The 56,395-nt window shown below is 65.1% G+C and carries 51 protein-coding genes and 1 tRNA gene (1 of these 52 cut by a window edge); 21 read left to right on the top strand and 31 right to left on the bottom strand.

Annotated elements, in window-relative coordinates; all coding sequences use genetic code 11:
• The 6 genes from A3AS_RS0142235 to A3AS_RS0142210 all read right to left on the bottom strand — a co-directional run.
• On the bottom strand, window positions 1–427 hold the 5' end (the start) of the coding sequence (locus tag A3AS_RS0142235) for a sn-glycerol-3-phosphate import ATP-binding protein UgpC (RefSeq protein ID WP_018323441.1). It extends 659 nt beyond the left edge of the window; only the first 427 of its 1,086 coding nucleotides appear in the window; the start codon lies at window positions 425–427; its stop codon lies beyond the left edge, outside the window.
• Between the two features lie 108 nt (window positions 428–535).
• The gene (gene ugpE, locus A3AS_RS0142230) at window positions 536–1,384 is read right to left on the bottom strand and encodes a sn-glycerol-3-phosphate ABC transporter permease UgpE (protein WP_018323440.1); all 849 of its coding nucleotides are present in this window, start codon (window positions 1,382–1,384) and stop codon (window positions 536–538) included.
• Window positions 1,384–2,265: a sn-glycerol-3-phosphate ABC transporter permease UgpA gene (ugpA, locus tag A3AS_RS0142225; protein ID WP_018323439.1), complete on the bottom strand. Its 882-nt coding sequence runs from the start codon at window positions 2,263–2,265 to the stop codon at window positions 1,384–1,386. Before ugpA ends, ugpE begins: the two co-directional genes overlap by 1 nt.
• 50 nt (window positions 2,266–2,315) lie before the next feature.
• Entirely contained in the window at window positions 2,316–3,632 is a 1,317-nt protein-coding gene (gene ugpB / locus A3AS_RS0142220) for a sn-glycerol-3-phosphate ABC transporter substrate-binding protein UgpB (protein ID WP_018323438.1), read from the bottom strand.
• 334 nt (window positions 3,633–3,966) lie between these two features.
• Entirely contained in the window at window positions 3,967–5,187 is a 1,221-nt protein-coding gene (locus A3AS_RS0142215) for a CaiB/BaiF CoA-transferase family protein (protein ID WP_018323437.1), read from the bottom strand.
• A 188-nt stretch (window positions 5,188–5,375) separates the two neighbouring features.
• Window positions 5,376–5,801, bottom strand: a complete 426-nt coding sequence (locus A3AS_RS0142210; protein WP_018323436.1) for an organic hydroperoxide resistance protein — start codon at window positions 5,799–5,801, stop codon at window positions 5,376–5,378.
• 155 nt (window positions 5,802–5,956) lie between these two features.
• Between A3AS_RS0142210 and A3AS_RS0142205 the strand changes: the two genes are divergently transcribed.
• Window positions 5,957–6,415 carry a MarR family winged helix-turn-helix transcriptional regulator gene (locus tag A3AS_RS0142205; protein ID WP_026202929.1) on the top strand — a complete coding sequence of 153 codons (459 nt, stop codon included), beginning with the start codon at window positions 5,957–5,959 and terminating at the stop codon, window positions 6,413–6,415.
• 12 nt (window positions 6,416–6,427) lie between these two features.
• Here the strand turns inward: A3AS_RS0142205 and A3AS_RS0142200 are convergent, their stop codons facing one another.
• The 3 genes from A3AS_RS0142200 to A3AS_RS0142190 all read right to left on the bottom strand — a co-directional run bounded on the left by A3AS_RS0142200 (window position 6,428) and on the right by A3AS_RS0142190 (window position 7,427).
• On the bottom strand, window positions 6,428–6,664 hold the full coding sequence (locus tag A3AS_RS0142200) for a GIY-YIG nuclease family protein (protein ID WP_018323434.1): 237 nt from the start codon (window positions 6,662–6,664) through the stop codon (window positions 6,428–6,430).
• 187 nt (window positions 6,665–6,851) lie between these two features.
• A tRNA-Ala gene (locus A3AS_RS0142195) sits at window positions 6,852–6,927 on the bottom strand.
• Between the two features lie 92 nt (window positions 6,928–7,019).
• Complete coding sequence (locus A3AS_RS0142190; protein WP_018323433.1) at window positions 7,020–7,427, bottom strand: TIGR02300 family protein; 408 nt, start codon at window positions 7,425–7,427, stop codon at window positions 7,020–7,022.
• A gap of 160 nt (window positions 7,428–7,587) precedes the next feature.
• Between A3AS_RS0142190 and aroA the strand changes: the two genes are divergently transcribed.
• The 12 genes from aroA to A3AS_RS0142130 all read left to right on the top strand — a co-directional run bounded on the left by aroA (window position 7,588) and on the right by A3AS_RS0142130 (window position 19,785).
• The gene (gene aroA, locus A3AS_RS0142185) at window positions 7,588–8,925 is read left to right on the top strand and encodes a 3-phosphoshikimate 1-carboxyvinyltransferase (RefSeq protein WP_018323432.1); all 1,338 of its coding nucleotides are present in this window, start codon (window positions 7,588–7,590) and stop codon (window positions 8,923–8,925) included.
• Window positions 8,922–9,560, top strand: coding sequence for a (d)CMP kinase (cmk, locus tag A3AS_RS0142180; protein WP_018323431.1), 639 nt, complete (start codon window positions 8,922–8,924; stop codon window positions 9,558–9,560). Before aroA ends, cmk begins: the two co-directional genes overlap by 4 nt.
• Window positions 9,561–9,827: 267 nt before the next feature.
• Window positions 9,828–11,534, top strand: a complete 1,707-nt coding sequence (rpsA, locus tag A3AS_RS0142175) for a 30S ribosomal protein S1 (RefSeq protein WP_026202928.1) — start codon at window positions 9,828–9,830, stop codon at window positions 11,532–11,534.
• A 341-nt stretch (window positions 11,535–11,875) separates the two neighbouring features.
• Entirely contained in the window at window positions 11,876–12,856 is a 981-nt protein-coding gene (sppA, locus tag A3AS_RS0142170) for a signal peptide peptidase SppA (protein WP_018323429.1), read from the top strand.
• A gap of 171 nt (window positions 12,857–13,027) precedes the next feature.
• Window positions 13,028–13,333, top strand: coding sequence for an integration host factor subunit beta (locus A3AS_RS0142165; RefSeq protein ID WP_007598410.1), 306 nt, complete (start codon window positions 13,028–13,030; stop codon window positions 13,331–13,333).
• Window positions 13,334–13,407: 74 nt separating this feature from the next.
• Entirely contained in the window at window positions 13,408–13,800 is a 393-nt protein-coding gene (locus A3AS_RS0142160; RefSeq protein WP_018323428.1) for a DUF1049 domain-containing protein, read from the top strand.
• Window positions 13,801–13,865: 65 nt separating this feature from the next.
• Window positions 13,866–14,537, top strand: coding sequence for a phosphoribosylanthranilate isomerase (locus tag A3AS_RS0142155; protein ID WP_018323427.1), 672 nt, complete (start codon window positions 13,866–13,868; stop codon window positions 14,535–14,537).
• Window positions 14,534–15,748: a tryptophan synthase subunit beta gene (trpB, locus tag A3AS_RS0142150; RefSeq protein ID WP_018323426.1), complete on the top strand. Its 1,215-nt coding sequence runs from the start codon at window positions 14,534–14,536 to the stop codon at window positions 15,746–15,748. Before A3AS_RS0142155 ends, trpB begins: the two co-directional genes overlap by 4 nt.
• The gene (trpA, locus tag A3AS_RS0142145; RefSeq protein ID WP_018323425.1) at window positions 15,745–16,581 is read left to right on the top strand and encodes a tryptophan synthase subunit alpha; all 837 of its coding nucleotides are present in this window, start codon (window positions 15,745–15,747) and stop codon (window positions 16,579–16,581) included. The genes trpB and trpA overlap by 4 nt, the downstream gene beginning before the upstream one ends.
• A 174-nt stretch (window positions 16,582–16,755) precedes the next feature.
• Entirely contained in the window at window positions 16,756–17,697 is a 942-nt protein-coding gene (gene accD / locus A3AS_RS0142140; RefSeq protein WP_018323424.1) for an acetyl-CoA carboxylase, carboxyltransferase subunit beta, read from the top strand.
• Window positions 17,694–19,037: a folylpolyglutamate synthase/dihydrofolate synthase family protein gene (locus tag A3AS_RS0142135; RefSeq protein ID WP_018323423.1), complete on the top strand. Its 1,344-nt coding sequence runs from the start codon at window positions 17,694–17,696 to the stop codon at window positions 19,035–19,037. The genes accD and A3AS_RS0142135 overlap by 4 nt, the downstream gene beginning before the upstream one ends.
• Window positions 19,038–19,044: 7 nt before the next feature.
• Window positions 19,045–19,785, top strand: coding sequence for a metallophosphoesterase (locus A3AS_RS0142130; RefSeq protein ID WP_018323422.1), 741 nt, complete (start codon window positions 19,045–19,047; stop codon window positions 19,783–19,785).
• An 18-nt stretch (window positions 19,786–19,803) separates the two neighbouring features.
• Here A3AS_RS0142130 and A3AS_RS0142125 read toward each other — a convergent pair whose 3' ends face one another.
• From A3AS_RS0142125 to ubiE, 12 genes are all read right to left on the bottom strand, one after another.
• Window positions 19,804–20,811 carry an ATP-dependent DNA ligase gene (locus A3AS_RS0142125; protein WP_018323421.1) on the bottom strand — a complete coding sequence of 336 codons (1,008 nt, stop codon included), beginning with the start codon at window positions 20,809–20,811 and terminating at the stop codon, window positions 19,804–19,806.
• Window positions 20,812–20,956: 145 nt separating this feature from the next.
• A complete protein-coding gene (gene trxA / locus A3AS_RS0142120; protein WP_008540017.1) occupies window positions 20,957–21,277 on the bottom strand; it encodes a thioredoxin in 321 nt (106 codons plus the stop codon).
• Window positions 21,278–21,343: 66 nt separating this feature from the next.
• Window positions 21,344–24,853, bottom strand: coding sequence for a double-strand break repair helicase AddA (gene addA / locus A3AS_RS0142115; protein WP_026202927.1), 3,510 nt, complete (start codon window positions 24,851–24,853; stop codon window positions 21,344–21,346).
• Window positions 24,847–27,993, bottom strand: a complete 3,147-nt coding sequence (gene addB, locus A3AS_RS0142110; RefSeq protein ID WP_018323419.1) for a double-strand break repair protein AddB — start codon at window positions 27,991–27,993, stop codon at window positions 24,847–24,849. Before addB ends, addA begins: the two co-directional genes overlap by 7 nt.
• A gap of 347 nt (window positions 27,994–28,340) precedes the next feature.
• Entirely contained in the window at window positions 28,341–29,063 is a 723-nt protein-coding gene (locus tag A3AS_RS0142105; RefSeq protein WP_018323418.1) for a nucleotidyltransferase family protein, read from the bottom strand.
• A 118-nt stretch (window positions 29,064–29,181) separates the two neighbouring features.
• On the bottom strand, window positions 29,182–29,499 hold the full coding sequence (locus A3AS_RS0142100; protein WP_018323417.1) for a PilZ domain-containing protein: 318 nt from the start codon (window positions 29,497–29,499) through the stop codon (window positions 29,182–29,184).
• An 86-nt stretch (window positions 29,500–29,585) separates the two neighbouring features.
• Window positions 29,586–31,118, bottom strand: a complete 1,533-nt coding sequence (locus A3AS_RS0142095; RefSeq protein WP_018323416.1) for a bifunctional tRNA (adenosine(37)-N6)-threonylcarbamoyltransferase complex ATPase subunit type 1 TsaE/phosphotransferase — start codon at window positions 31,116–31,118, stop codon at window positions 29,586–29,588.
• Entirely contained in the window at window positions 31,115–33,619 is a 2,505-nt protein-coding gene (locus A3AS_RS0142090) for a PAS domain-containing sensor histidine kinase (RefSeq protein ID WP_018323415.1), read from the bottom strand. Before A3AS_RS0142090 ends, A3AS_RS0142095 begins: the two co-directional genes overlap by 4 nt.
• Window positions 33,620–33,979: 360 nt before the next feature.
• Entirely contained in the window at window positions 33,980–34,438 is a 459-nt protein-coding gene (gene dut / locus A3AS_RS0142085; RefSeq protein ID WP_018323414.1) for a dUTP diphosphatase, read from the bottom strand.
• A complete protein-coding gene (gene coaBC, locus A3AS_RS0142080; protein ID WP_018323413.1) occupies window positions 34,435–35,886 on the bottom strand; it encodes a bifunctional phosphopantothenoylcysteine decarboxylase/phosphopantothenate--cysteine ligase CoaBC in 1,452 nt (483 codons plus the stop codon). Before coaBC ends, dut begins: the two co-directional genes overlap by 4 nt.
• 72 nt (window positions 35,887–35,958) lie before the next feature.
• The gene (gene ubiB / locus A3AS_RS0142075; protein WP_018323412.1) at window positions 35,959–37,533 is read right to left on the bottom strand and encodes a 2-polyprenylphenol 6-hydroxylase; all 1,575 of its coding nucleotides are present in this window, start codon (window positions 37,531–37,533) and stop codon (window positions 35,959–35,961) included.
• A complete protein-coding gene (gene ubiE / locus A3AS_RS0142070; protein WP_018323411.1) occupies window positions 37,530–38,291 on the bottom strand; it encodes a bifunctional demethylmenaquinone methyltransferase/2-methoxy-6-polyprenyl-1,4-benzoquinol methylase UbiE in 762 nt (253 codons plus the stop codon). Before ubiE ends, ubiB begins: the two co-directional genes overlap by 4 nt.
• Window positions 38,292–38,372: 81 nt before the next feature.
• On the opposite strand from ubiE, the gene mutM reads away from it, so the two are divergent.
• Window positions 38,373–39,272, top strand: coding sequence for a bifunctional DNA-formamidopyrimidine glycosylase/DNA-(apurinic or apyrimidinic site) lyase (gene mutM, locus A3AS_RS0142065; RefSeq protein ID WP_018323410.1), 900 nt, complete (start codon window positions 38,373–38,375; stop codon window positions 39,270–39,272).
• A gap of 223 nt (window positions 39,273–39,495) precedes the next feature.
• On the opposite strand, the gene A3AS_RS0142060 is transcribed toward mutM, so the two are convergent.
• Complete coding sequence (locus tag A3AS_RS0142060; RefSeq protein ID WP_018323409.1) at window positions 39,496–40,239, bottom strand: ParA family protein; 744 nt, start codon at window positions 40,237–40,239, stop codon at window positions 39,496–39,498.
• Window positions 40,240–40,519: 280 nt separating this feature from the next.
• Window positions 40,520–41,878 carry a serine protease gene (locus A3AS_RS0142055; protein WP_026202926.1) on the bottom strand — a complete coding sequence of 453 codons (1,359 nt, stop codon included), beginning with the start codon at window positions 41,876–41,878 and terminating at the stop codon, window positions 40,520–40,522.
• A 248-nt stretch (window positions 41,879–42,126) separates the two neighbouring features.
• On the opposite strand from A3AS_RS0142055, the gene A3AS_RS0142050 reads away from it, so the two are divergent.
• On the top strand, window positions 42,127–42,930 hold the full coding sequence (locus A3AS_RS0142050) for a molybdopterin-synthase adenylyltransferase MoeB (protein WP_018323407.1): 804 nt from the start codon (window positions 42,127–42,129) through the stop codon (window positions 42,928–42,930).
• Window positions 42,931–42,939: 9 nt separating this feature from the next.
• On the opposite strand, the gene A3AS_RS0142045 is transcribed toward A3AS_RS0142050, so the two are convergent.
• On the bottom strand, window positions 42,940–43,947 hold the full coding sequence (locus A3AS_RS0142045) for an aldo/keto reductase (protein ID WP_018323406.1): 1,008 nt from the start codon (window positions 43,945–43,947) through the stop codon (window positions 42,940–42,942).
• Between the two features lie 118 nt (window positions 43,948–44,065).
• Between A3AS_RS0142045 and A3AS_RS0142040 the strand changes: the two genes are divergently transcribed.
• Window positions 44,066–44,977, top strand: a complete 912-nt coding sequence (locus A3AS_RS0142040) for a LysR family transcriptional regulator (protein WP_018323405.1) — start codon at window positions 44,066–44,068, stop codon at window positions 44,975–44,977.
• A gap of 3 nt (window positions 44,978–44,980) precedes the next feature.
• On the opposite strand, the gene A3AS_RS0142035 is transcribed toward A3AS_RS0142040, so the two are convergent.
• Window positions 44,981–45,982 carry a D-glycerate dehydrogenase gene (locus A3AS_RS0142035; RefSeq protein WP_018323404.1) on the bottom strand — a complete coding sequence of 334 codons (1,002 nt, stop codon included), beginning with the start codon at window positions 45,980–45,982 and terminating at the stop codon, window positions 44,981–44,983.
• Between the two features lie 341 nt (window positions 45,983–46,323).
• Between A3AS_RS0142035 and A3AS_RS0142030 the strand changes: the two genes are divergently transcribed.
• Complete coding sequence (locus A3AS_RS0142030) at window positions 46,324–46,854, top strand: SH3 domain-containing protein (RefSeq protein ID WP_018323403.1); 531 nt, start codon at window positions 46,324–46,326, stop codon at window positions 46,852–46,854.
• 139 nt (window positions 46,855–46,993) lie between these two features.
• On the opposite strand, the gene irrA is transcribed toward A3AS_RS0142030, so the two are convergent.
• Window positions 46,994–47,485, bottom strand: coding sequence for an iron response transcriptional regulator IrrA (gene irrA, locus A3AS_RS0142025; RefSeq protein ID WP_014490952.1), 492 nt, complete (start codon window positions 47,483–47,485; stop codon window positions 46,994–46,996).
• Between the two features lie 351 nt (window positions 47,486–47,836).
• On the opposite strand from irrA, the gene fabA reads away from it, so the two are divergent.
• From fabA to fabI, 3 genes are all read left to right on the top strand, one after another.
• Window positions 47,837–48,358, top strand: coding sequence for a bifunctional 3-hydroxydecanoyl-ACP dehydratase/trans-2-decenoyl-ACP isomerase (fabA, locus tag A3AS_RS0142020; RefSeq protein WP_018323402.1), 522 nt, complete (start codon window positions 47,837–47,839; stop codon window positions 48,356–48,358).
• A gap of 39 nt (window positions 48,359–48,397) precedes the next feature.
• On the top strand, window positions 48,398–49,621 hold the full coding sequence (gene fabB / locus A3AS_RS0142015; protein ID WP_018323401.1) for a beta-ketoacyl-ACP synthase I: 1,224 nt from the start codon (window positions 48,398–48,400) through the stop codon (window positions 49,619–49,621).
• Between the two features lie 150 nt (window positions 49,622–49,771).
• Window positions 49,772–50,569, top strand: coding sequence for an enoyl-ACP reductase FabI (fabI, locus tag A3AS_RS0142010; RefSeq protein ID WP_018323400.1), 798 nt, complete (start codon window positions 49,772–49,774; stop codon window positions 50,567–50,569).
• A gap of 117 nt (window positions 50,570–50,686) precedes the next feature.
• On the opposite strand, the gene A3AS_RS0142005 is transcribed toward fabI, so the two are convergent.
• The 4 genes from A3AS_RS0142005 to A3AS_RS0141990 form a co-directional block, all read right to left on the bottom strand.
• Window positions 50,687–51,283, bottom strand: coding sequence for a glutathione S-transferase family protein (locus A3AS_RS0142005; protein ID WP_018323399.1), 597 nt, complete (start codon window positions 51,281–51,283; stop codon window positions 50,687–50,689).
• Window positions 51,284–51,417: 134 nt separating this feature from the next.
• Window positions 51,418–52,347, bottom strand: a complete 930-nt coding sequence (locus A3AS_RS0142000) for a hypothetical protein (protein ID WP_245283413.1) — start codon at window positions 52,345–52,347, stop codon at window positions 51,418–51,420.
• Entirely contained in the window at window positions 52,329–52,784 is a 456-nt protein-coding gene (locus A3AS_RS0141995; RefSeq protein WP_026202924.1) for a GNAT family N-acetyltransferase, read from the bottom strand. Before A3AS_RS0141995 ends, A3AS_RS0142000 begins: the two co-directional genes overlap by 19 nt.
• Window positions 52,785–52,791: 7 nt before the next feature.
• Window positions 52,792–53,718 carry a hydrogen peroxide-inducible genes activator gene (locus A3AS_RS0141990; RefSeq protein ID WP_018323398.1) on the bottom strand — a complete coding sequence of 309 codons (927 nt, stop codon included), beginning with the start codon at window positions 53,716–53,718 and terminating at the stop codon, window positions 52,792–52,794.
• A gap of 114 nt (window positions 53,719–53,832) precedes the next feature.
• Here A3AS_RS0141990 and katG point away from each other — a divergent pair, with 114 nt between their 5' ends.
• The gene (katG, locus tag A3AS_RS0141985) at window positions 53,833–55,998 is read left to right on the top strand and encodes a catalase/peroxidase HPI (RefSeq protein ID WP_018323397.1); all 2,166 of its coding nucleotides are present in this window, start codon (window positions 53,833–53,835) and stop codon (window positions 55,996–55,998) included.
• Between the two features lie 145 nt (window positions 55,999–56,143).
• Here the strand turns inward: katG and A3AS_RS46375 are convergent.
• The coding region (locus tag A3AS_RS46375) for an ISAs1 family transposase (protein ID WP_157644528.1) at window positions 56,144–56,395 on the bottom strand (252 nt) is incomplete at its 5' end.

Genomic DNA, 56,395 nt, shown 5'->3' with positions numbered 1-56,395 from the left:
CGCGCTGACGCTGGCCACCGGAGAGCTGGCGCGGCTTGCGCTCCAGCATCGGTGACAGCTCGAGCACGCGCGCGGCTTCCTCGACCCGGGACTTGATCTCGGCCTCCGCCATGCCGCGGTTGCGCAGGCCGTAGGCCATGTTGTTGAAGACGCTCATATGCGGATAGAGCGCGTAGTTCTGGAACACCATCGCTATGTCGCGATCGGCGGGCTCGACCTGGTTGACCACGCGGCCGCCGATGTCGATCTCGCCGCCGGTGACGGTCTCGAGGCCCGCCACCATGCGCAGCAAGGTGGACTTGCCGCAGCCGGAGGGGCCGACCAGCACGCAGAACTGTCCGTCGCCGACATCGACGTTGACGCCCTTGATGGCCTCGAAGCCGCCGAGATAGGTCTTGCGGACGTTGCGCAGGGTGACGTTAGCCATGGATTGCACCGGCGAGTAGCGAGTAGGGAATGGCGAATGGGGATTGGTTGACACGCAAGGCTGACGCAGCGACCCCATTCGCTACTCGCCATTCACCATTCGCCATCTTCACTTTTCCGTCTCGACCAGGCCGCGCACGAACAATTTCTGCATGGCGACGACGACGAACACCGGCGGCAGCATGGCCAGCATGGCGGTCGCCATCACGATCGGCCATTCGGTCAGCGCGTCGGTGGTGGTGATCATCTTGCGGATGCCGACCTGGATGGTCTGCATGTCGTCGCGGGTGGTGATGAGCAGCGGCCAGAGATATTGATTCCAGCCGAGGATGAACAGGATCACGAACAGCGCCGCCATGTTGGTGCGCGACAGCGGCAGCAGCGTATCCCAGAAGAAGCGCAAGGGACCCGCGCCGTCGATGCGCGAGGCCTCGAGCAATTCGTCCGGCACCGTCATGAAGAACTGGCGGAACAGCAGCGTCGCGGTGGCCGAGGCGATCAGCGGCAGCGCGAGGCCCGCATAGCTGTCGAGCATGTGCAGATCGGCGACGATCTTGTAGGTCGGATAGATGCGGACCTCGACCGGCAGCATCAGGGTGATGAAGATGATCCAGAAGATCGGCATCCGGAACGGAAAGCGGAAATACACGATCGCATAGGCCGAGATGATCGAGATCGCGATCTTGCCGACGGCGATCAGCAGCGCCATCACCAGCGAGTTCAGCATCATGTTGCCGACAGGCTCGCGGGTCGAGCCGCTCGTGCCGACGAAGATGGTTTGATAATAGGTCTCGAAGAAATGACCGCCCGGCAGCAGCGACATTTGCCCGTTCGCGATCAGCGCGTTGTCCTGGGTCGAGGCGACGAACGCGATGTAGACCGGGAAGGCGACGATCGTGATCCCGATCCAGAGAATGATGTGCGCGACGTAGCGCCGAAAGCCCTCTTCCTCGACCATCAGTAGGTCACCTTGCGTTCGACGAAGCGGAACTGGATGCCCGTCAGCACGATGACCATGACCATCAGGATCACCGATTGCGCCGCGGAGCTGCCGAGATTGCCGCCGAGCAGGCCGTCGGAATAGACCTTGTAGACCAGCGTCTCGGTCGACTTGCCGGGACCGCCGCGGGTCATGGTGTCGATGATGCCGAACGTGTCGAAGAAGGCGTAGACGATGTTGACGACCAGCAGGAAGAAGATGGTCGGCGACAGCAGCGGGAAGGTCACGGTCCAGAACCGGCGCATCGGGCGCGCACCGTCGATCGCGGCGGCTTCGAGCACGCTTCTTGGGATGCTCTGCAGGCCGGCGAGGAAGAACAGGAAATTGTAGGAGATCTGCTTCCAGGCGGCGGCGAGGATGATCAGCGTTGCCGCCTGGTCACCATCGAGCAGCGGATTCCAGTCGATCCCGAGCGCGCGCAGGTAGCGCGCGATAACGCCCAGCGAGGGATGCAGCATGAAGATCCAGAGCACGCCGACGACCGGCGGCGCCACCGCATAGGGCCAGATCAAGAGGGTGCGGTAGAGCATCGAGCCGCGCAGGGGCTTGTCCGCCATGACGGCGAGCAGCAGCGCAAAGGACAACGACGAGACCGCGATGGCGAACGAGAAGAAGAAGGTGCGGAGGATCGCCTCGAAATAGGCGGGCTCCCTGAACAGATCGAGATAGTTCTCGAACCAGACGAAGCTCGTCGACAGGCCGAAGGCGTCCTGGAGCAGGAAGGACTGGATCACCGCCTGCAGGGCCGGCCAGTAGAAGAATAGCAGGACGATCGCGAGCTGCGGCGCAACCAGCACGTAAGGCAATAGCTTGGATTGGAAAATGGCTTGCTTTTGCATGGTGTCCGCCGAAAGCGGCAGGCCGGGGGACCGGCCTGCCGCTCATCGCCTCACTTGACGGCGGTCTTTTCGAACTGCCGCAGCATCGTGTTGCCGCGCTCGACGGCGGCATCCAGCGCCTGCTTGGCGGTCTTCTTGCCGGCCAGCGCCTGCTCGATCTCTTCCGACCAGACGTCACGCAGCTGGACCATGTTGCCGAGGCGCAGACCGCGCGAGTTCTCGGTCGGCTCCTTGTTGGTCAGCTCGAGCAGCGGGGTCTCGAGATAGGGCTGGTCCTTGTAGAAGCCCTCGGCCTTGGCCTTCTCATAGGCCGCCTTGGTGATCGGCAGATAGCCCGAGGCCTTGTGGATGTAGACCTGACGATCGGTGTCCGAGAGGAAGGTCAGGAATTTTGCGACGCCCTTGTATTCATCGGCCGGCTTGCCGCCCATGACCCAGAGCGAAGCGCCGCCGATGATCGAGTTCTGCGGCGCGCCCTTTGCCTCGGGATAATACGGCATCGGCACAGCGGTGAAGTTGAACTTGGCCTGGGCCTTGACGTTGCCGAAGAAGGCCGACGAGGTCAGGTAGATCGGGCATTCGCCCGAGGTGAAGCGGCCTTCGCCGGTGTTGGTGCGGCCGGCATAGTCGTAGACCTTGGTCTTCTGGAGCTCGACGAGGTTTTCGAGATGCTTGACCTGGAGCGGCCCGTTGAACTCGAGCTTGGTGTCGAAGCCGTCGAGGCCGTTGGCCTTGCTGGCGAGCGGCACGTTGTGCCAGGCGGAGAGCTGCTCGAGATTGACCCAGGTGACCCAGGAGCCGGAGAAGCCGCAGGTGTCATGACCGGCAGCCTTCAGCTTCTTGGCGGCCTCGAACGTTTCGGGCCAGGTCTTCGGGATCGCGACATTGGCCTTCTTCAGCTCGTCGAGATTGACCCACATCACGGTCGACGACGAGTTGAAGGGGAACGACAGCATCTCGCCCTTCGAGGTCGAGTAGTAGCCGGTGATGGCGGGCAGATAGATCTTGGGATCGAACTTCTCGCCGGCCTCGGCCATCAGCTTGTAGACGGGCTTCACGGCGCCGGTCGCAGCCATCATGGTGGCGGTGCCGACCTCGAACACCTGCATGATGTGCGGCGCGTTGCCGGCACGGAATGCCGCGATACCCGCGTTCATGGTGTCGGCGTAATTGCCCTTGTAGGTCGGAACGACCTTGAAGTCGCTCTGCGACGCGTTGAAGTCGTTGGCGAGCTTGACGATGACGTCGTTGTTGGCGCCGGTCATCGCGTGCCACCACTGGATTTCCGTCACGGCCAGCGCCGGCGAGGCCGTCATGCCAACCGTGAGTGCAAATGCGGCAGCCGCCCCAAAGTGTCGAAGAGCCATCAAGTAAACCTCCCTTGGCCGTCAAAAGAAGCGCTTGCGCTAGCAGCGCCATATGACGTTCACATGACTGTGTAAGCGGCCGAAACGAAAGCGGCAAGCGCTGGAAAAGGGAAGCCGGCAAATAGGCGAAGACGGCATGGGCGGCCGCATGGGTTCGCGGTGCACCTGCGTGGTCGCGCCGCAGTGCGGCATTGATGTGAGGCAGGCGATCAGGCTGCGGGCTCGAAAACCTCTCCCGCTTGCGGGAGAGGTCGCGCCGAAGGCGCGGGTGAGGGTTCTATCCTCTAGGGGATTGTCCCGTTGCGGAGGCACCCACCGCAAGCGGGAGAGCCACCTAGCGCTTGCGCTCGGGACCGCAGACGGTGCCCTTCTCGACCATCGCGTCGATCTCGGCCTTGGAGTAGCCGAACTCGCCCAGCACCTCCTGGGAGTGCTGGCTGAATTTCGGCGGCAGCCGGCGCAGGCTCGGCTTGCTGCGGTCGAGCCGGATCGGCGAGGCCACGCCCTTGTACCAGTCCTTCTCGATAATATCGCCGCGCGCGATCGTGTGCGCATTCGTCAGCGCCTGGTCGATCTTCTGCACGGGCCCTGCGGGCAGGCCCGCGGCGAGCAGGCGATTGCACAGCGGCTCGGCCTCGTGCTGGCTGAACACGGCGGCAAGCTCTGCGCGCAGCGCCTCGCGGTTGGCGATGCGGTCCTTGTTGCGGGCAAAGCGCGAATCGGTGCCGAGCTCGGGCTTGCCGATCTCCTTGGCGAGCTTGCGGAAGGTGCCGTCATTGCCGACGCCGATGAAGATGTTGTCGGTCTTGGTCGGGAAGATCGCGTAAGGCACGAGGTTCGGATGCTCGTTGCCGGTGAGCGACGGCGGCTTTCCATGCATGAAATAATTCGCGGTGTGCGGATGCATGATGGCAAGGCCGGTCTCGTACAGCGTCGTCTCCAGGAACTGCCCCTTGCCCGAGCGCTGCCGCTCCGACAGTGCCATCAGGATGCCAATCGCGGCATAAAGTCCGGTGGTGATGTCGACCAAGGGCACGCCGATCCGCATCGGTCCGCTCTCGGGCGAGCCGGTCGCGGCGATCATGCCGGTCATGGCCTGGATGATGGCGTCATAGCCGGGATTGCCGCCGCGCGGGCCGTCGGCGCCGAAGCCGCAGATCCGGCAATGCACGAGGCGCGGAAATTTCTTGCTGAGCACGTCGTTGCCGATGCCCCATTTCTCCAGGGTGCCCGGCTTGAAATTCTCGATCAGGACGTCGGCCGTCTCCAGCATCTTGAGCAGCACGGCACGGCCGCCCTCGGAGGCGAGGTCGAGGCCGATCGAGCGCTTGTTGCGGTTGATGCCGACGAAATAGGCCGCGTCCTCCTCGTGGAAGGGAGGGCCCCATTCACGCACCTCGTCGCCCGCGGGCGGCTCGACCTTGATCACGTCGGCGCCGTGATCGGCGAGGATCTGGGTGCAGTAGGGACCGCCGAGCACGCGCGTGAGATCGATGACGCGCAATCCGCTCATTGCGCCCAATGCGGCTTCAGAACTGGCGGCTTCAGAACTCATGCCTTCGCTTCCCCTGTGTCGATATTTGGTCACAGGCCTAGCGAGGTTCGCACAAGCCAGCAATGGCCTGTTGCGTAGGGGCGTATGCACTGCCGGCCGCATGCCGCGGCATGGCAAATCAGGATTGGCAGATCAGCGGAAGCGGCCGGCCCGAGGGGGATCCCGGGCCAGCCATTCCGCACCGCCGATCAGACGACCGTCAGGCGAACGTCGACATTGCCGCGCGTGGCATTGGAGTACGGGCACACCTGGTGCGCCTTCTCGACCAGCGCCTCGGCTTCCGCGCGGGCGAGGCCCGGCAGCGAGACGGCGAGATCGATGTCGAGACCGAAGCCGCCCTCGGAGCGCGGGCCGATGCCGACGGTCGAGGTGACGGAGGCATCGGCCGGAACCTTCGGCCCGCCCTGCGACGACACGAACTTCATCGCGCCGATGAAGCAGGCGGCATAGCCGGCCGCAAACAGCTGCTCGGGATTGTTGCCGGCGCCGCCGCCGCCGCCGAGCTCCTTCGGCGTGGTGAGCTTGACGTCGAGCGCGCCGTCGAGGGTAGCAGCATGGCCATCACGACCGCCGGTGGCCTTGGCGCTGGTCTTGTAAAGGACGTTCACGGACATTGTCGTCTCCTCGGGTCTTCCGGTTGGGGTGCGCTCTGTATCGCAAACAATTTGATTGTGCGCAATTGAAATTAGCATGGCTCACATTTAATTGTTCGCAATTGAATATGCCGCCCGCCGGCCCCAGAATGGAAGGAAATCCCGTGAGATTCTCCATGCCCCGGAAGCTATCGACCCTCGATCCGCAACGCCTCGACAACCAGATCTGCTTCGCGGTCTATTCGGCCGCGCACGCCTTCAACCGCGTCTACAAGCCGCTGCTGGATCGGCTCGGCCTGACCTATCCGCAATATCTGGTGATGCTGGTGCTGTGGGAGCGCGACGACGTGCCGGTCAAGGACATCGGCGAGCGGCTGTTCCTGGATTCGGGCACGCTGACGCCGCTGCTCAAGCGGCTCGAGGCCGCCCATCTCGTCAAGCGCACCCGCTCGAGCGAAGACGAGCGTCAGGTCCTGATCGCGCTGACGGCGCAGGGCCATGCGCTGAAGGAAAAAGCCCGCAGCGTGCCGCAGTCGATCCTGGCGGCGTCGGACTGCTCGGTGTCGGAACTGGTCACGATGAAGGACGAGATCGTCGCGCTACGGGACCGGCTGAATGCGGTGATCGGGGAGTAGGGGGTTCGGCGATCAGAAATGCTTCTTTGCGAAAGCGCGTCCTGAGCCAGATTTCAGATATCGCTCGAACGCAACAGCGCGTGCAGCGTCGTCGAAGGCGAAATAGGTCCTAATTCGCCAAGGTCCAAATTTGGAGGTGTGCGGTACTTCGCCTGCGTTGTGCTTCGCCAAGCGTGCCCGCAAATCATCCGTGATGCCGACATAGAAGTGCTCGGAATCGAGACTTTCGAGGATATAGACGTATTTCATTCTGCTTCCTCCCCGGAGGGTAGGATAGCAGCTTCAAGGCACGTTTAGCGTGTTGCTTCGATGCAGCGTGGATATCAGCTTGAGCCCGCCGACGCCCTTCGGGCTATGGCGGGGCAGCCTTCGCTCACTTCGCTACGAGAGACTTCCCCAGGCTTGCCTAGCCGAAGCTGGCGAAGCCAGCGAAGGCTGGTGGAGCCAGGCGGGATCGAACCGCCGACCTCTTGCATGCCATGCAAGCGCTCTCCCAGCTGAGCTATGGCCCCTTTAGTCCTTGCGGGGATCCTGGTGGATCACCCGCACCGGCGAGTCCTGGTGACTCGCGCGGTGCACCCTTTTTCACAGATCAGGGCTGATCTCAAGTCTCTTCATCACCTCCGACATCACCAATGATGTCGGTCACGTCCTCATCGCCCTCTTCTTCGTCGGCGATGAAGGTCGAATCATCGTCATCGTCGTCATCGAGGGTCTCATCGACCTCGATATCGTCCTCGGATTCGGGCACGGCGGCCTTGACCTTGCCGGTGTTCTCCTCGGCGTCGGCCTCCTCGAGCGAGACCTCCTCGACTTCTGCCGGCTCCGGCGTGGCGTCCGCCGTCGCTGCGTGCCGGGCTTCGGCGCCGCGGGGCATGCGCGCGGGCGCGACCGGGGCGATCGGCACGACTTCGCCGGTATAGGGCGAGATCACCGGATTCTTGTTGAGGTCATAGAACTTCTTGCCCGTGGTCGGGCAAATACGTTTGGTTCCGAGTTCGGACTTGGCCACGGCAGGAATCCTGGGAATGTCTGAAAAGCGGTGTTTCACTTGGCTAGTTGGCGGCCCGCTGTCAATAGCGCATTACGGGAGAACGACATGCCCGTGACGGGGCGCTGACCATGTGGTACCTGCGCCCAGCCCCCTTGAGGGCGCATCCAAGGACACAATCGTGACCCATTCCGACCAAACGAGGCCGCTCCAGGCACGCGCCAGCGGGCCCCTGACCGGGAAAGTACGGGTGCCGGGGGACAAATCGATCTCCCACCGTGCCCTCATCCTCGGTGCGCTCGCGGTCGGCGAGACCAGGATTTCGGGCCTGCTGGAGGGCGAGGACGTCCTCAACACCGCCAAATCGATGCAGGCACTGGGCGCCACCGTGGAGCGGACCGGCGATTTTGCCTGGAAGGTGCAGGGCGTCGGCGTCGCGGGCTTCGCCCAGCCCAAGGCTCCACTGGATTTCGGGAACTCAGGCACCGGCTGCCGGCTGGTGATGGGCGCCGTCGCCGGCTGCCCGATCTCGGCTGTTTTCGACGGCGACGCCTCGCTGCGCAGCCGCCCGATGCGCCGGATCCTCGATCCCCTGGAAAAGATGGGCGCCAAGGTCATCTCCGGCGGTGAAGGCGGCCGTCTGCCCCTGACCCTCCAGGGCGCGCGCGATCCACTGCCGATCACCTACAAGACCCCCGTCGCCTCGGCCCAGATCAAATCGGCGGTGCTGCTGGCGGGCCTCGCCGCCCCCGGCACCACGACGGTCATTGAGACCGAGGCCAGCCGCGACCACACCGAATTGATGCTGAAGCATTTTGGTGCCGACATCGCCTCGGCACAGGAGGGCGTGCACGGCCGCCGTATCACGCTCAAAGGCCAGCCCGAGCTGCACGGCGCCAATGTGGTGGTGCCGGCTGATCCCTCCTCGGCGGCTTTCCCGGTGGTCGCAGCGCTGATCGTCGAGGGCTCCGACGTCGTCCTGTCCGACGTCATGACCAATCCGCTGCGCACCGGCCTGTTCACCACACTGCGCGAAATGGGCGCCTCGATCGAGGAGAGCGAAGTTCGCGGGGACGCCGGCGAGCCGATGGCGAAGCTGCGCGTGCGCGCCTCGAAGCTGCGCGGCGTCGTGGTGCCGCCGGAGCGCGCGCCCTCGATGATCGATGAATATCTCGTGCTGGCGGTGGCAGCCGCCTTCGCCGAGGGCACGACGATCATGCGCGGCCTGCAGGAGCTGCGCGTCAAGGAATCGGATCGCCTTGAGGCCACGGCTGCCATGCTCCGCGTCAATGGCGTGAAGGTCGAGGTCTCCGGCGATGATCTGATCGTCGAAGGCCGCGGTCACGTCCCCGGTGGCGGCACTGTCGCGACCCACATGGACCATCGCATCGCGATGTCCGCCCTGGTGATGGGCTGCGCCTCCGATCAGCCGGTGACCGTGGACGACACCGCCTTCATCGCCACCAGTTTCCCGGACTTCATTCCGATGATGCGTTCGCTAGGGGCCGAGTTTTCATGATCATCGCCATCGACGGACCCGCGGCCTCGGGCAAGGGGACGCTCGGCAAGCGTCTCGCCCACCATTACGGCTACCGTCATCTCGATACCGGCGTGATCTATCGCGCGGTGGCCTATGCCCTGATGCAGTCCGGTCACGATCTCCGGGACGAGGCGGCTGCGGTCGCCGCGGCGCTGGAACTCGATCCCGAGAAGTTCGGCAATCCGGCCCTGAAGACCCAGAAGGCCGGAGAGGGCGCCTCCATCGTCTCGGCGATCCCGAGGGTTCGCGAGGTCCTGGTCAATTTTCAGCGGCAATTCGCCGCCGATCCACCTGGAGCGGTGCTGGACGGCCGGGACATTGGAACCGTGATCTGCCCGCATGCCGACGTGAAGATTTTCGTCGTCGCCGACCCAAAAGTCCGGGCCCGCCGCCGGACCATGGAGGCCAAGGCGAGGGGCGAGGAGGCCGACGAGGCCGCCGTGCTGGCCGACATCATCCAGCGCGACGAACGCGACAAGAACCGGCCGATTGCCCCCCTGAAACCGGCCGCCGATGCTTACTTGCTAGATAACTCCCAACTGGATATAGAAGGCGGCGTCCGGGCCGCCATCGACATTATCGAGGCCGTCCGAGCGGGCCGGTCGCGGGGTTAAGCCGCCGCCGTCATTGGAGGAAGTGCCCGCTCCCGCTCTTTGAGGTCGATACCTCGGTCCCCTGTTTGGGGCCGACGCGATCCAGGCTCCGGACACAAGATTTCCACGTATCGAACGCGCGGGCCTCAGCCGGCCCGCTTCCGCTGTTCCGCCTCTCAGGCCGGAGCAGCGAGCGGTCGCTCGAAGGTCTTGCGGACCTTCCGACACTGCGCGTGCGATGCGCCCATGAACCCAACGGCCGGCACGACATCCGCAACTGGAGAACAAATGGCTTCGACTTCTGCTGATACCTATAGCCCGTCGCGCGACGATTTCGCCGCGATGCTCGACGAGTCCTTCGCAGGTGGCAACCTGCAGGAGAGCTCCGTCGTCAAGGGCAAGGTTGTTGCAATTGAAAAGGACATGGCCGTCATCGACGTCGGCCTGAAGACCGAGGGCCGCGTCGCCCTGCGCGAATTTTCCGGCCCCGGCCGTGACAGTGAACTGAAGGTCGGCGACGAGGTTGAAGTGTTCCTCGATCGCATCGAGAACGCGCTCGGCGAAGCCGTGCTGTCGCGCGACAAGGCCCGCCGCGAAGAGAGCTGGGGCAAGCTCGAGAAGGCGTTCCAGAACAACGAGAAGGTCAACGGCGTCATCTTCAACCAGGTCAAGGGTGGCTTCACCGTCGATCTCGACGGTGCCGTGGCCTTCCTGCCGCGCTCGCAGGTCGACATCCGTCCGATCCGCGACGTTGCGCCGCTGATGAACAACTCGCAGCCGTTCCAGATCCTCAAGATGGATCGCCGCCGCGGCAACATCGTCGTGTCTCGCCGCACGGTTCTCGAAGAGACCCGCGCCGAGCAGCGTCAGGAGCTGGTGCAGAACCTCGAAGAGGGTCAGGTCATCGACGGCGTGGTCAAGAACATCACCGATTACGGTGCGTTCGTTGATCTCGGCGGCATCGACGGCCTGCTGCACGTCACCGACATCGCGTGGCGGCGCGTCAACCACCCGACCGAGGTGCTCTCGATCGGCCAGACCGTGAAGGTCAAGATCATCAAGATCAACCACGAGACGCACCGCATCTCGCTGGGCATGAAGCAGCTGCTGGACGATCCGTGGCAGGGCATCGAAGCCAAGTACCCGCTGCAGGCCCGCTTCACCGGCCGCGTCACCAACATCACCGACTACGGTGCGTTCGTCGAGCTCGAGCCGGGCATCGAAGGCCTGATCCACGTCTCCGAGATGTCGTGGACCAAGAAGAACATGCACCCCGGCAAGATCGTTTCGACCTCGCAGGAAGTCGAAGTGCAGGTGCTGGAAGTCGATTCCGTCAAGCGCCGCATCTCGCTCGGCCTCAAGCAGACCATGCGCAACCCCTGGGAGGTCTTCGTCGAAGGTCACCCGACCGGTTCGACGGTCGAGGGCGAGGTCAAGAACAAGACCGAGTTCGGTCTGTTCCTGGGTCTCGAGGGCGACGTCGACGGCATGGTCCATCTCTCCGACCTCGACTGGAAGCTTCCGGGCGAGCAGGTGATCGACAACTACAAGAAGGGCGACATGGTGAAGGCCGTGGTGCTCGATGTGGACGTCGAGAAGGAGCGCATCTCGCTCGGCATCAAGCAGCTCGAAGGCGACCCCTTCGCCGAGCCGGGTGATGTCAAGAAGGGCGCGGTCGTGACCTGCGAAGTGCTCGAAGTGAAGGAAAGCGGCATCGAGGTGAAGATCACCGGTACCGACTTCTCGACCTTCATCAAGCGCTCCGAGCTCGCCCGTGACCGCAACGACCAGCGCGCCGAACGCTTTGCCGTCGGTGAGAAGGTCGATGCCCGCGTGATCCAGTTCGACAAGAAGGCCCGCAAGGTCCAGGTGTCGATCAAGGCGCTCGAGGTCGCCGAAGAAAAGGAAGCCATCGCGCAGTACGGCTCCTCCGATTCGGGAGCAACGCTCGGCGACATCCTCGGCACCGCGCTCAAGAACCGCGACAGCAAGTAAGCGAGACGTTCGTTTCGCTGCATCAAAGCCCCGGCGTGAGCCGGGGCTTTTTTGTTTGCTGTCTCCACAAGCTCCGCTGTCGTCCCGGACAAGTCTCAGCGCAGACCACCGGATTGAGTTTGGCGAAGACCCGGAGTGCGAGCTTAGCACGACAACTTCTCCCTGTGGTTATGGGTCCCTGCGTTCGCAGGGACGACAGCGAGGGTGTGGCGGGGTACCGGGCCCCACCGCGCTCACAGCCTTGTTTTCTTCAAATTGCGCCGCAATTGATGTATCCAGATAGGGCGTTGGTCACGCTGTGAGGGCACAACGCGTCAGGCCTTTCATTTGGAGATATCTAGATGTCGCTCGATTCGGACATCATCGTCGATCGCCGCAGGATCCGCCGCAAGCTGACGTTCTGGCGCGTGGTGGCTGCGCTGATCGCGATTGCGGCGATTGCGGGCTTTGCGCTGGTCGTGACACCGGGTACGCGGGGCACGTTCGCATCCGCCGGCTCGATCGCGCGGGTCCAGATCGAGGGCCTGATCCGCAGCGATTCCGATCGTACGCAGGCGCTGGAGCGACTGGAGAATTCGCAGGCCGCCGCCGTCATCATTCACATCAACTCGCCGGGCGGCACCACCGCCGGCTCCGAGCAGCTCTACGATTCGCTTGTCCGGCTGAAGGCGAAGAAGCCGCTCGTCGTGGTGGTTGAGGGTCTGGCTGCGTCCGGGGGCTACATCACGGCGATTGCCAGCGACCACATCATCGCGCAGCAGAGCTCGCTGGTCGGGTCGATCGGTGTGCTGTTCCAATATCCCAACGTCAGCGAGCTCCTGAAGACCATCGGCGTCAAGGTCGAGGAGGTGAAGTCGTCGCCGCTGAAGGCTGCGCCCAACGGTTTTGAGCCGACCAGCCCGGAAGCACGGGCCGCGCTCGATGCGCTGGTGAGGGATTCCTATGCCTGGTTCAGGGGATTGGTGAAGGAACGGCGTGGCATGGATGACACGCAGCTCGAGAAAGTGGCCGACGGCCGCGTCTTCACCGGACGCCAGGCGATCGACCTCAAGCTGATCGATCAGATCGGCGACGAGAAGACGGCGGTGACCTGGCTGGTCGAGCAGAAGGGTGTCAAGAAGGGGCTCTCCGTGCGCGACTACAAGCTCCAGCCGCGCTTTGGCGATCTGCCATTCCTCAAGACGGCGGCCGCCGTCACGCTGGAAGCGCTCGGTTTGGGCTCGATTGCGCATCAAATCGGGCAAACCGGCGTCGCGCAGGCGGTCGATCGGTTCGGAATGGATGGAATGCTGGCCCTGTGGCAACCGGCCACCTCAAATTGAGGGGGGTGGGCGAGCGCCTGAGGGTTTTCCCGTCTGACGGGCGTCGGGCCAGCCCGCTTTTTCGGCATTTGTCACGCATTTTCACGACGCTCAACCTTGATTTAGCGTCTTGACAGATCAAGGTATTTTCACGGAAATGGTCATCCGCACGCTTCCGGGTCCTATCTCTCGATGATCAAATCCGAACTTGTTCAGCGTATCGCCGAGCACAACCCGCATCTGTACCAGCGGGATGTCGAGAACATTGTGAATGCGATTCTCGAAGAGATCGTAGCGGCCCTCGCGCGCGGTGACCGCGTCGAGTTGCGCGGCTTCGGTGCCTTCTCGGTCAAGCACCGCCCCGCACGCGCCGGGCGCAATCCACGCACCGGCGCGCATGTGCCCGTCGATCAGAAGAGCGTTCCGTTCTTCAAGACCGGCAAGGAAATGCGCGAGCGGCTGAACCGCGACCATCCGGATCCCGGCGCGCCCGACTAAGGCTGTCGTCGTCGGGGTTTAACCTGATAGCCGCATGATGCGGCCGCAAGCTTGATTCAAGACGAGCGATCGCGATGCGAAAGTTCCTGACCGCGCTGATCGTGATCCCGCTGGGCCTGATCCTGGTGGCCTTCGCCGTTGCCAACCGGCACTTCGTCACGGTCTCGTTCGATCCGTTCATTGCGAACGACCCGTCATTGTCGGTCACGCTGCCGCTGTTCCTGCTCCTGATCCTCGTCGCCGCCCTCGGCGTCTTCGCCGGCGGCTCCGCCGTCTGGCTCGGCCAGCGGCACTGGCGCCGCGCGGCGCGCCGGCACGAGGGGGATTCGCGGGCGGCCAAGGCCGAACTGGCCGATTTGCGGGCCCAGGCGGCCGCGGCAAGGCCCGGCTCGCAGCGCCTGCCCGTTCCCTCCGGGGTCGGGCTTTACGGGCCCATCGGGCGAGACAAGCAGCGCGCGACGTTGTAGAAGCGGCCCCGACCGAAAACCCTGTTTTCCGGCCGCACCTTGCGGCCTCCATTTGCTTTGAGACCATGTCCCTGCTCGTCAAGATCTGCGGCCTGTCCACGCGCGAGACGCTTCAAACGGCGCTCGAGGCGGGTGCGGATATGGTGGGGTTCGTGTTCTTCCCGCCTTCGCCGCGGCACCTGTCCCTGGAGCTCGGCCGCGACCTCGGCCGCCAGGTGAGGGGGCGCGCGCTCAAGGTCGCCCTCACCGTCGATGCCGACGATGCGACGCTCGACAACATCATGGACGCGCTGTCGCCGGACCTTTTCCAGCTGCACGGCAAGGAGAGCGTGGCGCGGCTGCGCGACATCAAGCAGCGGTTCGGCCGCCCGGTGATGAAGGCGGTCCCGGTCGCAACCGCGGCCGATCTCGCCGTGTTGCCCGGCTATGCCGCGATCGCCGACCGCATCCTGTTCGATGCCCGCGCGCCGAAGGATGCGACCCGGCCCGGCGGCCTGGGGGAGCCCTTCGACTGGCACCTGCTCGAAAACCTCGACCTGAAGCTGCCCTACATGGTCTCGGGCGGTCTTCATGCCGATAACCTCGCGGAAGCTCTCCGCGTCACCCGCGCCGGCGGCGTCGACGTCTCCTCCGGTGTCGAGAGCGCCCCCGGCGTGAAAGACCCGGAGATGATCAAGGCCTTCATTCGCGCCGCGCGCGCCAGTCAAGAGTCCAGCCAAGAGTTGAGTGTTCGATGAACGTCGCCAAACCCAATTCCTATCGCAGCGGTCCCGACGATCGCGGCCATTTCGGCATCTTCGGCGGCCGCTTCGTCGCCGAAACCCTGATGCCGCTGATCCTCGATCTGGAGAAGGCCTACACCGAGGCCAAGGCCGATCCGGCCTTCCAGGCCGAGATGAACGGCTACCTCACGCATTATGTCGGCCGGCCCTCGCCGCTCTATTTCGCCGAGCGCCTGACCGAGCATCTCGGCGGCGCCAAGATTTACCTGAAGCGCGAAGAGCTCAACCACACCGGCTCGCACAAGGTGAACAACGTGCTCGGCCAGATCATGCTGGCGCGGCGCATGGGCAAGAAGCGCATCATCGCCGAGACCGGCGCGGGCCAGCACGGCGTCGCCACCGCGACGCTGTGCGCGCGCTTCGGGCTCGAATGCGTGGTCTATATGGGCGCCGTCGACGTCGAGCGGCAGCAGCCCAACGTGATCCGCATGGAGATGCTGGGTGCGACGGTGGTGCCGGTGCAGTCGGGCACGCGCACGCTGAAGGACGCGATGAACGAGGCCCTGCGCGACTGGGTCACCAACGTGCACAACACGTTCTATTGCATCGGCACGGTGGCCGGCCCGCATCCCTATCCGACGCTGGTGCGCGACTTCCAGTCGATCATCGGCAACGAGACCAAGACGCAGATGCAGGAGATCGAAGGCCGGCTGCCGGATTCGCTGGTCGCCTGCATCGGCGGCGGCTCCAACGCGATGGGCCTGTTTCACCCGTTCCTCGATGATCCCTCCGTCGAGATCTTCGGCGTCGAAGCCGCGGGCCATGGCCTGACGCAATTGCATGCGGCGTCGATCGCGGGCGGCCGTCCCGGCGTGCTGCACGGCAACCGCACTTATCTCTTGATGGATGCCGACGGCCAGATCCAGGATGCGCACTCGATCTCGGCCGGCCTCGACTATCCCGGCATCGGCCCCGAGCATTCCTGGCTGCACGAGATCGGCCGTGTGAACTACCTCTCCGCGACCGATGACGAGGCGCTCGCAGCGTTCCAGCTGCTGTCGCGCCTCGAAGGCATCATCCCCGCGCTCGAGCCCGCGCACGCCATCGCCAAGGTGATGGAGCTCGCGCCGAAGCGGCCGAGAGATCACCTGATGGTCGTCAACCTCTCCGGCCGCGGCGACAAGGACGTCCCGCAGGTCGGCGATATCCTGAGGGGCAAGAAGTGACCACGCGTATCGACACCCGTTTCGCCGAATTGAAGAAAGAGGGCCGCGCGGCCTTTGTGACCTATGTGATGGCCGGTGATCCCGATCTCGCGACGTCGCTCGAGATCGTCAGGGCGCTGCCCAAGGCAGGCGCCGACGTTATCGAGCTCGGCATTCCCTTCACCGATCCGATGGCCGACGGTCCTTCGATCCAGGCTGCAGGTCTGCGTGCGCTCAAGGCCGGCATGACCTTGAAGAAGACGCTCGACCTCGTGCGCGACTTCCGCAAGGACGACAACATCACGCCGCTGGTGCTGATGGGCTATTACAATCCGATCTACATTTACGGCGTCGCCAAGTTTTTGGCTGACGCCAAGACGGCCGGTGTCGACGGTCTCATCATCGTCGATCTGCCGCCGGAGGAAGACGACGAGCTCTGCATTCCCGCGCTGAAGGCGGGCCTGAACTTCATTCGCCTGGCGACCCCGACCACCGACGACAAGCGCCTCCCGGCGGTGCTCGCGAATACATCCGGCTTTGTCTATTACGTCTCGATTGCCGGCATTACCGGTGCAGCGGCGGCGGACGCCAATGCCGTCGGTGAAGCCGTCGCGCGCATCAAGCGGCATACCAAGCTGCCGATATGCGTTGGTTTTGGCATCCGCACGCCGGAGGCGGCGCGCGCCATTGCCGAGAAGGCCAATGGTTCGGTGGTCGGCACCGCGCTGGTCGATGCGCTCAAGAACAGCCTCGACGCCGAGGGACGGGCGACCGGCAAAACCGTTAACGCCGTGGCCGAGCTGACGGCCGCCCTGGCCCAAGGCGTCAAGGGCGCGCAGCAGGCGGCGGAATAGGCCATAATTCCGCTTTAGCTCTTAAGTTTGAGCATGATCTTGTCGGAAAACCGCTTCACACTTTTCCGGATCATGCTCTAAGGCGGACGACACGGCGGCTTGCCGGGCAGCGGCCTGGTCGCCATATATCCCTTCAGGCGATCCGCGAGGCGGCATCGCACATCGGAGCAAACCATGAACTGGCTTACCAACGTGGTCCGGCCGAAGATCCGCAACATGCTGCGGCGGGAGACGCCGGAGAATCTGTGGATCAAGTGCCCGGATTCCGGGCAGCTCGTGTTCTACAAGGACGTCGAGGCCAACCAGTTCGTCATCCCCGGCTCGAACTACCACATGCGCATGGGTGCGGTGGCGCGCTTGAAGTCGATCTTCGACAACGAGACCTGGTTCGACGTCGCGCTGCCCGACGTCACGCCCGATCCGCTCAAGTTCCGCGACGAGAAGAAATACGTCGACCGCATCAAGGACGCGCGCGCCCGAACCAATCTGAATGATGCGATCAAGGTCGGTTACGGCAAGCTCGAAGGCTCCGCCGTGGTCGTCGCCGTGCAGGATTTCGATTTCATGGGCGGCTCGCTCGGCATGGCCGCGGGCGAAGCCATCGTCCGCGGGCTCGAGCTCGCAGTCGAGAAGAAGTCGCCGTTCATCGTGTTCGCCGCATCCGGCGGCGCACGCATGCAGGAAGGCATCTTGTCGCTGATGCAGATGCCGCGCACGACGGTCGCGGTGCAGATGCTGCGCGAGGCCAAGCAACCCTATATCGTCGTGCTGACCAACCCCACCACCGGCGGCGTCACGGCGTCCTATGCGATGCTCGGCGACGTGCAGATCGCCGAGCCCGGCGCGCTGATCGGTTTTGCCGGCGCCCGCGTGATCGAGCAGACCATCCGCGAGAAGCTGCCTGAAGGTTTCCAGCGCGCCGAGTATCTGAAAGAGCACGGCATGGTCGACATGGTCGTGCATCGCCACGAGCTGCGTCCGACCCTGGCGCGGCTCTGCCGCTTGCTGACCAAGGCGCCGGCGCTGGAGACCGCGTCGAAGCCGATGCAGCCGGTGCTCAGCCCGGCGCAGATCGTATCGGCCGCCGAGACGGCGCCGGCTGCGCCGCACGCGTGAACGCGTCCCCTGACAGCGCGAAGACGCCGCTCGGTGAATTGATCGGGCGGCTGTCGGTCCTGCATCAGAAGCGCATCGATCTCGGGCTGGAGCGGATGCACCGCCTGCTCGAACGGCTCGGCCACCCCGAACGCAAGCTGCCGCCGGTGATCCACATTGCCGGCACCAACGGCAAGGGCTCGACACTCGCCTACCTGCGCGCGACGCTGGAGGCCGCGGGCTTGCGCGTCCACGCCTATACCTCGCCCTATCTCGTCAGGATCAACGAGTGCTTCCGGCTCGGCCGCGTTGGCGGCGGCGTGCTGGTCGGTGACGACGAGTTGCGTGCGGCCCTGGAAGAGGTCGAGCGCGTCAATGCCGGCGAAGCCGCGACATTGTTCGAGCTGAAAACGGCGGCTGCCTTCCATCTGTTCGCACAGAACCCGGCCGACGTGGTGCTGCTCGAAGTCGGCCTCGGCGGCCGGCTCGATTCGACCAACGTGATCGATACGCCGGCGGCCTGCGTGATCACGCCCGTCAGCATGGACCACATGGATTTCCTCGGGGACACCCTGACATTGATCGCCGGCGAGAAGGCAGCGATCATCAAGCGCGGCGTGCCCGTGATCTCCGCGGAGCAGGCGGGCGAAGCCATGGCGGTGATCGAGGCGCAGGCCAGGCGCATGCGCGCGCCACTGTTTGCGGCGAACGAGAGCTGGCACGTCAATGTCGAGCACGGCCGCCTGGTCTATTCCGACGATCGCGGCCTGATGGATCTCACCGCGCCGCGGTTGTTCGGCCGCCACCAGTTCGACAATGCCGGCCTCGCGATCGCGACGCTGCGGGCGATTCCGAACTTTGGGATCAATCAGGCGGCGTTTGAGGCCGGCATCGTCGGTGCCGAATGGCCGGCGCGGATGCAGCGCCTCACCTCCGGCGAGCTGCTCGCTCTCGGTCCGCAGGGCTCGGAGATCTGGCTCGATGGCGGGCACAATGCCGAAGGCGGCCGTGTCGCGGCCGCCGCGCTTGGCGATCTCGAGGAGCGGGTGTCGCGACCGCTGGTCGTCATCGCGGGCATGATGGCCAACAAGGACGCGCAGGGCTTCCTCGCCAATTTCGCCGGTCTCACCCGTCACATCATTGCGGTGCCGATCCCCGACACCGAGAACGCGATGCCGGTCGATCGCCTCGCCGACGCCGCGCGCAGCCTCGGCATGCGCGTCGAGACCGTCTCGGGCGTCGAAGCCGCACTGCGTGGCCTGTCGAAGCTCGCCTACGAGGTGCCGCCGCGCATCCTGATATCAGGCTCGCTGTATCTGGCCGGCCACGTGCTGGCGATCAACGGCACGCCTTCTGCATGAGGCTTCAATGCGCTTTGCCGCCATCGCCGACGTCCACGGAAACTATCTCGCGCTGGAGGCGGTGCTCGCCGACATCCGGGCCCACGGCATCACTGACATCGTCAATCTCGGCGACATGCTGAGCGGGCCGCTCGATGCGCGCCGCACCATCGAGATCCTGATGCAGCTCGACGCCGTGCACGTGCTCGGCAATCATGACCGCTACCTGCTGGATCGTCCGCCGGAGAAAATGGGCTCGTGGGATCGTCCCGCCCACGCAGCGCTTAATACAGCGCAACTGGACTGGCTCCGCGCGCAGCCGATGACGCGGGTGTTTCGCGAGCAGGTGTTCCTCTGCCACGCGACGCCCGAGAACGACGAAGTCTATTGGCTCGACACCGTGCATCCCGACGGCACGGTGGCGCTGTCGCTGCTCGACCGGATCGAGCAATTCGCACAGGGCGTCAGCCAGTCCCTGATCCTCTGCGCCCACACCCATCTCGCCCGCGCGGTACGACTTCGCGACGGCCGGCTGATCGTCAATCCTGGCAGCGTCGGCAGTCCCGGCTTTCGCGACAAGCATCCCTATCCGCATGTGGTGGAAGCCGGCACGCCGCATGCGCGTTATGCGTTTCTCGAACTGGCTAATGGTGCCTGGCAGGTGACGTTCCGCCACGTCGCGTATGATCACGAGGCAATGGCGGCGTTGGCACGCAATAACAGTCAGCCGGAGCTGGCACAGGCAATAGCGACCGGTTGGCTGAGGTAAACGGGGCACGAGCGCGACTCACTTCAGCAGCTTCATCGGATCCGCGGCCTTCTGCTTCAACTGCTCGAAGCTGCATTGCCGCGGTGCCTTGTCGGGGCGCCAGCGCAGAATCGAGGTGCCGTGGCGGAAGCGTTCGCCGCTGAAATGGTCGTAGCAGACCTCGATCACCAGCTTCGGTTTGAGCGGACACCATATTGCCGAGCGCTCGGTGGACCAGCGGCTCGGCCCGCCCGGCGCGTTGCCGGTGAAGCCGGGCTCTGCGATCAGCGCCTCCACCCGGTCGGTCAGCGCGGGCTTCTGGTCTGCCCTGATCGCGGATGTAAAGCCGACATGGTGCAGCAAGCCACCATCGTCGTAGAGCCCGAGCAGCAGCGAGCCGACCACCTTTCGCCCGGCGATCTTGTTGGTGGCGTAGCGGAAGCCGCCGACGACGCAATCGGCGCTGCGGAATTTCTTGATCTTCTGCATGCCGTCGCGATTGCCGGCCTGATAGGGCAGGTCGACGCGCTTGGCGATGACGCCGTCCGAGCCGCCGCCGGATTGCGCCAGCCATTTTTTCGCGGTGGCGTAGCTCGTCGTCGCCGGTGACAGGCGGAAGAGGCTCCCCTTCAGATTAGCCTTCGCAAAAGCCTCCAGTACTGGTCGGCGTTCGCTGAGCGGTTTGCTGGCAAGCTGCTTCTCCCGGGCAGTCGCGAGAAGATCGAAGGTGAGATAGAGCGCCGGCGTGTCCTGCGAGAGTTTCTTCACGCGGCTTGCGGCGGGGTGAATCCGCTGCAGCAGAGCGTCGAACGAAAAGCTTTTTCCCTGTGGGACGACGATCTCGCCGTCGAGCGTGAAGCGGTCGGCCTTCAGCTTCAGCGCGGCAGCGACCACTTCCGGGAAATAGCGGGCGAGATCCTCGCCGGATTTGGAGCGCAGATCGACATGGCCGCCGTCGCGCGACATCAGGCAGCGAAAGCCATCCCATTTCGGCTCGTACTGCCATTCCTCGCCGCGTGGAATTTGGTCGACCGACCGCGCCTCCATGGCAACGAGAGAGGTCGATCTTCGCGCGCGCTTTGCGGGAGGGGCAGGCAAGGGCCGGGACTCGTCATACGCTGAACACGTCCCGTCAACGCAAACGGCCGGCATTTCGCCGGCCGTTGTCGAAAATAAACTTGTGCGAGGCGGATCAGACCGCGGAGGTGATCCACTGCTGTAGCTTCGCCTTCGGCGCTGCGCCGACCTGGCGGGAGGCCATCTCGCCACCCTTGAAGATCATCAGGGTCGGGATCGACATCACGCCGTACTTCGACGCCGTCTTCGGGCTCTCGTCGACGTTCAGCTTGACGATCTTGACCTTGTCGCCCATCGCGCCGGCGATCTCGTCGAGAGCGGGCGCGATCATGCGGCAGGGGCCGCACCACTCGGCCCAGAAATCGACGACCACGGGGCCGTTCGCCTTGAGCACTTCGGCTTCGAAATCGGCGTCGGAAACCTTGCTAACGGCCATTGGAGTACCTCACTCGTTGAAAGAATCGGCGCGACCTGGAATCGCGCCCGGGATCATGGGGTCAACCTATGAACGGCTCCTTGCCGGGTCAAGGACGCTCACACCGAGATGAAGGGATGCCAGCGCCGCGTCCAGCGCGGGGGCTGAAATCTCCATATATTCAAGGGCCTCCGTCCAGAGCAGGACGGCGCGGATGGGCTTTTGGGGATAAAGCTGTGCCAGCACCGCCCGGTACAGCGCAAGCTGCCGGACATAGGCGGCGGGCGCTGCGGCCGCGTTCCTGGGCGCCGCCTGGTTGGTCTTGAAATCGACGATCAAAACCTCCTCCGGACGAACGACCAGCCGGTCGATCTGCCCCGACACCAATGCTGGAGTACGGCCCGGCCGCTCCAGCCGGCCGGCGATGGCGACCTCCGCCCGGCTGCCGGCGGCAAACACCGGCGCAAAGCGCGGTTCAGTGATCAAAGCCAGCACCTTGTCGGCCAACGCGGCGCGGTCGGCCTCGGTCCAGTCGGAGGCATTGCGCGCCATGAAGCCGAGCGCGGCCTCGCGCCGGCGCTCCGCAGCGATATCAGGCAGGGATTGCAGCAGCCGGTGCACCAGCGTGCCGCGCTGCAGTGCCAGCGCGCGCGATTGCACCGATTCGCCTGTCCGCACGCTGCGGCCTTCCTCAGCTGACTGGCCGGACGGACGCACCAGATCGTCGTCAACGGCCTCGTGCGGCGCCGGTGTTCGCAGCCAGTCCGGCAATGTGATCGTCTGGTCCACTGCTGCCGCAGGCGTGCCCAGCGCGGCGACGTCCTCCGGTCGGGCGAATCGGGTCACCTTGCCGAGCGGCGTCTCGATCGTCTGCTTGTCCAGGCCCGAGCCGGCGAGACCAGTGTCGACCAGGTCGTACCAGCTCAGCTTGCGCACCGTCTTCATGTTGCCGGGCATGCAACCGCCGACGATCAGGCGGTCGGCCGCGCGCGTCATCGCGACGTAGAGCAGGCGGCGATACTCGTCCTCGGTCTCCTCGAGCATGGCCTTGCGCGCGTCGGCGACCGGCTTGGGGTCGTCGGCCTTGCGGCCGGCCCAGACCACGACCTCGCCGCCATTGCCGCGCGGCACGTGGATCAGCCGGACCCGCTGCGAGTCCGCGGGCGACGATGTGGTGTCGACCATGAACACGACCGAAGCCTCCAGGCCCTTGGCGCCGTGCACGGTCATCACCCGCACCTCGTCGCGCGAGATTTCCATGTCGCGCTTCACCTCGGTGTCGGCCGAGCGCAGCCAGGCCATGAAGCCTTGCAACGATGCCGGCGCCTTGCGCTCACAGCTCAGCGCCAGTTCCAGGAATTCGTCGAGCGCGTCGTTGGCTTCAAAGCCGAGCCGGCGCAGGATGCGCGCACGTCCGCCGTCGCCCCCTAACAGCCAGGCGTAGAAGGCAAACGGCGTTTCCTCGCGCGCACGAATCTCGCAGGCTTCCAGACGCCGCAGCACGGCCGCAAACTTCTCGCTTCCCTTCGCATGCTCGCCGAGCGCGCGGCGCAGCGATCCCTTGCGGTCGTGGGCAAGCTGGAACAGGTCGTCGTCATCGAGGCTGAACAGCGGGCTCTTCAGCGCCACCGCCAGCGCGAGATCGTCCTGCGGCAGCAGCAGGGCATCAGCGAGGTTCATCAGGTCGATGATCGCGATGTGCTCGGTCAGCTTGAGCCTGTCGGCGCCGGCCACCGGAACGCCAGCGTGCTTCAGCGCCTGGATCACGGCATCGAAGGCATTGCCGCGGCGGCGCACCAGGATCAGCATGTCGCCATAGCGCAGCGGTCGGCGCTCGCCTTCGTGCCCGGTCAGCGTGCCACTCTCGACCAGCCGCTTGATCTCGGCCTGGATGCGGCGCGCCAGCTTGACTTCTGGGCTGGTGACAGCGACGCCGTCGAACGGCGCGCGCCAGCCTTCGATCTCCTGGCGGTCGTCGGCGACAGCCAGATCCCACAGCTCGATCACGCTCGGACCGGCATCGGCGAGCGCGTTGTGCAGGGGATGGCCGATCTCGACCGAATGGATGCTCTTGTAGATCTCCTGCTCGCGGAAGACGTGGTCGACCGAGTGCAGGATCGCGGCGCCCGAGCGGAACGAATAGGTGAATGCCACGGGGTCGAACTTCAGCCCGGCGGCGGTGAACTTGCGGTGCAGCTCTCGCCGGCGCGCATCGAATTCGTGCGGGGCCGCGCCCTGGAACGAGAAGATCGACTGCTTCTCGTCGCCGACCGCGAACACCGTGCGGTTCAGCCCCTCGCGCGCGCCTTCCCCGGCGGTGAATTCGGAGATGATGTGCGCGACGATGTCCCATTGCCGCGGGCTGGTGTCCTGCGCTTCGTCGATCAGGACATGATCGACGCCGCGGTCCAGCTTGTAATGCACCCAGCCCGACGAGACGCGATTCAGCATCGCCAGCGTCTTGTCGATGAGATCGTCGTAGTCGAGCAGCCCGCGCTCCTGCTTCTCGCGGCGGTAGTTGGCGGCAGCCGCGGTCGCGATGTGCAGCAGGGCCGCGGTGCGGTCGCGCATGGTCACCGCGCGGCGCTTCTCGATCAAGCCGCTGATGCGCTGCGCCTCGTTCTCGAACAGGCGGGCGACGGACGGATTGTGGTCGCCAAATTTTTTCGTCAGCACGGCCTTGCGCGGCAGCTTTTCGTCGGTGAGGAAGACGCAGAGATAGGCATCGACTTGCGCGCTGCCGGAGAACGCCTTGGCCTCGCGGAGCCGGCTGGCCTGGTCGTTGTCGGACTTGCTGCCGTCCTCCAGCGCAAAGGCGATGTCGTCCCAGCGCGATCGCGGCAGATAGGGTCCATCGAGAATCTCGGTCTCGACGTCCTCGATGCGGTCGCTCGCATCAACGCCCAGCGCCGACGCCATCTGCGCCGCCGCGGCTTCGGCGTTGCCGGCCTCATCCGTCCAGGCCATGAAGTGATCGCGGCTCAGGCACGCCTCGCGCACGACCTCCTTGAAGGTGACGTCGGCGGCGCTGGCCATTGCGGTCAGCAATGCGCGGCCGGTGACGCTCTCGGGATCGCGCGCGGCCTCCAGCAGCACCTTGAGATTGGCGCGTTCCATCATGTCGGTCTGGTCGCGCTCGTCGATAACGGCGAAGCGTGCGGGAACGTTGGCCTCGAACGGAAACTGCTGGAGCAGGCGCGTGCACAGCGCGTGAATGGTCTGCACCTTCAGCCCGCCCGGCGTCTCCAGCGCGCAGGCGAACAGTTTTCGCGCGTCGCGCCGAATTTTCGCGCTGGGATGCGGGATGCCGACAGCGCGGATCGCTGCGTCGAGCCCGGTATCATCCAGCGTCACCCAGTGACCGAGCGTGGTGAACACGCGCTCGGCCATGTTGGCGGCGGCGGCTTTGGTGAAGGTGATGCAGAGGATCTTCTCCGGCGGCACGCCCGACAGCAGCAGGCGGATCACCCGCTGCACCAGCACATGGGTCTTGCCCGAGCCGGCGTTGGCCGACACGAACGCCGACGCGGTCGGATCGGACGCACGCGCCTGCCGCGCGCGCACCTCGTCGGGAATGGGACGTGGCAGCTTCACCATTCCTCGATCCCCAAACCGCCGGCCGCAGACCATTCCTTGATCCGGGCGAGATCGTCATAGGTGCCGTAGCGGTTGGACCACATCGGCAGGTTCAGCGAGGTGTAGGGCTGGTTTTCGTCGTCGAAGGCACGGATCAGGGCTTCAAGCTTGGCGCGCGCTTCGGCGGCTGCTGTGTCCGGCGGCTGCGGCTCGTCGCCCGGCTTGTACTTTAGCTCGAGGATGCGCTCCTCGCCCGGCGGATTGTTGCCGCTCAGGCGCACATAGACGAGCTGGCTCACCGACGCGCCGGCGTCGATATCGGGAAAGCCACCCTCGCGCAGGATCGCGGCTTCCAGCGTGAGCTGCGGCGACAGGCCCATGCGGACCTGCTTGCCGGTCGGCGGCTGACCGGTCTTGTAGTCGAGGATGGCGTAACCGCCGCCCTGGCGCCGTTCGATGCGGTCGGCGCGCGCGGAAAGGCGGAAGCTGCGCGCGCTGTCGAGCATGATTGAAATCTCGCCGCGGGTCTCCGCGACGATGGCCTCGATCGCGTCGCGGCGCGCGGTCTCCCATTCGCCGAACCAGCGCGCGATGCGCTGGAAGCGCGGCCACCACAGCGCCCGCGCCTCGGGTCGCTCCATCAGCGGCGCGAAATGTTTCTCGCCGATCGTGCGCAGCACGCGCGCGGGGTCTTCAGGCAGACGCGTCGCATAACTCTCGGTGAACTCGCCGATCGCATCATGAATCGCCGAGCCGCGGTCGGCGGCCGACAGCGGCATGTCGACGGGATCGAGCGCATCGAGCCGCAAAATGTGTTTTGCGTAGATCGTGTAGGGATCGCGCAGCCAGTCTTCGATCGCGGTCACCGACATCCTGAGCGGCCGCGTCGCCCGCGGCGGCCGCGGCTCGGGCTGCTTGATCGGCGTGACTTCAGCGGGCTGGTCGAGCGCGCCCGCGAACTGCACATATTTCTCGCCGGCGCGAACGGCCGCCTTCCAATGATCGTCGCCCGCAACCGCCTCCAGCCGATGAAGGAAGCGCGAAGCCACCGCAGGTGCGCCGCCGGCCTTGGCGGAATGGGTGAGGATCACCTCGTCGCCGCCGAGCAGCTGAGCAAAATCGTGGGCGGAGAGGCCGATGCGGCGCTCCGGCAGATCGAGACCGAGCTCGTGCCGCATCGGCCGGCTGAGCCAGGGGTCGATGCGCGGAGCCGGTGGCCAGACGCCTTCGATCAGGCCGCCGACGATGATGCGGTCAGCCTGCATCAGGCGCGATTCCAGCGGGCCGTAGATCTGCAGCCGCGCGCCCGGCTTGTCTCGCCGCCTCACGGCGCGATCGCTGAAAGCGGTCTGGAAGACGTCGGCATAATCAGGCAGCGTCACCATCAGTCCGCTGGTCGTGCCGCCGCGCAGGAGATCGTCGAAGGCGCCGGCGAGCGCGAGGCCTTCGCGCTCCTCGAAGGCCAGCGGGATGCCCTGCTCGTCGCGCGACAGCTCGATCATGATCTCGCGATGCCGGTGCGCAAGTTCGGCAAAGTCATATGGCTTGGCCGACACCAGATTCTCGATCGGCGCCAGCGCCTTCTGCAAGGTGTCGATCAGCGTCTGGATGCGGTCGATATTTTCGGCCTTGAGACGCGCACGGGGCTCGGCCTTGTGAAGCGCGGAGACCTCGCTGCGCCACAGCTTTGTCAGCTCGTCACGAAAGCGGTTGAATTCGCGCAGCAGGCCGCCGGTGCCGGCAGGCGGGCGCGTGCCGCGCAGGACTGCAAGCTCGAGATGTTCGATCGCCGCCTTCCATGCGCCAGGCAGCCGGCCGAGCCGGCACAGCGGATGCTTCAGCATCGCCAGCAGCGTCGGTGGCTCCAGTCCCTTGGTCGCGGCTTCCGCGGTGAGACGCGCAAACACGCCGGCGGATGTTTCCATCAGCACGTCGCCGCCGGAATCATCGAAGGCGAGATCCCATCGGGCCAGCGCGGCCATCACCCGCCGCGCCAGCGCGCGGTCCGGCGTCACCAGCGCTGCCGATTTGTCGAGATGCCGCGCTTCGCGCATGGCGATGGCAATGGCGAGCGCTTCCATTTCAGGATTGGGTGCTTCGACGACCGCGAGGTTTCTCATGCCGCCGGCGATCTTCGCCGCGACGTCCGGCTGCTTCAGCCGATCGTGCCAGACTTCCGTTTTGGCCGACGGCCGCATCGATTCCGATGCGAGCAGATCGCGGCCGCCGTCCGTTGGCGGCTGGAGAATCTCGACGTCGCTGCGCTTGATGCCAAAACGATCCAGCAGTGCGTTCATCGCGTATTGCGGATGGTTCGACGCCGGATGCTCCGCGAACTTGCCGAGCGAGTCGCGCAAGCCGCCGATGCTGCGCCAGGCGTCGTCGTCGAGATCGGTGTCGAGGCCCGGCAGCACCACTGCGCCATGCGGCAACGAGGCGACTGCGTGCAGGAATTTCGCGGTGGCCGGCATCGAGCCGGTCGAGCCCGCTGCGATCACGGGCCCATGGGGATGTGCGGTCAGGCGCTTGGCTTCCGCCGCGATCAGGAGATCGCGCCGGGCTGCGGGTTCAATCCGGTTGATCTCGGTGAGATGACCGGGCCAGGCGATGCGTGCGATCCGCAAAAATTCGAGCGAGTGCTGCCAGTAGCGGTCGAGGTTGTCGGGTACGAGACCGTCGAGCGCGCTCCAGTCGACGCCGCGCGTCACCATGTCGTCGATCAGACGCGCGAGGTCGCCGGCGAGCGCCAGCGTCGAAGCGGGCCCGCCGACCACCAGCGGCGACAGCACCGGGCCCTTGGCCCAGGCCGCGACCAGTTGCGCCAGCGTCAGCCGTCGTTCGAGCTCGCCGAGCCGCGGCGGAATGTCGAGCGGCGTCGCGCCGGAGAACTGCTCGCCCTCGTCGGCGAAGGCGAGCTCATCCTCGTCGATGTCGCCGAGCGCGACGATGCGCGGCAGCACCACGGCGTCCGCTTTCATCTCGTCGAGGAAGATCTCGCGGACCACGCGCATCGCGCGCCGTGTCGGGAGGTATAGCGTCGCATCCGCCAGACGCGCCGGTTCCTTGCGCGCCTCGAATCCCTCGACCAGTCGTCCCTCGAGCAGGCTCGCGACGATCGTGCGCAGGAATGGAACTGAGAGGGGGACGCTGAAGACGCGCATGAGCTGCCTGATTCGAAGGATCAGGCAATATAGGGAGGCGGGGTCAAATGGTCATGGGGCGGCGCGAAATCGTCCCCGCTGTTCGCGCGCTTCGTAGCCCGGATGGAGCGTAGCGCAATCCGGGATTCGTGCCACAAGTGATGGTGGCCCCGGATTACGCTGCGCTCCATCCGGGCTACGGCACTGTTCGCGGCGCCACCGCTCTCGTGCCCCGGACGCAGCGCAGCACGCAGTGGTGCGCTGCTGAGCCGGGGCCCAATCTGCTTTCCGAGAGTGAGGATGGAGTGGGTCCCGGCTCTGCGGAGCGGCACTTCGTGCCGCTCCGCGTCCGAGACAAAAGACCGGCCCTACGCCACGCTCTCCAGAAACGCCTCTTCCGCGGCGTGCACGGCGTCGGGCGTGCCGACATGCATCCAGACGCCGTCGAGGCGGAGGCCGAACAGCCGCTCCTGCTCGTTGGCGCGGTCGAACATTTTAGTCAGCGAGAACTCGCCCTGCGGCGCGCCTTCGAAGATCGACGGCGACAGGATCGCAGCGCCGGCATAGACGAACGGAACGACTTCCTTTTCCTTGCGCTTGCGCAAGGCGCCGTCGGGCAGCATGCCGTAATCGCCGCGACCGCCATAACCGATGCTGGTCGCCGTCGGCGCCATCAGCAGCAGGATATCCATCCGCGCGGGGTCGAAATTTTCGGCAAGCCGCGTCAAATTGGAGCGCACGCCGTCGATCCAGAGCGTGTCGGAATTGACGTGGAAGAACGGTGCGTCGCCGAGCAACGGCAGTGCCTTGACCACGCCACCGCCGGTGCCGAGCACTTGGTCGCGCTCGTCAGAAATCGTCACGCGCGGAAGCTGGCGCGATGCGACATGATCGATGATCTGGTCCGGCAGGTAATGCACGTTGACCACGGCGTCGGTCACGCCGGCCTGGCCGAGCTTGTCGAGCACGTGGTCGAGCAGCGGCTGGCCGGCCACCGGCACCATCGGCTTCGGCATCCTGTCCGTCAGGGGACGCATGCGCAGGCCAAACCCTGCAGCGAGCACCATGGCTTTGGTCGGTTTGACGGACATCCTTCGCTTTCTCAGACCTTTCGCGTTCGCAGCAATCCTAACACGAGGTTCGATCAGCCGCACCGCATCTCAACCGCCTTAGCCACCCGCCGTGACGGTTGTACGACGGGTGTTGCCATCATGCCCCGACGGCTGTGGAACGCGCCTTTTTCTTCTTGTCGCCGAGCTTGAGGAAATTGACCCCGATTTGGTCGCCATTGACCCAGGCCAGCTCGCAACGCCGGTACGCAAGTCCGGTGGACGACAGCAGGAGGAAGAATTCCTTCAGATGAAGGCCTTCGACCGAGCCGTCGATGGTCAGCTTGGCGCCGGTCTCGGAGACGTCCTCCATGGTGCAGTCGCGCCGCCAGGTGCCGTCGATCCCCATCATCTGGGCCGAGATCCCGCGCTCGAAAACAACCCGGCTGTTGCCGCGCTGGTCCGTCTTTACCGCCATCTGCCCGCTCCAGCCCGTAATGATCCGGCTGCCTGGCCGCCAGAATACCGGCGTCTTGGCTAACAGCTGGTAAATCGGGCCCCGAATCAAGCCTTTGGCGGCCTTTGGGGCGGCGGGACGTTGGCGAGATACCAGTCGCGCAAAGAGCTCAGCGCGGGATGCGCCAGCGAGCGCTGGAGATAGGTCCAGATCCGCGGCTGGTGACGCAAATAATGCGGCTTGCCATCGCGGCGGTTGAGGCGGGCGAAGGTGCCGAGCAGCCGCGTGTTCCGCTGTGCCGACATGATCGCGTAGAGCTCGGCGAAACCGGCCGGATCGAAGCCGGCATCGCCAGCGCGCCGCGCCTTGATGTAGCGCGACAGCAGCGTCAGCTCGAGGCTTTCGGGCACGTCGATGCGGGCGTCCTGGAGCAGCGACACCACGTCGTAAGAGTGCGGCCCGAGCACGGCGTCCTGGAAGTCGATCACGCCGACGCGTTTGATGGTGTCGCGGTCAGCGAGCCAGATCAAGTTCGGCGAGTGATAATCGCGGATGACCCACGTCTTGGGCGCGGCCAACGGCTTCTTCAGCAACTCGCGCCACATCGCGAAGAACTCCGCGCGCTTCTCATCGCTCAGCGGCGCGTTGCGATCGGGCAGATACCATTCAGGCATCAAGCCGATTTCGATCAGCAGCGCCTCGATGTCGAAGATAGGAATGGTGTAGGTCTGGTCCGCCAGCTCCAGCGTCTCAGGCAATGTCCTCCAGTGCAGCACGGCGAGCACGTCGGTCGCAGCTTCGTAACGTTCGGCGATCGGGCGTGGCGGGTCGCCCTCGATTACGCCTTCGCTGCCGAAATCCTCGGAGATCAGGAAGCCGTGGTCGAGATCGTAATGGTGGATCGCGGGCGCCGAGACGCCGACTACGCGCAAGCCTTCGTCCATGGCAACGAAAGGCCTGATGTTCTCCGCAAGATGCACCGCGGCGCTGTAGGACTTCCCGTTGTACATCGCCGCGCCATCTGGCCGCTGCGGAGAGTTCATGAGGATGACGCTCTCGCCGTCGCGCAGCAGCCGCGCATAGGAGCGCGTCGAGGCATCGCCCGCCATGCGCTTGCGCGTCGCATCCAAGTAGCCCGCTGCGTCCAGGAATTCACGCAATGCCTGCAGCCGCGCGACCGTGGCCGCGCTCTTGCCGTGACCGGTGATGTCGGCGGCGCGCGCGTTCGAGCCCAATGCGGGGCGATGCGTCAGCGCGATGTCGATGCGATCCACTGGCATCGCCGACGGCGCGCGCTCCGGCCATTCGATCAGGACGAGTGTGGCATCGGGCAGCGGCGACAGCCCGATCTCCTCGAGCTCGCTCTCGTCCTCGACGCGGTAGAGATCGGCGTGCATCACCGGGAACGGCGGCAGCTCATAGCCCTGCACCAGGGTGAAGGTCGGGCTCGGCACCTCCAGCTCCTCGTCGCCGGCGAGGTAGCGGATCAGCGCGCGGGCGGCAGCTGTCTTGCCGGCGCCGAGATCGCCGGTCAGCGTAATGACATCGCCGGGGCCGACCAGCAGCGCGAGATCGGCCATCAATTGCGCGGTGGCGGTCTCGTTGTGAAGCGCGACGGAGAATGCGGTTGGTTCTGTCATTCGGCGGCGTCGCGATGCGCCGCCTGGTCGGTCGGGAAGTCGCAGATCACGACCGTGCCCCGGCCGACGATCGAATCCACCCGCACCTTGCCGCCATGCAGCTCGACGAAGGAGCGCACCAGCGACAGGCCGAGCCCGGCGCCGCGGTGACGCGAGCCCTGCGAGCGGCTTTCGAACCAGTTGAACACCTTGTCCTTCATGTCGGCAGGTATTCCAGGCCCGGAATCTGTCACAGTGAAGACCACGCTGCGTTCGGTGCGGCGCGCGCTGATGCCGACGGTGGAATCCTGTGGAGAAAACCCGACGGCGTTGGCGAGGAGGTTATAGAGCACCTGCACCACGCGTTTCTCGTCGCCGACGAAGCTGCCGACATCGGGCGCGATCTCGACCTTGAGGCGGATGCGGTCGGTGGCGAGCCGGTCCTGGATGCCTTCGGCCGCGAGCTCGATGGTCTTGCTGACGTCGACCGGGCCGAGTTCCAGCTTCATCGCGCCGGCGTCGATGGTGGCGAGATCGAGGATGTTGTTGGTCAGCGCCAGCAGCGCGTTGGTCGATTTGGTGACGTAGTCGAGATATTCGGCCTGTTTCGGCGTCAGCGGCCCGGTCGAGGGATCGCTGAGGAAATGCGCGAAGCCGATGATGGTGGTGAGCGGCGAGCGCAGCTCGTAGGAAACGTGGTGGACGAAATCCACCTTCATCTGGTCGGCAGCCTCCAGCGCCTCGTTGCGCTCGCGTAGTGCGCGCTCGACGTTCTCGGTGTCGGTGATGTCCTGGAACGTCAGCATGGTCGCGCCGTCATGCAGCGGGCGGATCATGCCGTCGAGCACGCTGCCGTCCTTGCGCTCCAGCTTCAGCGGCACGTCGGCGCGGCTCTCGATCGAGGTGACGGCCTCGCGGATCTGACGCCAGACCGTGGGGTCGTCGAACAGCTGATGGCACCATCCTTCCACCGTCTGGATGTGCGGCTCGTCGCGCATGGCATCGCTCGACAGCTTCCACATCCGGACGAAGGCCGGGTTGAACAGTTGCGCCTTGCCGTTGCTGCCGAACACCGCGACGCCCTCGGCGAGACTGTCCAGCGTCTCGCGCTGGACCCGGATCATGCCGTCGAAGCGGCGAGCGAGCTCGAGGCTCTCGGTGACATCGTCGAACAGATAGGTGACGCCGCCTTCCGGGTTCGGCGTGGTCACGACCGAGAGCGCGCGGCCGTCGGGCAGGTACCAGGTGTCCTTGGTGGTCTCGACCGCGCGATAGGCCTCGTGCAGCTTGGATTTCCAGGCACGGAAGTCCGGCTGCTCCGGCAGCTTGCGCGCGGCGCGGAGCTGGTCGAGCACGCTGGAATCATCGGGATTGGCGTCGAGGAAGGTGCGGTCGAGGTCCCACAGCCGGCGGTAGGAATCGTTGTAGAAGGCGAGCCGACGCTGGCCGTCGAACACGGCAACGCCGGAGGAGAGCTGGTCGAGCGTGCGGCGATGCGCCTCCGCCATCCGCACCAGCGCCGAGCTGAGCGCATCCGCCTCGCTGGCATCGATGGCGACGCCGACGCTGCCGCTGCCGACATTGACCGCGCGCACGTCGTAGATGCGGCGCTCGCCGCTGATCACGATCGGCAGCCGCGCGTTGAAATTGGCGGTGTCCTTCAGTCCCCGTTCCATCGCGGTGCGATCGGCGCTGTCGAGCAGCTCGAGCTTGCGCTCCTGCGCGTCGGTGACGTTGTTCGCCTCGGTCGCGCGGACATAGGCGGGGTTGGCGTAGGTCAGCGCGCCGTTCTCGCCCTTGGCCCAGATCGGCCAGGGGGCGTTGGCGGCAAAGCCGCGCAGCATCTCGGTCTCGTCGGAGAGCGCGTTGTAGCGCAGATTGGTCTCGGCCAGATCGCGGCGGAGCCCCGAGAGTTCGCGAATCCGGACAATGGCCTGGCCGCCGATGGCGCGGCCGATGGCCTCGAGCGTGTGGCCATGCGCGGTGGTCAGTGTCAGCTGGAACCCGTCGCCGCGGTCACGCAGCGCATCGACGGCATGATCCATCTGGAGCGCGGGTTCCGGCGGCAGCCAGGTTCCGAAGGCGAGCACGCGTTGCGGCGAGGAGTCGCGCGGCAACACCATGGAGATGTCGCCGGAGATCTGCGCGCGATTATCGCCGGCCGGCCAGGAGATCAGGATCTGCGGCTCGGCGAATAGCAGCGCGCCGAAGCGGTCGGCCTGGAGCTGGAGTTCCCCGATTCGGGCGCGCAGCCGCGCCTCGTTCTTCGCCGTGCGCACGCGCGTGCGCATCAAGAGGATCGCAGCCACCACCGAGAAGCCGAGCAGGGCCAGCGCGGTGGCGAGCACCGCGAGTTCCTGCCGGTTGAAATCCAGCATGATGGAGAGGGTGTCGATGAGGTCGGCCGCCTCGGCCGGCGCAGCCGGCAGCAGCGCTGCAAGAGCGCCTCCCAACAAGCCGTTGCGCACGAGCGATGTGCACGACAGCAGCGTCCGACGCATCGACACGATCACGCCTGACATAGTTGCCCCAAGATCGCACAGATTTGCGCGCGGCGACCCCCGTCGCGCGCGAATCAAACGACAATACCCTCACCGCGACTCCGGCGGTAAGAGTCCAGATCGTGAACGCAAAGGCAGCCCCAAAAAAATGCAGAGTGAAGGGTTCCAACACACGTAAATCTTCGGATGATTCGGCTGGAATTGCCGTGCGTTAGCGGATGATGAAGAGGGGTGAGCCGTTTCCACGAAGCAGGTGCGCTCCCTCCCCCGCTTGCGGGGGAGGGTTGGGGNATCTCCGCAACGGGACGCTCCCCAGAGGAGAGAGCCCTCACCCGCCGCGCTCTGCGCGTCGACCTCTCCCGCAAGCGGGAGAGGTAAGAACTAGCGGCCCGTCGAGCCGAAGCCGCCGGCGCCGCGATCGGTGGCCGACAATGTGGCCACCGGAACCAGCGCGGCCTGCACCACGGGCGCGATCACCATCTGGGCGATGCGCTCGCCGCGCTTGATCACGAACGGCGCTGTGCCGTGATTGATCAGGATCACCTTGATCTCGCCGCGATAGTCCGCGTCGATCGTGCCCGGCGAGTTCAGCACGGTGACGCCGTGCTTGGCGGCAAGCCCCGAGCGCGGTCGCACCTGCGCCTCGTGCCCGGCCGGCAATGCGATCGCAAGGCCCGTCGGCACCAGCGCATATTGGCCGGGGGCGAGCATCATCGGCTCGCTGTCCGGCACCGCCGCCATCAGATCGAGGCCGGCAGCCTCGGTAGTCTGATAGGCCGGCATTGGCAGGCCTTCCGCATGGGCCAGGCGTTGCAGTTCGACAGGGACCTTCGTGCTCAAGATGCCGGCTCCAGGGATTTGTCGGTCACGCTTCGTGCGACATGCGCGACCAGTTCGATGGCGACCTGTTCCTTGGTCATCACCGGCCAGGAATCAACTGCAATCTCGCCGTCCTTCTCACCATTCTTGCGGCTAATCAGATGCACGGTGTTGCGGTCGCCGCCCATCACGCCGGTGGCGGGCGAGACGTCGTTGGCGACGATCCAGTCGCAGCCCTTGCGGGCCAGTTTTGACTTGGCGTTGTCGATGAGGTGCTCCGTCTCGGCGGCAAAGCCGATCACCAGCGGCGGGCGCTTGTCGGTCAGCTTCGAGATCGTGGCGAGGATATCGGGGTTCTCGATCAGCTGAAGCGGCGGCATGCCGGCCGAAGTCTTCTTCAGCTTCTGCTCGCCTTCATTGGCAACGCGCCAGTCGGCGACCGCGGCGGCAAAGATCGCGATGTCGGCGGGAAGCGAGGCCTGCACCTGCTCCAGCATCTGCCGCGCCGATTCGACGTGCTTGACGGTGACGCCCTGGGGATCGCTGAGGTCGACCGGACCGCTGACCAAAATCACCTCGGCGCCGGCGGCTTGTGCGGCGGCGGCAATGGCAAAGCCCTGCTTGCCCGAGGAGCGATTGGCGATGTAGCGCACCGGATCGATCGGCTCGTGGGTAGGACCTGCGGTGATCAGTACGCGCTTGCCGGCAAGTGGCTTTGGCGCCGGCGGCCGCAGCAGGCGCTCGGCGGCGGCGGCAATCTCGATCGCTTCCGACATGCGGCCGACACCGGCTTCGCCTGCTTCGGCCATCTCGCCGGAATTGGGTCCGATCAGCACCACGCCGTCGCGCTGCAGCTGCGTGAGGTTGCGGCGCGTGGCCGCATTGGTCCACATCAGCGGGTTCATTGCCGGTGCCAGCAGCACCTTGCGGTTGGTCGCGAGCAGGATGGCGCTGGCGAGATCGTCGGCATGGCCGTTGGCTATCTTGGCCATCAGGTCGGCGGTCGCCGGCGCGACGACTATCAGGTCGCAGTCGCGCGCAAGCCTGATATGGCCGGCGTCGAACTCGCTCTGCGGGTCGAACAGGTCGGTATAGACGCGCTCATGGGAGAGGGCGCTGACCGCCAGCGGCGTGACGAATTGCTGGGCCGCCTTGGTCAGGACGCAGCGGACCTCGACGCGGCGCTCCTTCAGCCTTCGGATCAGGTCGAGCGATTTATAGGCCGCGATGCCGCCGCCGATGATCAGGGTGACGCTGGCCTCGGGGACGGCGCCGGTGCGCTGGAGTGCGGGGGTGGAGGATACCGCAGGCGGTACCGCAAACGGCGTCAGCGGCTCCTCGCGGCCCTCGATCAGCTCCCGCAGGATGACCCGGACCTCTTCCTCGACCGACCTGCGGTTCTTGGCCGAGCGCAGCCGCAAATAGGTTTTGACGGCGTCGTCGAGCTTGCGGATGGTCAGGCTTGCCATGACGCCCCTCCAGCACGAAATGATAGCGATGCTATCACTCGTGTGATTGCAATGCAATCAGGCTTTTGGCAATCACAGATTCCGGACGGCGATCAGGATCCCGATGAAGGTCGCGGCGATGATCCAGAGCGCGACAGTGCGCCAGCGATTCTTGCGGCCCTCGCTGCGGCCCATCGCGGCGATGCTCTCGGGCGACAGCCTGATGCCCTCCCGTGTCATGGTCTCGAGCTGCTCGAGGACCTTCACGGACCGCTCGGCGATTTCCGGCATGCGCATCAGCACGCGCGCGATGTCTCCGGTCCCGGCGAGCGCGCCTTGCACCCGGCCGATCGGACCGAGATTGCGCTCGATCCATTCGCGTACCACGGGGTCGGCGACCTTCCAGATGTCGAGCCTGGGATCGAAGCCGCGCGCCACGCCTTCGACCACGACCATGGTCTTCTGGAGCAGGATCAGCTCGGGGCGCGTGGTCATGTCGAACAGGCCGGTGACCTCGAGCAGCAGCGTCAAGAGCCGCGCCATCGAGATCTCTTCCGCCGTGCGGTTGTGGATCGGCTCGCCGATGGCGCGAATCGCTTGCGCGAAGTTCTCGACCGAGTGATGTGCGGGCACGTAGCCCGCCTCGAAATGCACCTCGGCGACGCGGCGATAATCGCGGGTGATGAAGCCGAGCAGGATTTCGGCGAGGAAGCGCCGCTCCTTCATGCCGAGCCGGCCCATGATGCCGAAATCGACCGCGACGAGTCGCCCCGCGTCATCCAGGAACAGATTGCCCGGATGCATGTCGGCGTGGAAGAAGCCGTCGCGCAGCGCGTGGCGCAGGAAGCTCTGGATCACCTTGCGGCCGAGATCGGGCAGGTCGACCTGCGATTCGGCCAGACGCTTGTGATCGTTCAGCGCGATGCCGTCGATCCACTCCATCGTCAGCACGTTGTGCGTGGTGCGGTCCCAGTCCACGGCCGGCACGCGGAAATCAGGATCGCCCTGCGTGTTCTCTGCCATCTCCGACAGCGCCGCAGCTTCCAGCCGCAGATCCATCTCCATCGCGACCGAGCGCGACATGGTGTTGATGACCTCGATGAGGCGCAGGCGCCGCGCTTCGGCCGAATAAGCCTCGGCCTTGTGCGCGACGAAGAAGAAATCGGAGAGGTCGCGGCGGAAGCGCGTAGCGACGTTGGGCCGAAGCACCTTGACCGCGACCGACTTGCGGATGCCGGCGTGCAAAACCTCGCCGCGATGCACCTGCGCGATCGAGGCCGCCGCGACGGGAGGGCCGAAGCTCACAAACACATCCTTCAGTGGCCGCTCCAGCGAGGTCGCGATCGCGGCTTCGGCTTCGTCCTGCGGAAACGGCGGCAGGCGGTCCTGGAGACTTTCGAGGTCGCGCGCCATGATGACGCCGACGACGTCGGGGCGTGTGGCCAGGAATTGTCCGAGCTTGAGATAGGCGGGGCCCATCCGCGTCAGCGCGCGCGATATCCGCGGGCCGTGCTTGACGCCACGTCGTTCGACGAGGCGCGCCAGCTTCAGAGCGAGCTGTCCCGGCGGCGGCACCAGGCTCGGATCGACCGAGCCGAACACGCCCTCGCGCGCAAACACGAACGCGGCGCGGATCAGGCGCGCAATGTGGGTGAAGGCAGAGATCACAAACGCCAGCCCGAATGCAGTGCGACGATGCCGCCGGACAGGGTCTGCCAGCTGACGCGGGCGAAGCCGGCGTCGCGGATCATGTCGGCGAAGGCGTTGGGTTTTGGAAACTTGCGGATGGACTCGACGAGATATTGGTAGGACTCGGCGTCGCCCGTGATCATCCGGCCGAGCGGCGGGATCACCTTGAACGAGAACAGGTCGTAGATCCGGTCAAGCCCGGGCATCTCGACAGTAGAGAATTCCAGGCACAGAAAGCGGCTGCCGGGCTTCAGCACGCGGTGTGCTTCGCGCAGCGCCAGATCGATCCGGGGCACGTTGCGAATACCGAAGGCGATCGTATATGCGTCGAAGCTGCGGTCGGCGAAGGCGAGCGCTTCGGCATTGCCTTCGACGAAATCGACCCGGGTTTCGAGATGGCGCTTCGCGGCGCGCTCGCGGCCCACCGCCAGCATGTCGGTGTTGATATCGCAGACGGTGGCATGGAAGCCGGGGCCCGCCACCTTGGCGGCACGGAACGAGATGTCGCCGGTGCCGCCGGCCACGTCGAGCAACGCGAACGACCGGTCGCTCCTCGGCGGGTCGAGCGCGGTAATCATGATGTCCTTCCAGACCCGGTGCAGGCCGCCGGACATCAAATCGTTCATCAAATCATAGCGCGACGCCACGCTGTGAAACACATCGTTCACCAGCGTCTGCTTGTCCCCCAGGGGGACGTCCCTGAAGCCAAAATGCGTGGTTTCGCCCGGCCGATCCATTACTCTACTCCACTGGGCGAACCATAGCGCGCCCGCCGCAATGGCGCTATCACACCGCCTTCATAAGGTGAATGCCTGACCATGCCTGAATTGCCCGAAGTCGAGACCGTCCGCCGCGGCCTTCAGCCTGTGATGGAGGGTGCGAAAATCCTGGTGGCGGAGGCCCGCCGGCCGGACCTGCGCTTTCCGTTCCAGCCGGATTTCGTGGCCCGGCTCCAGGGGCAGGTCGTCACGGGGCTCGGCCGGCGTGCAAAATATCTCATGGCCGATCTCGCCTCCGGCGATGTGCTCTTGATGCATCTGGGCATGTCGGGCTCGTTCCGCGTCATCAAGCCGGACAACGAGGCAGCTCCCGGCGAGTTTCACTATCCGAGGGGTAAGGACTCCACGCACGACCACGTGCTGTTTCGGATGTCTTCCGGCGCCGACATCGTCTTCAACGACCCGCGCCGCTTCGGTTACATGAAAGTGATCGCACGTAACGCACTCGAGGAGGAGCCGCTGCTGCGCGACCTCGGCCCCGAGCCGCTCGGCAACGAATTCGACGCCGCGATGCTGGCGCGGTCCTGCGAAGGCAAGACCACCAGCCTGAAGGCCGCGCTGCTCGACCAGCGCGTGGTGGCGGGACTCGGCAACATCTATGTCTGCGAAGCCCTGCATCGCTCGCATCTGTCGCCGCGCCGGATCGCGGCGACGCTCGCGACCAAGGGCCGCAAGGGCGTTGGCGGCGGCGAGCCGACCGATCATGCGAAACGATTGGTGAGTGCGATCCACACGGTGCTGAACGACGCCATCAAGGCCGGCGGCTCGTCCTTGCGCGATCATCGCCAGACCTCGGGCGAGCTCGGCTATTTCCAGCATTCGTTCAAGGTCTACGACCGCGAAGGCGAGAAATGCACGACGCCGGGCTGCGGTGGCACCGTCAAGCGGTTCACGCAGAACGGACGCTCCACCTTCTGGTGCCAGAAGTGTCAGAGATGACGTAGCCCCGTAGCCCGGATGGAGCGCAGCGAAATCCGGGTCCAGCGTGACCGCGGAGAGACTCCCCGGATTGCGCTGCGCTCCATCCGGGCTACGACGCGAAGATCGAACGTCTATAAAACCGCGAAGCGAAGCAATCCGGCCGGGCTGGTGGCCGGATCGCTTCGTCGCTGGGGCCCTTCCGGATGATGAAGGGCCGACTGCCGTCAGAGCGATGCCCCGCTCAGGACGCCAGTGTCGTGGTCTCGTCCGCCGAAAGATCGGCGACGACATGCAGCATTCCGTCCGCAGGCGACATCACCTGATCGATCGGGACATTGGTCGTGGCGCTGAGCTCGAGCCGGGTCTCGATCCAGCGCCACAGGCCGCGGATCTCGTTCGCCGACTTCCCGTTCGGCGCGAATTCGCTCACGGCAAGGCCGCTCGCGAGCGAATCCTGGTGGTCGTTACGCATCACGATCAGCGGGCGCGCGAGCACGTCCGAAAGATCGAGCGCCGCTTCCTCGGCGAGGATGTTGGCGGCGTTGTCGATGCGCTGGCCGCGGATCGGCGTCTGGTTCAGCACGAAGCTGTAGGGCCGCTTCCAGGCGCGTGCGACGCTGAGCGTCGAGACGGTCGCCTCGATGTCGGCGACGCTCGGGCGGGCCGGGATCAGGCAGAGATCGGAATGGCGGATCGCGGCGGTGGTCGCGGCGCTGAGGCCGGCGGCGGTGTCGACGATCGCCAGCTGCAGGCCGCTGTCAGCCAGCATCTTCAGGCGCGGCTCGATGTCGGCGGCATGATAGATCGGCTCGACGACGAGACCATCGGTGGTGCGGCGGCGCTGCCAGTTCGACAGGGTGCCCTGCGGGTCGGTCTCGATCAGGCGGACGGTGAAGCCGGCCTGCTTGGCCGCGAGCGCGAGGCCGATGGCGAGCGTGCTCTTGCCGCTGCCACCCTTTTGGGTGGCCAGTACGATCGTGTGCATTTGAAGATCAATCCTTTGGAATGCTTGGGTCAGGACTACGCCACGCGAACGTGCATCGATCTCGATGCTGAGCCTTCTCGCTCAGGACGTGCCGGCCCGATCCAAAGGGGGATCGCGGAGGTCCGAATCAACAGTAACGATGATGGCGGAATGGGGATGGCCAGCTAATCCGTACCATTACTGGACCAGTAGTCGTACGTGTGATGATGCTCGCGGCTCAGTTGAACTCGTGTCCACTACGCGCCGCACCGCGTCCGGGACACGAGAGTTGGCGTTAAACCTACTTCCGCACGCAGATCACGCGCACGACGGCGGCCTTTGCGTCCGTCGACGTACCGTTCACCGTGACCTGTTTGGCCTTCAGGAAATCGCGCACGGCGTCCGCGGACACCATCACGGCCTGCGAGGCCGGCACCGATGTCGCGGGTCCTGCCACCATGGTCGGCTTCAACAACGCAATGCCGGTGAACTTGCCATCGCCATCGATCGCCGGACCACCGGAAAATCCCACCGCCGGCGGAGGCGACAGTGCGGACTCGCTGCTCGTGACCGGTGCGAGTGCGCCCTTGACGGTCGAGACACCCGCCGCGCCGCCCTGGCTCTGCGGATCCGCGATGCCGACGACATCCACGTTCGTCTTGGCCGCGCCGCCAGCGAGGCTGAATGGCTTCAGGCCGCGTGCGCCGTAGATATGCAGCAGTGCGAGACCGCGCTCCTTGTCCTCGGCGAGGCGATCGGCGCTGCCATAGCCGGCGATCGTGATGGCGAGGCAGCCGTCGGTGACGAGCCGGTCGGTGACGATCGCGCCGTCATCGCTGACGACGAGGCCGGTGCCGTATTCGACGGTCTTGCGCGGCGGCGGCCCGGCTTGCGGTCCGGACGGAAACGCGTTGAACGCGCTCGACATCGCGATCACGACCGGCTCGACCGTGTTCTCGGTCGCCTGGTCGTAGAGGATCGTCATGGTGCGGACCTCGTCACCTCTAAAGGTGCCGCGGACGTAAAACTTCTTCAGGCCCTGCAATCCCGAGAGCACGAAGAAATCGGGCTTCACCACGGTGTAATCGACCTTGCGCCCGGACGGCTCCTTCTCCAGCTCCGCGAGTTTTGCCGCGGTCGGGTTCGCCTCCTTGCGGCGGCTGAGCAGCACCTGCACGGTTCCGGTCGGCGAGGTCCATTTCGAGCAGTTGGCGTCGCTCGCCTGCTGCGGCACCAGTTTCGAGGGGATGCCGAGCCGGGCGCCGCTGGTCGGCTCCGTCACGATCTTCCAGCCGACGCCGTCCTGCTTCTTTCGCGCCGTCTCGGCCAGCGCGGCGCGCTCCTGCGGATTGAGCACGCCGGTCGGCTTGCCGCCCTTGGCCTTCTGGTATTCCTTGATGGCGTTGACCAGGCGCGCGCTGACGTCGCCGGTGATGGCGCCGTTGTACTGGCCGACCCAGGCGAGGTCGGATTGCAGCGACAGCCGCTCCGCTTGCGCCATCGCATCCGCCGTCGCCGATGGCGTCTGCGTTGCCGGAGGCCGGATCGGCACGGTCTGGACCAGCTTCGGCTTGGTACCGGGGATCTGCGGCGTCGTCATCTGGGCGTGCGCGCCTGTGGCAGCCGCAAACATCAAGGTTGCCGCAAGCATCGATCTCATGACAAATCCAACCAGCCCATTGAACGCAATGCCATTGAAGCACATCTCGTTGGTCGCGAACAATGTTGCGGTGGTTCAGGCCTAAGGTCGAGCCGCGTACACAGGTCCTCATCCTGAGGAGCGGCCTCAAGGCCGCGTCTCGAAGGATGGCCGCGGCGAGATCGGGGCCTGCATGGTTCGAGACGGCGCTTTGCGCTTCCTCCCCATGAGGAGTGAGAGCGACGGCTTGGTAGGAGAGGCGTACGACGATGCTGAGCCCGGACGAACTGGAACGCTATGCCCGCCATATCGTGCTGCGCGACGTCGGCGGACCGGGCCAGGCGGCGCTGAAGCGCGCCTCTGCGCTGGTGATCGGCGCCGGCGGGCTCGGCGCGCCGGCGCTGATGTATCTGGCCGCCGCCGGCATCGGCACGCTCGGCGTGGTCGATGACGACGTGGTGTCGCTGTCCAACCTGCAGCGCCAGGTGATCCACACCACGCCCGATATCGGCCGGCACAAGGTCGAGAGCGCCGCCGAGCGGATTGCGGCGCTCAACCCGCATGTTCGCTTCGTCGGCCACGCCACCTGGCTGAATGCTGACAATGCGCTCAGCCTGATCGGCGACTACGACCTCGTGCTCGACGGCTCTGATAATTTCTCGACACGCTATCTGGTCTCGGACGCCTGCTTCTTCGCGAAGCGGCCGTTGATCACGGCCGCGCTCGGCACCTTCGACGGCTCGCTCACCACCATCCGCGCGCACGAGACCAACGAGCAGGGCGAATTCAATCCGACCTATCGCTGCCTGTTTCCGGAGGCGCCGCCGCCGGGCACCGTTCCCGCCTGCGCGGAAGCCGGCGTCATGGGTGCGCTGGCGGGCGTGCTGGGGTCGATGATGGCGATGGAAGCGATCCGCGAGATCGTCGGTTTCGGCGACGGCCTCGTTGGCCGCCTCCTGATGATCGATGCGCGCGCGATGCGCTTCGAGACGCTGCGCTATTCGCGCGATCCGGCCAATCCGCTCAACGGCGACGGGCCCGTGGTCACCGACCTCAGCGCCCATCGCACGTGATGGGCTGCGTTACGCCGTGGCCGGCTTCTCGCTATCGAGATGGGCCATCTGCTCGGCGGTGTAACGCGTGCCCGAGGCGATATCCGGCGGAAACGCCTTGGCCAGCGCCGCAAGATGCGCCGGTGTCAGCGTGACCCTGGTCGCGCCAAGCGCTTCGACGAGACGGGTGCGGGTCTTGGCGCCGACCAGCGGCACGATCTCTTTTCCCTGCGCCGCGGCCCAGGCGATTGCGACCTGCGCCGGCGTTGCGCCGATTTCGCCGGCGATGGCACGCAGGGACTCCACCAGCACGAGATTGGCGTCGAGATTTGCGCCCTGGAAGCGCGGCGTCATCAGCCGGTAGTCCTTGCCGGCCGTGCCCGAATCCTTCGACCAATGGCCGCTGATCAGGCCGCGCGCCAGCACGCCATAGGCGGTGATGCCAATGCCGAGCTCGCGGCAGGTCTTGAGAATGTCGCGCTCGATGCCGCGCTCGATCAGCGAATATTCGATCTGGAGATCGACGATCGGATGCACGGCATGCGCGCGGCGGATGGTGTCGGAGCCGACCTCGGACAGGCCGATATGCCTGATGTAGCCAGCCTTCACGAGATCGGCGAGGCCGCCGATGGTCTCTTCAATGGGGACGTTGGGGTCGAGCCGTGCCGGGCGGTAGATATCGATATAGTCGGTGCCGAGCCGCTGCAGCGAATAGGCGAGGAAATTCCGGATCGCGGCCGGGCGGCAATCCATGCCAGTGAATTCACCGGCAGGGCCGCGTAGCGCGCCGAACTTGACGCTGATCTGCACCCTGTCGCGCGCCACTTCCTTCAGCGCATCGCGGATCAGCATTTCATTGTGACCCATGGCGTAGAAATCGCCGGTGTCGAGCAGCGTGATACCGGCGTCGAGCGCCGCGTGGATCGTGGCGATGCTCTCGCCGCGATCGGCCGGGCCATAGGCGTCCGACATGGCCATGCAGCCGAGACCAAGGGCAGAGACGCGGGGGCCGGTTGAACCGAGTTTGTGCTGTTCCATGATGGCTCTCCTCGAAAGGCGGCAGGCTGATTGCGCCGCGTGACGGGCTGGATATGCACCTGGTCCATTGCGCCGATAAGCTGGACAATGCCGAATGGCTTGTTCATCCTATCGAACAATGACTGAGCCTGATCTGCGCGATCTCGAAGTCTTCGTGGCGGTCGCCCGCACCCGCAATTTCCGGCGGGCGGCGATCGAGATTCGCGTGTCGGTGTCGAGCCTTAGCCAGCGCCTACGCGACCTCGAGGAGCGCCTTGGCGTCCGCCTGATGAACCGCACCACCCGCAGTGTCGCGCTCACCGAGGCGGGCGAGCTGCTGCTGTCGCGGGTGGCACCTGCCCTACGCGACGTCGGCGATGCCCTGGCGGAGGTGCGGGGCCTGCGCGAGGTGGCTTCCGGCCGCCTGCGCATCAACGCGCCGCCCCCGGCGGTCGATCTCGTGCTGGCGCCGATGGTCGGCCCGTTCCTCGCAGCGCATCCGCAGGTCGATCTCGACGTCGTGTCCGAAAGCGGTTTCGTCGATATCGTGAGCGGGGGCTACGATGCCGGCGTGCGTTATGGTGAGCATCTCGCGCAGGACATGGTGGCGATCCCGCTGAGCGGTCCGCAGCACTATGTCGTCGTCGCCTCGCCCGATTATGTCGCGCGCCGCGGCGAGCCGAAGCATCCGAAGGATTTGCTCGAGCATGATTGCATCCGCGCCCGGTATTCGAGCGGCGTCATGCATGATTGGGAGTTCGAGAAGGCCGGCCAGATCGTGAAGGTCGATCCGCCGGCAAAGCTGATCTCCACGAACATGACCCTTGCCCTGCGAGCCGCGCTCGATGGTGCGGGCGTCTGGGCAACGATCGACGGTTATGTCGGCGATGCCGTGAAGTCCGGCGCGCTGGTCAGCCTGATGGAAGATTGGTGCGAGCCGTTTCCCGGCCCGTTCCTGTATTACCCGAGCCGGCGCCAGACGCCGCCCGCGCTGCGCGCCTTCATCGATTTCGTCGCCGACTGGCGCAAGCGCGAGACGCGCGGGAAATAAACCTCAGAGCATGCTCGGCAGCACGCGATCCGGCGGCTTGTGGGCGTCGAGGAAGGTGCGGATGTTGATGATCACCTTCTCGCCCATCTCGACGCGGCCTTCGATCGTGGCCGAGCCCATATGCGGCAGCAACGTCACCTTGCCGGCCTTGGCAAGCCGCACCAGCTTGGGGTTGACCGCGGGCTCGTGCTCGTAGACGTCGAGCCCGGCGCCACCGATCTCGCCGCCTTCGATCAGCTTGATCAGCGTGTCCTCGTCGGTCACCTCGCCGCGCGCGGTGTTGACGATATAGGCGTCCTTGCGGATCAGCTTCAGCCGCCGCGCCGAGAGCAAATGATAGGTCGCCGGCGTGTGCGGACAGTTCACCGAGATGATGTCCATCCGCGCCAGCATTTGGTCGAGGCTTTCCCAATAGGTCGCGCCAAGCTCTTCGGCGATCTTCGGCGCGACGGGACGGCGGTTGTGATAGTGGATCTGCAGGCCGAAGGCGCGGGCGCGGCGCGCCACCGCCTGGCCGATGCGGCCCATGCCGATGATGCCGAGGCGCTTGCCGCCGATGCGATGACCGAGCATCCAGGTCGGCGACCAGCCCGGCCAGGGCTTTCCTTCGGTCAGGATCGAGGCGCCTTCGATCATCCGCCTGGGCACGGCGAGGATCAGCGCCATGGTCATGTCGGCGGTGTCCTCGGTCAGGACCTTGGGCGTGTTGGTGACGGTGATGCCACGGGCATGCGCGGCCTCGACGTCGATATTATCGACGCCGTTGCCGAAATTGGCGATCAGCCGCAGCTTGCAGTCGGGCTGGTTGATGATGTCGGCGCTGATATGGTCGGTGACGGTCGGAACCAGCACGTCGGCGGTGCGTGCGGCTTCCGCGATCTGGTCGGCGGACATCGGCGTGTCCTCGAGATTGATCCGCGCGTCGAACAATTCGCGCATCCGCGTCTCGATCGAATCCGGCAGCTTGCGCGTCACCACGACGAGGGGCTTTTTCTTCACCGACATGTCCTGCTCTCATGAGGCGTCGCAAGCCGCCTCTGTCGCCAAAGGCCGGTCGTTGAGGTCTCATTAACCCGGTTGTTCGACACTGCCCTTGCCGTGTCCGTCCCCGGCGTTTCCTTCAAGCTCTCCCGATATTTCCGGCCGGAAAATCGGGGCAAACTGGTTGTTCAAGTGCCCGTCCTCTCTAGCAGAAGGCCGGGCCAAGACAAGAACCACGGGTCAAGGCTTCAAGGAGCCCGGTTTGGGGAACACCCGCGTGGGGCGGGTCAGGGGATTGCGCGGCAGGTTTTGGAATTTGGGGTGAGGACCGGGCTCGGGCCGGGTCTTCGACAGGAGACGGGTTGATGGCGTTGGGGCGTTTTTGTTCGGTAATGGCGCTCGTTTGCACCTGGTTGAGCGCTTCGGTCGGCCCCTCGCATTCGGCCAAGGACACCACGCCCCAGACCGCCAGCGGCCTGCCGGTGCCGCGCTATGTCAGCCTCAAATCGGACCACGTGAATGTCCGCGCCGGCCCGACCAAGGACAATGACGTGGCCTGGGTCTACACCCGTTCGGGCCTGCCGGTGGAAATTACCGCCGAGTTCGAGAATTGGCGCCGGGTGCGCGATTCCGAAGGCGCCGAGGGCTGGGTCTATCACTCGCTGCTGTCGGGCCGCCGCACCGCGGTCGTCACCATGAAGCACAAGGACGACCTCGCCCCGATCTACGATCGCGCCGATCTCGACAGCGCGGTTGCAGCAAGACTCCAGGCCGGCGTCGTCACGCAGGTAAAGAAGTGCGCTGCAAACTGGTGCCGCGTCACCGGCAACGGTTTTGACGGCTGGATCCAGCAGGAGCGCCTCTGGGGCGTGTATTCGGACGAGCAGGTGAACTGACGCTGCTGTCGTCCCGGCGAACGCCGGGGCCCATAACCACAGGGTTCAATTGTTTTGGGAGGCGTCAGCCAGCGTGCCTCATTGAGGAATCACGCGGTGGGTCCCGGCGTTCGCCGGGACGACAATAGAGTTGTGAGGTTCAGCGCTTCTTGCGCAGGCGCACGACCATGTCGATGCGCGCGATCTCGTAACCCTCCGGCACTTCCGGCATCTTGGACAGTGCCAGATGCGGATCCTCGATGTCGACCAGCTCATGGCTGTTCTCGAGGTAGTAGTGATGGTGGGTGGTGACGTTGGTGTCGAAATAGGTCTTGGTGCCGTCGACGCTGACCTGGCGGAGCAGGCCGGCATCGGTGAGCTGGTTCAGCGTGTTGTAGACCGTCGCCAGCGACACCGGAACCTTGGCGAGCGTCGCTTCCTCGTAGAGCATTTCAGCCGTGAGGTGGCGAGCACCTTTGCCGAACAACAGCCAGCCCAGTGCCATGCGCTGACGCGTCGGACGGAGCCCGGCGGACTGGAGCATTTCGTTGACGTCGTGCCAGGGGCAGCCGGTGAGAGCCGGCTGGCGGCCGGACAGCAGGGCCGCCGAGTGGACGTCGTCGTCGTGATGGGGCGCAGTATTCTCGCTCATTTCCAGATTTCGGGCACGCGTGAACAATATCTCTCAGCAATATAAGAACAGAAAGATGCAGATGCAAGTTTCTCGCAACTAGAGAGGTTCTAATAAGGCTTGGAACCGGCCCGGTATCGCGTCATTTTACCTTCATGGATGCACTTTGCTACCCGAAATGGCCTGTGTTAGAGAGCGCGCGGTTCCGCTTAGCCGATTTTGGCGCAGCCGGGCACGAGGCCCGGTCCGCAGTCCATCCGGGGCATGCGGACGCAGCGCCTGACAGTGGCAATTGGCGTTGCTCTCCGACCGAAACGGGGCCCATTTTCGCCAAAAAGCGCCGCTCAATCGGAATTCAAACAGAGGCTCTGCATGCTGAACAGGCGCAACGGTTACGAATACGAAGATCTGCTGGCCTGTGGCCGCGGCGAGATGTTCGGCCCGGGCAATGCCCAGCTGCCGTTGCCGCCGATGCTGATGTTCGACCGCATCACTGACATCAACGACAATGGCGGCGAGTTCGGCAAGGGGCTGGTGCGCGCCGAGCTCGACGTGAAGCCCGATCTCTGGTTCTTCGGCTGCCACTTCAAGAACGATCCTGTGATGCCCGGCTGCCTCGGCCTCGACGCGCTTTGGCAAATGGTCGGCTTTTACCTGGGTTGGACCGGGGGTGAAGGTCGTGGTCGCGCGCTTGGCCTGAACGAGCTGAAGTTCAGCGGCCAGGTGCTGCCCGAGGCCCGCAAGGTTGTGTACAACGTCGATATCAAACGCGTGATGCGTTCAAAGCTGGTGCTCGGTATCGCCGACGGGTGGCTTTCGGTCGATGACCAGATTATTTATCGCGCCAAGGACTTGAAGGTCGGCCTGTTCAAGCAGGGCACGAGCCTGGGCTGAGCGCATCACCAAGACAACAACGATTGAGGCGAGGCTGTCATGAGGCGGGTTGTGGTCACCGGGATGGGCATCGTCTCGTCGATCGGAAACAACACCCAGGAAGTGCTTGCGAGCCTTCACGAGGCGAAGTCGGGCATTTCGCGGGCTGAGAAATATGCCGAGCTGGGCTTCCGTTCGCAGGTAGCGGGCGCGCCGTCGCTCGATCCCGCGACGGTGGTCGACCGCCGCGCGATGCGTTTCCTCGGTCAGGGCGCGGCATGGAATCACGTCGCAATGGAACAGGCGATCCAGGACTCCGGTCTTTCGCCTGACGAAGTCTCCAACATCCGCACCGGCATCATCATGGGCTCCGGCGGCCCCTCCGCCCGCACCATCGTCGAATCCGCCGACATCACCCGCACCAAGGGACCGAAGCGCGTCGGACCTTTCGCAGTGCCGAAGGCGATGTCGTCCACGGCCTCCGCGACGCTTGCGACCTGGTTCAAGATCAAGGGCGTGAACTATTCGATCTCGTCGGCCTGCGCGACGTCGAACCATTGCGTCGGCAATGCCTATGAGACGATCCAGATAGGCAAGCAGGACGTCATCTTCGCCGGCGGCTGCGAGGAGCTGGACTGGTCGCTCTCCGTGCTGTTCGACGCCATGGGCGCGATGTCCTCGAAATACAACGACACGCCCGCCACCGCCTCGCGGCCCTACGACGTCAACCGCGACGGCTTCGTCATCGCCGGCGGTGCCGGCGTGCTGGTGCTGGAAGAGCTCGAACATGCCAAGGCGCGCGGCGCCCGCATCTACGGCGAGATCGTCGGCTACGGCGCGACCTCGGACGGCTACGACATGGTCGCGCCCTCGGGCGAAGGCGCCGAGCGCTGCATGCGCATGGCGATGTCGACGGTGAAGACCAAGGTCGACTACATCAATCCGCACGCGACCTCGACCCCGGCCGGCGATCCGCCGGAGATCGATGCGCTCCGCCGCGTGTTCGGAAGTGGCGAGAAGTGCCCGCCGATCTCGGCGACCAAGGCGCTGACCGGCCACTCGCTGGGCGCCACCGGCGTGCAGGAGGCGATCTACTCGCTGCTGATGATGAATAACGGCTTCATCTGCGAGAGCGCACATATCCAGGAGCTCGATCCCGTGTTCGCCGACATGCCGATCGTGCGCAAGCGCATCGACAACGCCAAGATCGGCACCGTGCTGTCGAACTCCTTCGGCTTCGGCGGCACCAACGCCACGCTGGTGTTCAGCCGGCTGGATGTGTGATTACCGACCCTGTCATGCCCCGCGAAAGCGGGGCATCCAGTACGCCGCGGCTTCTCGATCGATCATGACCGTCACTGGAATACTGGATCGCCCGCCCCAGTGCGCAGCGCGCACAAGGCGGGCGATGACCTCAGGATAATGGGAACGACAATGGAAGGTCTGATGAAAGGCAAGCGCGGTCTGATCATGGGCATCGCCAATGATCATTCGATCGCCTGGGGCATGGCGAAGACGCTGCACGCCCACGGCGCCGAGCTTGCCTTCACCTTTCAGGGCGAAGCCTTGGGCAAGCGCGTCAAGCCGCTGGCGGAGCAGCTCGGTGTCGACCTCGTGCTGCCGTGCGACGTCGAGGACATCGCCAGCGTCGATGCGACCTTCGATGCGCTCCGTGAAAAATGGGGCAAGCTCGATTTCGTCATCCACGCGATCGGCTTTGCCGACAAGAACGAGCTGAAGGGCCGCTACGCCGACACCAGCCGCGAGAACTTTTCACGCACCATGGTGATCTCCTGCTTCTCGTTCACGGAGGTCGCAAAGCGCGCCGCCGAGCTGATGACCGAGGGCGGCAGCATGATCACGCTGACCTTCGGCGCCTCCGAGCGCGCGATGCCGAACTACAATGTGATGGGCGTGGCCAAGGCGGCGTTGGAAGCCTCCGTGCGCTATCTCGCCTCCGATTTCGGACCGCGCGGCATCCGCGTCAACGCGATCTCCGCGGGCCCCATCCGCACGCTCGCGGGCTCCGGCATCGGCGAGGCGCGCGCGATGTTCGCCTTCATGCAGAAGCATTCGCCGCTCCGCCGCGGCGTCACGCTCGACGAGCTCGGCGGCTCGGCGCTGTACCTGCTGTCGGATCTCTCCGGCGGCGTGACCGGCGAGATCCACTATGTCGATTCCGGCTACAACATCGTGCTGATGCCGAGGCCTGACGATTTGAAGGCGGAATAGACGAAGCTGCCATAGGGTGGGCAAAGGAGCGCAAGCGACGTGCCCACGATCTCTCAGCGGTCGCCATAGATAGAAGACGTGGGCACGCTACGCTTTGCCCACCCTACGAGAGTTCGGCTAACCCGCCGCGATCTTCTCCGCCCGCTGGAACGCCGGACGTGCCATGCAGCGCGCGATATAGGCATCGAAGGCGGGGCGCGATGGCACCATCTTGAACAGGCGCACCGCGTAATTCAGGCCCGAGCCGATCGTGATGTCGGCGGCCGAAAACTCCTCGCCGAGAATCCACGGCCCCTTGGCAAGCGCAGCCTCCAGCACGTCGAACACCTGCGTCGCGCTGCCCCAGGCTGCGGTCGAGGTCGGGATCTCGATCTTGGTGAAGATCTGGATGATGGCGGGCTCGATGCAGCTCGGTGAGAAGAACAGCCATTGCAGATAGCGCGCGCGGCGCGGATCGGTTACGGCAGGCGCCAGCTTGGTCTCGGGATAGCGGTCGGCAATGTAGGCGCAGATCGCGGCGGCCTCGCCGAGTGCGGCGTCGCCGTCGCTGAGCGCGGGCACCTTGCCCATCGGATTGATCTTCAGATAGTCCGGCGCCTTCTGCGCGCCGGTCGAGATGTCGGTCAGCACGCGTTCATAGGCGAGGCCGCTCTCTTCCATCAGCCAGAGCGTCGTGAACGAGCGCGAGCGGGGCGACCAATAGAGCTTGATCATGGCGCGGAACCTTCCATCGGCGTGAGGCGGGCGAGGCTATTCATCGCGTGTCTGCTTCGAAATCGCAACGCACTACGGTTGGTCCGATGCAGCGTTCGGTCGTCAACATCTTGGTCGACGCGAATGAGTGCGTGTCAGTCTTGCTTCAGATAGCCGGGAAGCCCCCGATCGAGCCTGTCGGTGATGAGCGCCCGCGTTCTCTCGCGCAGGATCGCGCTGCTCGAAGCGGTCGCGGGCGGGTTGGGGAACTGGTCATTGTCGAGCTTGTTAAGCGGGTCTTCGGTCAGTCGCATACTTGCGGCGAAGTTCGCGCCGAAATTTACAAAGGGGCGCTTGATCTCCTCGTAGCTCCGGCCGTCGATCAGGTTGATCGAGATGTTCGCGAACAAATGCGAATGCCGGATCAGATTTCCGAGCCCTTGATTGAATGTGCCGATTCCGTTCAACATCATGCGGCTGCCCGGCAATTCGCCCTTGTACGTCGTCGCAACCAGATAGCGATCGCAGCTCACGTTCGGCGTGATGCCACGCACGATCGCTGGCAGGCGTTCGTTGGGATCGGGAATGAATCGCGATTTCGGATGATAGAACGGTTCGAAGGCACCCTTGGGGTAGGCGATCCTGCGAACACCGGGATCGCCGCCTGTTGCCGCTTTCACGCGCGCAAACACGAGATCGTCGAGACCCCAGTCGATAGGAACTTCGGCCTCCTCGTTCTCGAAGATGGTCAGCCCGAACTTCTGGACGGAGTAGCGCTCCCCGATCACAGAGATTACGCCGAGCTTGCAGGGGCCGACGTCCACCGCTTGCGGCTTGTTCGCTGCCGGCTGCTTGGCCTTCGGCGCAGCCTTTTTCGCAACAGGCTTGGCTGTTGCCGGGGGTGTGGCAGTTGGTGGAGTGGAGGGAGACTGGGCCCATCCGGTCGATGCACAAAGCGACGCGAACAGGGCGGCGACGGCGAGATTGCGTAACATGACTCGGGAGCTGAAGTTGCTGAGATGTAATCCGAAAACTAGAGCGTGCGGGGCGCCTCCGCAAGCAGAACCTATGACGTCTTCTGCCACCGGTAATATTTCATCATGAACCCGTTCGACGGCTCGATCTCCTCTTTCTCGAACACAAAGCCTTCGCGCTCGTACCAGCGCCAGGCTTTTTCGTTCTCGCGCACGCAGCGCAGATACATCTCATCCGGCATTTGCGTGCGGGCGAAGGCGAGCAGCTTTCGCCCGAGCGATTGCCCCTGATAGGCGGGTCCAACGAAAAGCATATCCAGATAGAGTTTTGGCACATGCAGCGCCAGCATGGCGGCGATCGTGCCGCGATCATCGGCGACGAACAGGCTCCAGCCGTTCTCGATCTCGCGTCGGATGCGGGCGCGGAGATTGGCGAGCAGAAAGTCGCTGGCCTCGCCGAACCCGGTCGAGACCCAGCTCTCCATCCAGACGCGGCCGACCTCGTCATATTCGTCGGCGCGGGCGAGGCGGATGATCGGTTGCGGCATTGGAGCCTCAGGCCCGCTGGTTGCGTACAGGTGGGCGTGCGCGCACCTTGCCGGCCGACAGGCACACCACTTCGGAGATTTGCAGCAGCTGCCGCGCCAGCGGGCTGGTCTTGCGCCAGACCATGCCGATGGTGCGGGATGGCTGCGGGTCGCGGAAGCGCGCGAGCGAGACCGAGGCCGATCGCGTTTCCACCGGCACGGCCATCTCCGGGATCAATGTGACCCCGATGCCGGCGCTGACCATCTGGACCAGCGTCGACAGCGAATTGGCATCCAGCATCTCGCGCGGCGGCGCCGACTGCATGTTGCAAAACGACAGCGCCTGATCGCGGAAGCAGTGTCCCTCTTCGAGCAGCAACAGCCGCATCTCGCGCATCATCTCGCGCGACGGCGCCGGGGTCCCCTCATCCGCGCTCGGCCGGACCAGCAGGAATTTCTCCTCGAACAGGGCGACCTCGGTGAGCGAAGGCTCGGACACCGGCAGCGCCACGATGGCGGTGTCGAGCCGCCCTTCCACCAACTCCTGGATCAATCGCGGCGTCATGGTCTCGCGTACGCGGATGTCGAGCTCCGGATGCATGCGGGTGAGATTCTTGGTGATGGTGGGCAGCAGATAGGGCGCGATCGTCGGGATCATGCCGATGCGCAGGCGGCCGGCGAAGCGGTCCTGCGAGGCGCGGGCGAAATCGCCGAGCTCATCGACCGAGCGCAAAATGTCGCGGACGCGTTGCGCGAGCTCCTCGCCGAACCGCGTCAGCGCCACCTGCCGGGCGCTGCGCTCGAGCAGCAGGCCGCCGAGCGTCTCCTCCAACTCCTTGATCTGCATCGACAAGGCCGGTTGCGAGATGGAGCAGGACTCGGCCGCGCGGCCGAAATGCCCGTGGCGCGCCAAGGCGTCGAAATACCGGAGCTGGCGCAGCGTCAGGTTTATCATCAGAAAATCCTATCGCAGCGATCATTAAAGTCAACTTTACCTGATAGGACGCGACGCTTAGAGTGGTTCTACCTGGTCAAAGGCGCGAGTTCGACGCCACCAGAGGAGGTATTCATGGACGACACTTCGAAGTGCCCGTTTTCGGGTGGAAAACGCGTGCCAGCGAACCGCGATTGGTGGCCAACTCAGCTCAGCATCGAGATGCTGCACAAGAATTCCGGCCTATCCGATCCGATGGGCGACGAATTCGACTATGCCAAGGAATTCAAGACGCTCGACCTTAAGGCGGTGGTCAAGGACCTGACCGCGCTGATGACGGACTCGCAGGAGTGGTGGCCAGCCGATTTCGGTCACTATGGCGGTCTCATGATCCGCATGGCCTGGCACAGCGCAGGCACCTACCGCATCACCGACGGCCGTGGCGGCGCCGGTGCCGGCCAGCAGCGTTTCGCGCCGCTCAACAGCTGGCCCGACAACGCCAACCTCGACAAGGCGCGCCGGCTGCTGTGGCCGATCAAGCAGAAATACGGCCGCAAGCTCTCCTGGGCCGACCTGATGGTTCTCGCCGGCAACGTCGCGCTGGAATCGATGGGCTTCAAGACCTTCGGCTTCGCCGGCGGCCGCGCCGACGTCTGGGAGCCGGAAGAGCTCTATTGGGGTCCCGAAGGCACGTGGCTTGGTGATGAGCGCTACAGCGGCGAACGCCAGCTCGCCGAGCCGCTCGGCGCGGTGCAGATGGGCCTCATCTACGTCAATCCGGAAGGCCCGAACGGCAAGCCGGATCCGGTCGCTGCGGCCAAGGACATCCGCGAGACCTTCGCCCGCATGGCGATGAACGACGAAGAGACCGTCGCGCTGATCGCCGGCGGCCACTCCTTCGGCAAGACACACGGCGCCGGCGATCCGTCGCTGGTCGGTCCGGAGCCGGAAGCGGGCGCGCTCGAGGATCAAGGCCTCGGCTGGAAGAGCAAGCACGCTTCGGGCCTCGCCGGTGATTCCATCACCAGCGGTCTCGAAGTGACCTGGACGGCGACGCCGACCAAGTGGAGCAACAACTTCTTCGAGAATCTCTTCAATTTCGAATGGGAGCTGACGAAGAGCCCGGGCGGTGCGAACCAGTGGACGGCCAAGGGCGCCGACGCGATCATTCCCGACGCCTTCGACAAGTCGAAGAAGCATCGGCCGACGATGCTGACCACCGACCTCTCGCTGCGCTTCGATCCGGCCTACGAGAAGATCTCGCGTCGCTTCCTGGAGAACCCGGATCAGTTCGCGGACGCCTTTGCCCGCGCCTGGTTCAAGCTCACCCATCGCGACATGGGGCCGATCCAGCGCTATCTCGGCCCGCTGGTGCCGAAGGAGACGCTGATCTGGCAGGATCCGATTCCGGCCGTGAATCACGAGCTGGTCAGCGAGCAGGACATCGCTGCGCTGAAGACCAAGATCCTGGCGTCGGGTCTGTCGGTCTCCGAGCTGGTCTCGACCGCGTGGGCGTCGGCCTCGACGTTCCGCGGCTCGGACAAGCGCGGCGGTGCCAACGGCGCACGCATCCGCCTTGCCCCGCAGAAGGATTGGGAGGTGAACCAGCCGGCTCAGCTCTCCAAGGTTCTCGGCAAGCTCGAAGCGATCCAGAAGGACTTCAACGCGTCTTCAGGCGCGAAGAAGGTCTCGCTCGCGGACCTCATCGTGCTCGGCGGTACCGCCGCGGTCGAGAAGGCCGCCAGGGATGCCGGCGTCGACGTGAAGGTCGGCTTCACGCCGGGCCGCATGGATGCTTCGCAGGAGCAGACCGATGCTGAGTCCTTCGCGCCGCTCGAGCCGCGGGCCGATGGCTTCCGCAACTATGTCGGCAAGAAGCATCAGTTCCTGCAGCAGGAAGAAGCCCTCGTCGATCGCGCCCAGCTGCTCAGGCTCACCGGTCCGGAAATGACGGTCCTGCTCGGTGGTCTGCGCGTGCTCGGCGCCAATGCGAACGGTTCGAAGCATGGCGTTCTCACTTCGAAGGTGGGCACGCTCAGCAACGACTTCTTCGTCAATCTGCTCGACATGAGTGCGCAGTGGACGCCGGTGGCCGACGGCAGCTACGAGGCCCGCGACCGCAAGACCAACGCGGTGAAGTGGACTGGCACGCGCGTCGATCTGATCTTCGGTGCGCACTCCCAGCTCCGCGCCTTCGCCGAGGTCTATGCCACCTCGGACTCCAAGGAGAAGTTCGTAAAGGACTTCGCCAAGGCCTGGACCAAGGTGATGAACCTCGACCGCTACGACATCGCGGGCTGAGGTCGACTGATCTCACCTCGGGCTCGGTGCAACCTCTCCCGCTTTGCGGGGGAGGTCGCGCCGAAGGCGCGGGTGGGGGCTCTCTCGTCGTTGGGAGTCTCTTTGCGGAAGCACTGCCACCCAACCCTCCCCCGCAAGCGCAGGGCTATCGCATATGGCTGAGGGTGGCCAAGAGGAATGCGTTGTCCCAGCCAGCGCGCTTGATTTTACGCCGGAGGGAAGCGCGATCCGGGTGGGTTCGCAGAACATTGAGGGCGAGCCTGCGCAGAATGGCGAGATTCTCGGGGGCGTGGTCACAGCGCGAGCGGTTGCCATCCTCAGCGAAATGGACGTCGAGAACCCAATGGAGCTGATTCTCGATGCCCCAATGGCTGCGGGTGACGTGGAGCAACCTCTT

It is taken from the genome of Bradyrhizobium sp. WSM2793 (genome assembly GCF_000379585.1).
GTDB lineage: Bacteria > Pseudomonadota > Alphaproteobacteria > Rhizobiales > Xanthobacteraceae > Bradyrhizobium.
Note: the sequence above shows the minus strand (reverse complement) of the source record. Positions and strands in the feature narration are given on the sequence as shown.

What these genes read in the sequence shown, in the direction of transcription:
- ugpE (WP_018323440.1), bottom strand. Translation starts at nt 1,384, where the DNA reads ATGGTCGAGGAAGAGGGCTTTCGGCGCTACGTCGCGCACATCATTCTC.
- ugpA (WP_018323439.1), bottom strand. Translation starts at nt 2,265, where the DNA reads ATGCAAAAGCAAGCCATTTTCCAATCCAAGCTATTGCCTTACGTGCTG.
- ugpB (WP_018323438.1), bottom strand. Translation starts at nt 3,632, where the DNA reads ATGGCTCTTCGACACTTTGGGGCGGCTGCCGCATTTGCACTCACGGTT.
- A3AS_RS0142215 (WP_018323437.1), bottom strand. Translation starts at nt 5,187, where the DNA reads ATGAGTTCTGAAGCCGCCAGTTCTGAAGCCGCATTGGGCGCAATGAGC.
- A3AS_RS0142210 (WP_018323436.1), bottom strand. Translation starts at nt 5,801, where the DNA reads ATGTCCGTGAACGTCCTTTACAAGACCAGCGCCAAGGCCACCGGCGGT.
- A3AS_RS0142205 (WP_026202929.1), top strand. Translation starts at nt 5,957, where the DNA reads ATGCCCCGGAAGCTATCGACCCTCGATCCGCAACGCCTCGACAACCAG.
- A3AS_RS0142200 (WP_018323434.1), bottom strand. Translation starts at nt 6,664, where the DNA reads ATGAAATACGTCTATATCCTCGAAAGTCTCGATTCCGAGCACTTCTAT.
- cmk (WP_018323431.1), top strand. Translation starts at nt 8,922, where the DNA reads ATGATCATCGCCATCGACGGACCCGCGGCCTCGGGCAAGGGGACGCTC.
- rpsA (WP_026202928.1), top strand. Translation starts at nt 9,828, where the DNA reads ATGGCTTCGACTTCTGCTGATACCTATAGCCCGTCGCGCGACGATTTC.
- sppA (WP_018323429.1), top strand. Translation starts at nt 11,876, where the DNA reads ATGTCGCTCGATTCGGACATCATCGTCGATCGCCGCAGGATCCGCCGC.
- A3AS_RS0142165 (WP_007598410.1), top strand. Translation starts at nt 13,028, where the DNA reads ATGATCAAATCCGAACTTGTTCAGCGTATCGCCGAGCACAACCCGCAT.
- A3AS_RS0142160 (WP_018323428.1), top strand. Translation starts at nt 13,408, where the DNA reads ATGCGAAAGTTCCTGACCGCGCTGATCGTGATCCCGCTGGGCCTGATC.
- A3AS_RS0142155 (WP_018323427.1), top strand. Translation starts at nt 13,866, where the DNA reads ATGTCCCTGCTCGTCAAGATCTGCGGCCTGTCCACGCGCGAGACGCTT.
- trpB (WP_018323426.1), top strand. Translation starts at nt 14,534, where the DNA reads ATGAACGTCGCCAAACCCAATTCCTATCGCAGCGGTCCCGACGATCGC.
- accD (WP_018323424.1), top strand. Translation starts at nt 16,756, where the DNA reads ATGAACTGGCTTACCAACGTGGTCCGGCCGAAGATCCGCAACATGCTG.
- A3AS_RS0142130 (WP_018323422.1), top strand. Translation starts at nt 19,045, where the DNA reads ATGCGCTTTGCCGCCATCGCCGACGTCCACGGAAACTATCTCGCGCTG.
- A3AS_RS0142125 (WP_018323421.1), bottom strand. Translation starts at nt 20,811, where the DNA reads ATGGAGGCGCGGTCGGTCGACCAAATTCCACGCGGCGAGGAATGGCAG.
- trxA (WP_008540017.1), bottom strand. Translation starts at nt 21,277, where the DNA reads ATGGCCGTTAGCAAGGTTTCCGACGCCGATTTCGAAGCCGAAGTGCTC.
- addA (WP_026202927.1), bottom strand. Translation starts at nt 24,853, where the DNA reads ATGGTGAAGCTGCCACGTCCCATTCCCGACGAGGTGCGCGCGCGGCAG.
- addB (WP_018323419.1), bottom strand. Translation starts at nt 27,993, where the DNA reads ATGCGCGTCTTCAGCGTCCCCCTCTCAGTTCCATTCCTGCGCACGATC.
- A3AS_RS0142105 (WP_018323418.1), bottom strand. Translation starts at nt 29,063, where the DNA reads ATGTCCGTCAAACCGACCAAAGCCATGGTGCTCGCTGCAGGGTTTGGC.
- A3AS_RS0142100 (WP_018323417.1), bottom strand. Translation starts at nt 29,499, where the DNA reads ATGGCGGTAAAGACGGACCAGCGCGGCAACAGCCGGGTTGTTTTCGAG.
- A3AS_RS0142095 (WP_018323416.1), bottom strand. Translation starts at nt 31,118, where the DNA reads ATGACAGAACCAACCGCATTCTCCGTCGCGCTTCACAACGAGACCGCC.
- A3AS_RS0142090 (WP_018323415.1), bottom strand. Translation starts at nt 33,619, where the DNA reads ATGTCAGGCGTGATCGTGTCGATGCGTCGGACGCTGCTGTCGTGCACA.
- coaBC (WP_018323413.1), bottom strand. Translation starts at nt 35,886, where the DNA reads ATGGCAAGCCTGACCATCCGCAAGCTCGACGACGCCGTCAAAACCTAT.
- ubiE (WP_018323411.1), bottom strand. Translation starts at nt 38,291, where the DNA reads ATGGATCGGCCGGGCGAAACCACGCATTTTGGCTTCAGGGACGTCCCC.
- mutM (WP_018323410.1), top strand. Translation starts at nt 38,373, where the DNA reads ATGCCTGAATTGCCCGAAGTCGAGACCGTCCGCCGCGGCCTTCAGCCT.
- A3AS_RS0142060 (WP_018323409.1), bottom strand. Translation starts at nt 40,239, where the DNA reads ATGCACACGATCGTACTGGCCACCCAAAAGGGTGGCAGCGGCAAGAGC.
- A3AS_RS0142055 (WP_026202926.1), bottom strand. Translation starts at nt 41,878, where the DNA reads ATGAGATCGATGCTTGCGGCAACCTTGATGTTTGCGGCTGCCACAGGC.
- A3AS_RS0142050 (WP_018323407.1), top strand. Translation starts at nt 42,127, where the DNA reads ATGCTGAGCCCGGACGAACTGGAACGCTATGCCCGCCATATCGTGCTG.
- A3AS_RS0142045 (WP_018323406.1), bottom strand. Translation starts at nt 43,947, where the DNA reads ATGGAACAGCACAAACTCGGTTCAACCGGCCCCCGCGTCTCTGCCCTT.
- A3AS_RS0142040 (WP_018323405.1), top strand. Translation starts at nt 44,066, where the DNA reads ATGACTGAGCCTGATCTGCGCGATCTCGAAGTCTTCGTGGCGGTCGCC.
- A3AS_RS0142035 (WP_018323404.1), bottom strand. Translation starts at nt 45,982, where the DNA reads ATGTCGGTGAAGAAAAAGCCCCTCGTCGTGGTGACGCGCAAGCTGCCG.
- A3AS_RS0142030 (WP_018323403.1), top strand. Translation starts at nt 46,324, where the DNA reads ATGGCGTTGGGGCGTTTTTGTTCGGTAATGGCGCTCGTTTGCACCTGG.
- irrA (WP_014490952.1), bottom strand. Translation starts at nt 47,485, where the DNA reads ATGAGCGAGAATACTGCGCCCCATCACGACGACGACGTCCACTCGGCG.
- fabA (WP_018323402.1), top strand. Translation starts at nt 47,837, where the DNA reads ATGCTGAACAGGCGCAACGGTTACGAATACGAAGATCTGCTGGCCTGT.
- fabB (WP_018323401.1), top strand. Translation starts at nt 48,398, where the DNA reads ATGAGGCGGGTTGTGGTCACCGGGATGGGCATCGTCTCGTCGATCGGA.
- fabI (WP_018323400.1), top strand. Translation starts at nt 49,772, where the DNA reads ATGGAAGGTCTGATGAAAGGCAAGCGCGGTCTGATCATGGGCATCGCC.
- A3AS_RS0142005 (WP_018323399.1), bottom strand. Translation starts at nt 51,283, where the DNA reads ATGATCAAGCTCTATTGGTCGCCCCGCTCGCGCTCGTTCACGACGCTC.
- A3AS_RS0141995 (WP_026202924.1), bottom strand. Translation starts at nt 52,784, where the DNA reads ATGCCGCAACCGATCATCCGCCTCGCCCGCGCCGACGAATATGACGAG.
- A3AS_RS0141990 (WP_018323398.1), bottom strand. Translation starts at nt 53,718, where the DNA reads ATGATAAACCTGACGCTGCGCCAGCTCCGGTATTTCGACGCCTTGGCG.
- katG (WP_018323397.1), top strand. Translation starts at nt 53,833, where the DNA reads ATGGACGACACTTCGAAGTGCCCGTTTTCGGGTGGAAAACGCGTGCCA.